Source organism: Tolypothrix sp. VBCCA 56010 (genome assembly GCF_050875635.1).
GTDB lineage: Bacteria > Cyanobacteriota > Cyanobacteriia > Cyanobacteriales > Nostocaceae > Hassallia.
Genome location: NZ_JBPAOH010000029.1, coordinates 1 through 57,671, shown reverse-complemented (window position 1 = coordinate 57,671; position 57,671 = coordinate 1). Strand labels below are relative to the sequence as shown.

Genomic DNA, 57,671 nt, shown 5'->3' with positions numbered 1-57,671 from the left:
AAAGTCGTACTAAATCGCTATTTTTAAATCCATAACAAAGGAAAAAATCATGTCTATTAGAGGTGCAGGAAAACTTTTCCAGACCAGAGAACCAGATTTTGAGGCAGAGGTTGCTAAAATTGCGGCTTCAGTTTTCCCAAATACTCAGTTTCAATTATTATTTCAAACAATTGGAAGTGGTCATGCGGCTTTAGTTCTCCCAAAAGCTCAGTTTCAATTGTTATCTGAAAAAATTGGCAGTGATAATTTATGTATAACTTTTAAAGCAAAACATTTTTCCCAAAATTTTAAGTTGAGATTTTTTCCGAAAATAAGAACTCTGACTTTATCAGGATACTACAACCAAGGAATGGCTCACTTAATTTATATTCCAGATAATAATTATAATTGGTTAAATGGTAGAGGATATGAAATAACTTCTCCTGATTCTATTGGAGAAAAGTTTGAACTTTTAGCAAATAAGCTTTACCCATTTTTGCAAGAATTTTATTTTTAATAACTAATTATGATTCATAATTCATAATTAAAAAATGGGTAAAGCGCGAATTGCTCCTGTATTAATGAGCGCGATCAACTATTTAAGTGAAGAGTTCAAGTTGACACTTAAAAAGTTGACCACTAAATTAAAAATTTAGATCGGGATTGAACGCATTTAATGCGTGAATTATGAATTATGAATTAGTAATTATTTGGTCAATTAGTCTTACCAATATACCAAATCAGCCCAAAGGCGGTTGACTTTCTGTAAAAAATAGCTTAAATGGTTGATTTAGCTTTGCAGAATTGACTAAACCCATGCTGACTGATATATTGCCTTTCAGAATTGAGTTAGACACGATCGCGATCGCCGGCACAAGTTTGTGGTCATTGGCGCTATATTTAGGTTTTTCCCCAGTCAGTGAGTGGGTAATTCTGCTTCTTAATCGCTGGTTTAACTTTGCCGAGCGATCGCTTTACATGAGCAAATCAGAATTTGAAAAGACTCGTCAAGCAAGAGAATCCCAAAACGCCTTTTACGCCTCGCTTTTCAGTATAGTCCCATTTCTAATTTTTGGCGGATTATGCAACTGGGGCGTAGAACTAGGCTTAGGTCGCAGTTGGTCAATCAGCATGGGTATACTTGCCTGTATGGGTTCCGGCGTTTATGAACTAGGGCGCAGAGATGGAAAGTCCTCTGAGTAGCGAATATGACTAAACTCAGGCAGATTGTCAGCAGTTTCCAGGCTTTAGTAGTATTTAAAATGTCTCGCAAAAATAACTTGAACACTGAGCAATCAAACCAGGCTTCAACAATATTAGATTTTCTGAAAAAGCATATGGCAACTTAGGAAATAACTGAATAATTATTATTAGCTATCTGGCAATTTCTTCGCATACTATTTGGGCTAATTTTTGCGCTGCGCCGGCTTCACCTCTAACACTCCGCAATTTCGCTTGAATCGCTGCCAATTTTTCTGGATGAGCCAAATAATCTAAAACCATTTCTCCCACCTCTTGCGGTTGAAGTTTTCCCACCAATTCCGGGACTATCATTGACTGTGCCCAGATATTGGGCCATGCTAATAAACCCTTTCGCCTAAGTACCAACCAGTTAATTAACTTAGCAAAGCTGGAACCAAGTAAAGGCATATTTGCCAAAAGTCCGGGTAAACCATCCCAAGAACGCATGGCGTCAAGTTGTTGCGTTGGTAGCAAAACAATCATCGGTACGCCTAAAGAACCGAGTTCAGCAGTGTTTGCCCCGACTGTAGTTAGGCAGATACTGCATTGAGATAATAAATCATAAGCAGGCGTTTGAGTGTATAGTTCTACACTTAAGCCAGTGGCAGTTTTGAGTAGGGGCGGGGTAATCCCGCCCGTACAAAAGTTAGGAGTAATAAGAGAAGCATTGCTAAAGCCGAAGGTTTTCACAAAGGGGTTTTTTTCGGGATCGGCAAAACTAGCTAAAGTTGGTAAATCCAAAGTTGGGGCAACAGGAATGACAAACTGAACTTCCGGTCTTTTGCTGTGAATGTATTCAGCGATCGCCAACATCAAAGGCACTCCCTGTGACAACTTTGCCGCCTTCGATCCCGGCAAAAGTCCAATCAATTCGGTTTTGGGAGTGGGAGATGGGGAGAGGGGAGATGAGGGGGATGAGGAAGATGAGGAAGATGAGGGGGATGAGGAAGATATTGCTCCCTTATCTCCCTTATCTCCCTTATCTCCCTTATCTCCCTTATCTCCCCCCCCTCTCCCCCCCGCTTCTACCATCAAATCGCCGACAACGGTAAATTTATGAGCATATTTCTGGGGTACGCGATTAGCAACTTCAGATTTCATTACCCCAAAGCGGTCAATTAAACTATGCCATCTAGCTTCCCATTCCGCGTAAACAACAGTGCGATAATTCAGTTTTTTACCGATTACTACCGGGAAAAATTGATCGCCGCCGAGAAAGACTACTACACCGCGACTTCTCCAATCCCAATTTTCAAAAGTCTTTCCCCAAAGCAAAAACTGCCAAAAATGCTCTGCTGATTGTACTCGATCTACTTCTGGATAAGAACGAGCGATCGCTGCTTCTTTACCAGTAGCATTTGGGCATGGTGATAAAATAACCGAAATCCTTACCAGAGAACGGTCATCGCCCAGTTGTTGACGCAATGCCTGCACCACTGGACGCACCCAGGTTGTTACCTCTCCAGGACCATTTGAGAGTATTAAAATATCAACTGATTGCATGGTTGGTTGTTGGTTGTTAGTTGTTAGTTGCTAGTTGCTAGTTGTTAGTTGTTAGTTGCTAGTTCTTGGATGTTAGTTCCTTACACCATGCCCAATGCCCCATGCCCAATGCCCAATGCCCAATGCCCAATGCCCAATGCCCAATGCCCAAATATGAACTTTTCGTTACACAAATAGAAGTCATACTTTTCAATTTGTCAATATTTTTTAAAAAATCTTTCGTTTTATATATCGATTTGTGTCAGATAGACGACAAAACTCCCACCAAGTAAGCATTTTCTGATAAAAACAACTCATATCCATAAACAGAGGAAGTTTACCAGGAGCATATTTTGCTGTGGAAACTTCCGCCATGAGAACACGCATAACTAGGAGCTTCATAAGCATGTTCACCCACGTCAAGTCCACCATTCGACATATTGCGCCAGATAACTTACGCGGACGTAATTTAATCAAGGTGGTCTATGTCGTGCTTGAGTCCCAGTACCAAAGCGCATTGTCACAAGCGGTTCGCACGATTAACGCGCAACATCCCAACGTGGCGATTGAAATCAGCGGGTACTTAATTGAAGAACTTCGAGATCCAGAGAACTACGAACAGTTCAAGCAGGAAATCGAGACTGCGAATATCTTCATCGCCTCACTAATTTTTATAGAAGACTTAGCGCAGAAAGTAGTAGCAGCTGTAGAACCACATCGGTCAAAGCTAGACGTTTCTGTGGTCTTTCCATCTATGCCAGAAGTGATGCGCCTAAATAAAATGGGCAGCTTCTCCCTGGCACAGTTGGGACAGTCAAAAAGCGTTGTAGCACAGTTTATGCGAAAACGCAAGGAAAAATCCGGTGCAGGATTCCAAGATGGAATGCTGAAGCTGTTGCGAACACTGCCGCAAGTGCTAAAGTTCCTGCCAATGGAAAAAGCACAGGATGCGCGAAATTTCATGCTCAGTTTTCAGTATTGGCTAGGTGGTTCTTCAGAAAACCTGGAAAACTTCTTGCTAATGCTAGCTGATAAATATGTATTAAAAGATGTAGATAAACAAAATTTTGCATCTGTGACATATCAAGCGCCGGTCGTTTATCCGGATATGGGGATTTGGCATCCTTTAGCACCGACGATGTTTGAGGATGTAAAAGAATACCTCAATTGGTATACGGCTCGCAAGGATATTTCCTCAGATTTGAAAGATCCGTTAGCACCTTGTGTGGGACTGGTACTGCAACGCACGCACTTAGTTACGGGTGATGATGCCCATTATGTAGCAATGGTGCAGGAATTGGAATGCCTCGGCGCAAAAGTAGTTCCGGTATTTGCGGGTGGTTTGGACTTTTCTAAACCTGTGGATGCTTATTTTTTTGAACCGAATTCTAAAACATCGCTAGTCGATGCTGTGGTATCGCTGACTGGTTTCGCTTTGGTGGGTGGACCAGCAAGACAAGACCATCCGAAAGCGATTGAATCGTTGAAGCGTTTGAATCGTCCTTACATGGTAGCCTTGCCTTTGGTGTTCCAAACTACTGAAGAATGGCAAGATAGCGATTTAGGGTTACATCCGATTCAAGTAGCGTTGCAAATTGCGATTCCGGAATTGGATGGGGCAATTGAGCCGATAATTGTATCAGGCAGGGATGGAACAACAGGAAAAGCGATCGCCCTCCAAGATCGAATTGAAGCGATCGCTCAACGTGCTTTAAAATGGGCAAACCTCCGCCGCAAACCAAAGCTACACAAAAAAGTTGCCATCACCGTTTTCAGCTTTCCCCCAGATAAAGGAAACGTCGGAACCGCTGCTTATTTAGATGTATTCGGTTCCATCTTTGAAGTAATGAAAGCGCTGAAAAATAACGGTTACGACTTGCCAGAATTGCCAGAATCACCGGAAGCGTTGATGCAAGAAGTCATCCACGATGCCCAAGCGCAGTATAGCAGCCCAGAATTGAACATCGCCTACAAAATGTCGGTGCAAGAATATGAAGCGCTGACACCTTATTCTCACCGTTTAGAAGAAAATTGGGGACCACCTCCCGGACATCTCAACAGCGATGGACAAAATCTGCTAATTTATGGTAAGCAATTTGGTAACGTCTTTATCGGTGTGCAGCCTACTTTTGGTTACGAAGGCGACCCGATGCGATTATTATTCTCGCGTTCTGCAAGTCCGCATCATGGTTTCGCTGCATACTACACATACTTAGAACAACTTTGGGGAGCAGATGCGGTACTGCACTTCGGGACTCATGGTTCCTTGGAATTCATGCCAGGTAAACAAATGGGGATGTCTGGGGAATGTTATCCAGATAACCTGATTGGCATGATTCCCAACCTGTATTATTACGCAGCCAACAATCCCAGCGAAGCAACGATCGCCAAACGTCGCAGTTATGCAGAGACAATTTCTTATCTAACTCCGCCGGCGGAAAATGCTGGTTTGTACAAAGGTTTGAAAGAATTAAGCGAGTTAATTGCTTCTTACCAAACCTTGAAAGATACCGGACGCGGTGTTCCGATTGTCAACAGCATTATGGACAAGTGCCGATTGGTGAACTTGGATAAAGATATCGAATTTGCCAAAACCGATGCCAAAGAGATGAGCGCCGAAGAGCGGGATAATATAGTTGGCAGCGTGTATGGCAAGTTGATGGAAATTGAATCAAGGTTATTGCCTTGTGGATTGCACGTAATTGGTAAACCACCAACTGCGGAAGAAGCGATCGCTACTTTAGTCAACATCGCTAGTTTAGATCGTCAAGAAGAAGAAATCCTCGGTTTGCCGCGAATTATCGCTAACAGCATCGGACGCGATTTGGATGAAATTTATCAAAATAGCGATCGGGGTATTTTAGAAGATGTCCAACTGCTGCAAGACATTACCCTTGCCACCCGCGAAGCAGTAAGCGCCCTTGTGAAAGAGCAAACCGACGCAGAAGGGCGAGTTTCCCGCGTTTCCAAGTTGAATTTCTTTAACATGGGCAAAAAGGAACCTTGGTTAGAAGCATTGCACGTAGGGGCGGGGTCTCCCCGCCCATTCCCCAAAGTTGATTCAACAGCACTTAAACCGTTGTTTGAGTATTTGGAATTCTGCTTGCAGCAAGTTTGCGCTGACAACGAACTAGGCGCATTACTCAAAGGTTTAGAAGGGGAATACATCCTTCCCGGTCCTGGTGGCGACCCCATCCGCAACCCGGATGTATTACCTACAGGTAAAAATATACACGCACTTGACCCCCAATCTATCCCGACAACAGCGGCAGTTCAATCAGCGAAAATCGTCGTAGACAGGCTTATGGCACGTAACAAGGCTGAAAACGGCGGAAAGTATCCGGAAACCATCGCCTGCGTCCTTTGGGGAACCGATAACATCAAAACTTACGGTGAATCCCTAGCTCAAATTATGTGGATGATTGGCGTGCGTCCGGTTCCCGATGCTTTGGGAAGAGTAAACAAGCTGGAATTGATACCTTTACAAGAGTTGGGAAGACCGAGAATTGATGTAGTCATCAACTGTTCGGGAGTATTCCGCGACTTGTTCATCAACCAGATGAATCTGTTAGACCAAGGTGTGAAAATGGCGGCAGAAGCCGATGAACCACCATCGATGAACTTTGTCCGCAAACATGCTTTGCAACAAGCTGAGGATATGGGAATCAACTTGCGTCAAGCAGCGACTCGCGTCTTCTCCAACGCTTCCGGTTCCTACTCGTCAAACATCAACTTGGCGGTGGAAAACAGCACTTGGGACAGCGAAGCCGAGTTACAAGAAATGTACCTGAAGCGAAAATCCTTCGCCTTCAATTCTGATAACCCCGGTATGATGGACGAATCGCGGAACATTTTTGAAAGCACTTTGAAAACTGCGGAAGCGACTTTTCAAAATCTCGATTCTTCCGAGATTAGCTTGACCGACGTTTCCCACTACTTCGACTCTGACCCCACCAAGCTTGTAGCAAGTCTGCGCGATGATGGTAAGACACCAGCATCATACATCGCCGACACGACTACAGCAAACGCTCAAGTGCGGACATTATCAGAAACCGTGCGTCTTGATGCGCGTACCAAATTGTTAAATCCGAAGTGGTATGAGGGGATGTTGTCTCACGGTTACGAAGGTGTGCGCGAACTTTCCAAGCGATTGGTAAATACGATGGGTTGGAGTGCCACAGCCGGCGCCGTTGATAACTGGATTTATGAGGATACTAACGAAACCTTCATCAAAGATGAAGCCATGCGTCAGCGATTGATGAATTTGAATCCGCATTCTTTCCGCAAGGTTGTATCAACTTTATTGGAAGTAAATGGACGCGGTTATTGGGAGACTAGCGAAGAGAATTTAAACAAGTTGCGCGAGTTGTATCAGGAGGTTGAAGACCGAATTGAAGGCGTAGAGTAGGATTACATGGGCAGGCATAAAGCCTGCCTTAACAATGAGATAAAATTAAAAAATGAAATATAAATGATTCAAACGTTTCAAAATAAAGCATTAGAAAATTTGTTTAGAGAAAATTTTAATAAAGGAGTTCCTGCAAACTTAGAAAAGAAAATTAGAATTAGACTTTAAGTTATAGACTCAGCATTAATTTTAGAAGATATTAGATTACCGGGTTATGATTTGCATGAATTAAAAGGAGACAGGAAAGGAACTTGGTCAATAAAGGTATCAGCAAACTGGCGTATAACTTTTAAGTTTGAAGATGGTGATGCTTATGATGTCAATCTTGAAGATTATCATTAACTTGTGTGTTAATATGATATTGATTGGCTAGACCATGCTAAATAAGGTTAACCAAATTATTAAGTAAGAAGTATTAATTATGGATAATTGGCAAGATATTACTGATGATAGATTAGTAAGACCAATACATCCTGGCGAAGTAATTGCAGATATTTTAGATGATTTAAATATTAATACCGCAAATTTTGCAGAAATTTTAGGAGTATCTAATCAAACAATTCAGGAAATTATTAATGGTCAAAGATCAATTACAGTAGATATAGCAATACGTCTTGGTAAAGCTTTAGGAAATGGTCCAAGACTTTGGCTTAATCTTCAGCAAAAAGTTGAACTTTGGGATGCTTTGCAAAGCCATAAAGAAGAATATGAGCAAGTCATGACTTTGGTTTAGAAGAAATTGTGAATAATTTTTGAATGATTGAAATTTACAGCAATTTTCAGGTGAATGAACCAAATTTTTAAATCTCACTTCTAGGTTATTGGGAGACTAGCGAGGATAATTTAGATCGTCTGCGCGAGTTGTACCAAGAGGTTGAGGATCGGATTGAGGGCGTAGAGTAGTTGTGATGTGCGTATCGCCGACACCCTAGAAGGGTGCGGCTACACTAACGAAGCCCGCCTACGCGGGCTGAAGAATTTAGCCCACGTTCGCGTAGCGTGTCCCTTAGGACAAGGTGGGCTTTGTATGTATAGCCCCAGGCTTATAGCCTGAGGGCTACATTGATGATAATTAACAAATTTTTTATTTAAGTATAAATCCTGAGATAAGATTGTCAAACAAGTGTTAATTTTGGTTGTTCATACCAAACAAAACACATCAGGGTTTATGGTGTCTTTTCAAGCATCAGACGGCGGTTTTACTACTGTCAATTTATCACACCAAGACAAAAAAGATAAAAATCAACTGAATTTATCCGAAGTTTCCAAGATAGGCAAAACTTGGGATAAGCACCGAGCAAATGCTGATAAAATTTCCAATTATTACGCTAGTGCAAGTGAAGCTTCCTTTGAAAACTACGCATTACGAGTTAGAAGGTGTTCCGAATGGCTAGAGTTTGAATTGTTGCCCGATGAATCGGAAGATATCCTCAACTTAAAGTTATTAAATGCCCAATTTTGTCGGGTTCGTCATTGTCCGGTTTGTCAGTGGCGTAGAAGTCTGAAGTGGAAAGCAAAGGCTTATAAAATTCTGCCACAGGTTGTTGCAGATTATCCCAAATATCGCTGGCTATTCATCACATTGACAGTCAAAAATTGTCATATTAAAGAATTACGACAAACTTTGGATTGCATAAACAAAGCTTTTAAGCGTTTGACTGAGTTAAAAGCATGGTCTATCAAAGGTTGGGTAAAATCAATAGAAGTTACCAAAGGTAGAGACGGGATTTCAGCACATCCGCATTTGCATATTTTGTCAATGGTGCAGCCTTCTTATTTTAGTCATGGCTATATTTCCCAAGCCAAGTGGGTAGAATTATGGCAGCAATGCTTGCGAGTTGATTATCAGCCAGTAGTTCATATAAGTGCGATCGCACGTCATCATGACCCCAAATTACTAATTCCAGAAATTCTTAAGTATCAGATCAAAGAGTCTGATTTAATAGCGGATAGAGAATGGTTTTTGGAGTTAACCCGCCAACTGCACAAAACCAGAGCGATCGCGGTTGGAGGTATACTTAGGCATTATATGCGGGAATTAGAGGAGAAAAACCAAGACCTCATTGGCGAGAGTGAAGAGATGAATGAGGTTGATACAGGAAGTCTGCTTTTCAGGTGGGGAAGCAAGCAAAAGAAATATTATTAAAATTTAGAGGTGTATCGGCGAGGCTACCAAGGACATGAAATCCAGACTACGACAACATTATACACTAATTAGCGAAGTAGATACTCAGAGCGAATTCTACGAAAAGTCAATGAGGCTCGCTCAGAGCAAACAGGGAGAAGTTGATGAGTAATGTTTGAGTTAAACGAAATTACTTGTCCATCTTCAAGGAAATGTTGTTCATTTCCAATGCAGAAAGTACAGCATCCAATATTGACCAACACAGTAAAGGAATGAAATACTACATGATCAACATGGGGTGTCATACAACCTCCAGGACGATAATGACAGAGTAATGCACAATCCCATTCAGGGTAAATGCGATCGCCAAGTCTAAAGACCCTCTCATCCCAATTACCTGGTTTAATAGTCGGAATTTTATTTAAGATGACGCGACGCTTAAACCATTTATGGGTTCTGTTAAAAGCGTAACGGCTATTGTGCATTTGGTCCATATTTAATTGAGATTTCCACCAACTACGGAGAATAATTAAATCACGACGAACATATCCAAGATTCTGAATTAAAGGCATGATTAACTCCATACAATTATCATTTTTTCTTCAAGCGTTAGCTCAATCTGAGTGGCTTGAATAAGTACGACAGTCTGAAAGAACAGTTATCAGACTTTTCAATTTAAATTCCAGCCGAAGGCTCTTTATAAAAATAAGTGCCTTGAATAAGTACGACAGTTTTAAAAACCAGTCATCAGACTTTTCAATTTTTATCAATCCGAAGGAACTTATAAAAATGAGTGCCTTGAATAAGTACGACAGTCTGAAAGAACAGTCATATCATCATGTTTATATTGGGCGATAGCCTTCTTATAAAATATCCATTTATTGGATACCTGATAAGAAGACTAACTTCACTTGAAAGTGATAAATAATTTCGATAAAAAGTGATAAATAAAAAAATGTAAAGACGCAAAATTTCGCATCTATACAGATATATAAGATTTGTTTAGCAATTTATAAATAATAGTTAGGAGGACAAAATGACACTTCGCTATGAAATAATCCTTTACTGGAGCGAAGAAGACCAAGCATTTATTGCCGAAGTTCCAGAATTACCAGGTTGTGCTGCTGATGGCGAAACTTATCAAGAAGCACTGCAAAATATAGAAATAGTTATGCAAGAGTGGATTGAAACTGCGAACGAATTAGGGCGTACAATTCCACCAAGCGAGACAGCGGTTGATGTCCGCGTAACTGATGAATGCATTCCGAAGCGATCGCTCGAATCTTCCACAACAGGCGATCGCAATGTTTGTTAACTATTATTTTCTTCAGGGTAAAATCTCAAAACTATCGCAATGTTTAGGTCGAAATAATCTAAAATCTCGCTGATCTAAAGTCAATATTTTTTTAATACTATAGCGTTCAGCTATAGCCATAACACTTGCATCTACAAAATCAATCCGACTATCTGCATATTCATCCAAAATTTCAGCCACGCGCATCACATCTTTGTCTATCAAAGCTATTAAAGTAAATCTACTCGCAGATAGTCCTTTTAAGAAGGCTACTACCGTCGCTAAATCTGCATTGCGCCCTACTAGATAGGCTACTTCCGCTAATACTGTTTGTGGCAATAAAATTTGTTTTTGTTTTGTATATACTGTTGTAACACTACTGTGCATTGTATCTGAACGATTCAACAATGCTACAACAAAGCCCGTATCAGCTACTGCTGGGGTTTTTTCGATGTCCAACCTGATTTTTCTGTTACCTCATTTTGAAGAATATCTTCTGACTTGATAGCTAAATCAGGTGTTGCTGCAAATAAGCCAATTAATGGGTCAGACACATCATCATCAACCGTTTCTAGCAATTGGGTTTCGATGTATAATCTAACAGCTTCACTGATAATTGATTCGGGCGATTGACCTCGTTTAATAGCCAAATTTCTTACTTTTTCAAGTAAAGTCTGTTCTGGGTTCCAGTTAAATGTAGAGTCCACAAGGTAATTTCTCTGGCATTAGCTACAAATTAGATTATAACAACCAAGTGCGGGGAGTGCGTTACCGTAGGTATCGCTTTCGGTTATTATCAATATTTAAATGAAAAATATCATAAGTCTCGTCAAAACGCTTTGTTTTTGAGATTTTCTGCAAAGCGATACCTATCGGTGAGCTTCTCTACGAGAGGCTGCGCCAACGCTAAGGCACTTTCTCTTCCACAACAACCAATTGCTTTATTTTTGAGGTTTTCTGTAAAGCGATCGCTCACTCTTTCACAACAAATAATCGCTTTGTTTTTGAGGTTTTCTGCAAGGCGATGTCTAACGACAAGCCCTTCTCCTGACGGAGACGCTGCGCGAACGGGTTCGGGAGTTCGCAATCGACGGGAAGCGGAGCCACTGCGGTGGACGGGTCTCCCGGCATAAAGGAGCCAGCGCCGTGGGCGGGTCTCCCGACTTGAGGCGACTGGCGTCAAGTGGCGTCCAAGACTGCGACTCCCTCACCGCTGCGCGTCTACGCTCACTCTTTCACAACAAATAATCGCTTTGTTTTTGAGGTTTTCTGCAAGGCGATGTCTAACGACAAGCCCTTCGGCTTGGTGCAGTCGCTCATGGGGGAACCACGCCACTCTCCTCAACGCGGCGGCAGTCGCTACAACGGGGGGAACCCCACGCCAGTCGCCTCAACGTTCGTGACCTCCGCACAGCGCTGGCTCCGCAACGCGCTGCCTTGGGAACCCGCGCACGGAGGTGGCTCCCCAAGACCGCGCTGCTTCACCGCTGCGCGTCTACGCACCTCTCTTTCACAACTGGCATACGCATTTGTTATTTTTGCGATCGCATTTGCTATTTTTGCGATCGCATTTGTGATTTCGGCGATCGCATTTGCTATTTTGGCGACCGGATTTGCTATTTCGGCGACCGGATTTGCTATTTTGGCGACCGGATTTGCTATTTCGGCAACCGGATTTGTTATTTTGGCGACTGCATTTGTTATTTTGGCGACTGGATTTGTGATTTTGGCGACTGGATTTGTTATTTTGGCGATCGCTGTTACTAATTTATCTCGAAACAACGGACAGATACAAATAATTGGGTAAAAATACAGACAAGCTTTTTCACAAGTTCCTTCAGTTGTAGCAATTACAGTCACTCAACCTACCCAAATAGAATAGTTATTATAGGGCACGCAATATGCTTGCCTTAATCCCTCATCTAAAATCGGACTATGAATGCTTTAACAGTCAACCTCAATCCTATTTTTGAAATAACAGACGAGCAATTTTTCCAGTTATGTCAGATAAACGAAAATCTCAGATTTGAACGTACCGCTACAGGAGAATTAATCATTATGCCACCCACTGGAGGAGAAACAGGAAACCGTAACGGTAGACTAACTCAACAATTGTTTAATTGGGCAGATGCAGATGGTACTGGCATCGCTTTTGATTCCTCTACTGGGTTCAAGCTTCCTAATGGTGCAAATCGTTCTCCTGACGCTTCTTGGATAAAATTAGAAAGATGGAATGCATTAACTCAAGAACAACAAACCAGATTTTTACCACTTTGTCCTGATTTTGTTGTTGAGTTACTTTCACCGACTGATAGTTTGAGAGAAACTCAAGAAAAGATGCGAGAATATCGAGATAATGGTGCGCGTTTGGGTTGGTTAATTAATCGCAAATCTCGGCAAGTAGAAATTTCTCGCATTGGACAAGAAGTTGAAGTATTGGAATCTCCTGTGAGTTTGTCTGGGGAAGATGTGCTGCCTGGGTTTGTGTTAAATTTAGAAGCAATTTGGTAGATTATAGCGATCGCAAGGTAAATGAAACCAGGTGTTTATGGTCAACAACTAGAATTATTTCAATTATTTCAACCTGTAAATGTCATAAGTAGCAAATCTAAGTTTACGTTTGTAGACTTATTTGCTGGTATAGGTGGCTTTAGAATTCCCCTAGAATAGTTAGGAGGAAAGTGTTTAGGCTACTCAGAGATTGACAAAGAAGCGATTAAAGTTTATCAAAACAATTTTATTAAATCTGATAATGCAGACGAAGTTTATTTAGGAGATATTACCCAGCTAAATCAACTACCTTTTGAAATAGATGTATTAGTTGGTGGAGTTTCCTTTGGCGAAAGCTTTGCTAACAATAATTTTATAATTTTAATACGCATGACAGCTATTAGTTCTAAAAGTCGCGCCGAAATTAAAGGCTATTTAGAGGGATTTCTTGATGGACTTGTAGTGAATATAAAGGACTTTCAATTGTCAAACCCGATAATGCAGCAGAGTATTGATATCGATTTTCAGCTAATATAGTTATTATAGGACACGCAATATGTTTGCCTTAATTCCTCATCTAAAATCTGTCTATGAACGCTTTAACAGTCAACCTCAAATCAGTGCTTGAACTAACAGATGAGCAATTTTTCCAGCTATGTCAAGCAAACCGTGATTTGAGGTTTGAACGAACTGCTACGGGAGAATTAATAATTATGCCACCAACAGGGGGAGAGACAGGAAACCGCAACGCTGGATTAACTGCTCAAGTTTGGATTTGGAATGAGCAAAATAAATTAGGTAAAGTTTTTGATTCTTCTAGTGGTTTTAAACTTCCTAATGGTGCAGACCGTTCACCTGATGCTTCTTGGATAAAATTAGAAAGATGGAATGCATTAACTCAAAAACAACAAACCAGATTTTTACCACTTTGTCCTGATTTTGTTGTTGAGTTACTTTCACCGACTGATAGCTTGAGAGAGACTCAAGAAAAGATGCGAGAATATCGAGATAATGGTGCGCGTTTGGGTTGGTTAATTAATCGCAAGTCTCGGCAAGTGGAGATTTCTCGCATTGGGCAAGAGGTTGAGGTGTTGGAATCTCCTGTTAGTTTATCAGGGGAAGATGTTTTACCTGGGTTTGTATTGAATCTGGAAGCGATTTGGTAATAATACCTTTACTCAGAGATGATAGTGTTATGTTTGCTTAGTGGATTCAAAAATTTGGGCGATCGCCTGAGAAAAAAATACTCAAATTATCAGTTTATCCAACACTAAAGTAAATCAACGGTGCAGTATCCAAGCCTACAATTGCCCCTTGTAACTGAACTATCCATTCCATGAGTCGCGTTCCTGATTGACATATTCTTGAGCATCAATGCCATTCCAGATTTCTTTACCCAACCCGCGCAATTCAAGAATGCTACGCTTTGGCTTAGGTGTTAATGTAACTTTTCGACGAATTGACTTTGATAAATCCTCAATTAACCGTATTTGTTCATCAGGGGTGAGGCTTTTGGCTAGACGGCGTACTTCGTTATATGTAGACATAGAATTTATCGTTTAATTGTCTTGTTCTAAATTCAATATACACAAAGCGTGTCACATTGTTTGGTAAAGATAATTTTTATTAAACAATATCTATTTAATTCGCAGTCCCATGATTACTAAATCGCGTTCAATCCCGTCAAGTTGTGCGACTTGAGGTAAGTAACCCCAACGTTGAAAGCTGAATTTTTCAAACAGTTTTAAACTAGGTTGATTGTGGGCAAAAATCAAACCTAATAAAGTGTTTAAACCCAAACTAGGACTTTGATGAATTGCTTGTGCGAGAAGTTGCCGTCCCAAACCACGCTGATGATATGCAGGAGCAATATAAATACTAATTTCCGCAGTGGTATGGTAAGCAGGTCGCCCATAAAACGATTGGAAACTGAGCCAGCCAGCAATTACACCTTCTACTTCTATTACCCAAATTGGGCGGATGTTATGCGATCGCCCACTAAACCAAGTCAGCCGACTCGCTACAGACACCGGCTCTAAATCAGCAGTTGCCATGCGGCTAGGAATTGCCGCATTGTAAATCGCTACAATTGTTGGCAAGTCAGTTTCAGTGGCATGGCGGATAGTCATTGCAGCCGTCTAGTAAGAAAATATTTAAGAATAATACAGCCTTAGAAGTAGCAATTCTACAGCTGTGTCAGAATTTAATCACACAACAGCACTTTTATTCGCTAAAACGATGCAGGCTCACATTTAAAAAGCAATTTGTGCTTTGCTTAAATATGCCTGCGATGACTCAGTTTTCTCCTGGCTTTTGAGAATTATTACTTTTGTGTAAACGAGCCGCCAATGCCTCTTGATAAGCCTTAACTGCCTCAACATGAGTCTGTATTGCGTCCATCTGCCCCTGTAAATACTCTAAATATGCTTCTGTTGAGTAGCCCTCTTCGGGAATTTTCTCTGCCTTCAAATGGTTTTCCTGCGCCTGCTTTTGGATACTTTTTCCTTGCGCTTCGATGCGTTTGCCAAGTTCGATATCCGGATGCTCACCCTCTTGTAAAGCCTTACCCACTTCTTCAATTGATTTTCCATGCTCTTGTGAAGCAAGAGCGTGTTTCTCTGCGGCTTGTGCAGTCTGTTGTGAAATTTTATGCATGATACAACTACCTAATATTATTTATTTATTTTGTAGCGGCGAATACGCTAATTAGTTAACACTTCAATCTTCCGTATTCAGCTATAATTATACTTATAATTCACTAAAAATAATTCCTCCTTTAGAAACATCTGTTATAAATAATCTATCTTATTTTTATCTTGTTATTCATGAGGTAACTAACTACAACTATAGGTAGAGGTTAGTGAAAGGATCTTTTTGTCATATATGTCATTACAAGCAAGATTTAATTTTATTTACATCACTTGACTGAAGTAAATTATTATGCCTAGTAATCTTATTCAGACTGATAATAACGAGCCGAAAAATAATCTGCCCGTAGAAGTAGAATTGGCTATTTTAGTTGGGAAAATAAAAAATAGTATCTGGTTTTTCGGTATTCCGTCTTGGGTTTTTGGAATCAGCGATAGAAGCCTTGCTGCATTAGCTGACGGGTATTTATCTCCCATAGAAATCCTCCAGCTATTGACAGCCTCATTCTTGTTTTTTAGTTGGCTGTATTTGCGACCGGAGACAAACTTAAACGGTGATGGAACTGAAGGATATCTATGTCCGAGTCAAGTTGGCAACTTTGACTTAAAGAAGCGACATATGATTAGCCAAGAATACATTTTACCTTTTCCTTATCTTTGCCAAATCTATCATCTCTTGAGCTTAAAGCATTTAGAAACTGTTCACAAGTTTAGCTTGAATAACTTAAAAGTTATTAATGTCAGTCATGTAGAAGCTACAGATATTGGAGGAATAATCAAATTTAAAACAGTTTTAGATTCTCCAGTAAATGCTTTGAAGATTTGGAGACAACCAATTGTTGAGGTGGATTTAATACTGCACAATCCTTATACTGTAGAACTGAGCATTCCCGTTTACAATAACAAGAGAATAATTGTTATCTTTAACGTCTTTCCTTTAACGGATAAAGAACATCAATTCTTTATAGATATTTACAGCGATTTAGAATGGAATAAACCAATATTGCAAATAATGTTGCATTTTGCTGCGTGTTTAACATTGTTTGAAGATTTACCTTATTTACGTGCTTTAGCTGATAAAAATGTAGAGCGTTTATTTTCTTCAAATAAATCTGCAAGTCACGAAACTATGTGGCTGTTTAATAGATTCACTGAGCTATATGGTTCAAAGAGCGAAACTACAAAGTTGATTGAGGGAGGGGAGTAGGGAATGGGAAATGGGGCATGGGGCATCGGGCATTGGGCATGGGGATCTGGGGAGAAATATTTCTTCTTTCTTGCCCTTTACCCTTTACCCTTTTCCCTTTCCCCCTCTTTCTTGCCCAATGCCCAATTCCCCATTCCCTACATTTAATTAAGCTCGTGCTAGTAAGGGAGCAGCAGCTAGTAAGGTTTTGGTGTAGGGGTGTTGAGGATTGGCAAAAATCTGTTTTGTTGCACCTAGTTCGACGATTTTACCACCATTCATGACGGCGATACGATCGCATAAAAATCTCGCTAACCACAAATCATGAGTGATAAACAAATAAGTTAAATCAAACTCTTCTTTTAGTTGCAACATCAAATCCAGCACTTGCGATTGCACGCTAGCGTCTAACATACTCACCGGTTCGTCGCAAATCAACAGTTTGGGACGAGTAATTAAAGCACGTGCGATCGCTACTCTTTGTTGTTGTCCACCTGATAAATCCGATGGATAACGCTGATAATATACTTCTGTCGGTTTTAAACCGACTTTCTCCAACATTAACAGCACTTGTTGTTTTGCTTGTTCCGCATCGGTGATATGATGAATTAACAAAGGGTCAGCGATACTTTGTCCTACAGTCATCGCTGGATTCAGACAAGCATGAGGGTCTTGAAACACCATTTGCATTTGTCTTCTGGAAGAGCGAATTTCTTGACTCGATAAGTTAGTTAAATCTTTTCCGAAAAACTCGATTTTACCACCAGTGGGACGAATTAATTGCAAAATTGTCCGCGACAGCGTACTCTTACCGCAACCTGATTCGCCAACTAATCCGAGAATTTCTCCCTGATATAATTCTAAGTTAATACCATCGACTGCTTTAATTGTCTGAGTTTGCGCTTTAAATAGGCGTTCAATAAAGCTGGGTTCTATATTATAGTGTTGCTGTAATTCCGTTACCCGCAAAATTGGTGATTGGGAATTGGTAATTGGTAATTGGTAATTTTCCCCACTCCCCACTTGCAACTCCCCACTTTCTAACTCATCCACAGATTGAATGTGCAAAGCTGCTTGCAAAAGCGATCGCGTGTATTCGTGTTGTGGTTCTCTAAATACAGATTCGGTAGCACCCTTCTCTACCATTTTCCCGTCATACATCACCCCAATGCGATCGCAATATTCTGCTACCATTGCCAAATCGTGAGAAATTAGCAACAATCCCATATTCTCTTCACCGCACAATCGGGTTAATTCTTGTAAAATTTGTGCGGAAACCGTGACATCCAAGCTGGTTGTCGGTTCATCGGCAACAATTAACTTCGGGTTGAGAAGTAAAGCTAAAGCGATCGCTACTCTTTGCCGCATTCCCCCGCTAAACTCGTGAGGATACTGATTCCAGCGAGTCGCAGGAATTTTCACCTTTTCTAAAGTGGCGATCGCTCTTTCTTTCGCTTGTTTAGTTGATAAACTAGGTGAATGCGCCTTCAAAGTTTCTAAACAGTGCTTGCCGATTGTCATCAACGGATCTAGCCGTGTCATCGGATCTTGAAAAATCAGCGCTACCGCTTCTCCGCGAAATTTTCGCAACTGATTCGGATTTAAATCAAATACCGATTGCCCTTGAAACATCACCCGTCCTTCAATACGGGTAGATGAGGGTAATAAGCGCATCGCAGCACGTCCCAAAGTTGATTTTCCACAACCTGATTCTCCTACCAATCCCATTCTTTCACCGGGTTGGAGAGTAAAAGAAACATCATCAACCGCCCATCTCGGCTCTTCATCACCACCGTGAGGATAGGCAACGCGCAGATTTTCGATTTGGAATAAAGCTTCATTCATATTTTATCATTTGGCGCGATCGCTACCATAAAGAAAGAAATTTCAGATAGTGTATCAGATTCGTAAAAGTAGGTGTTCTCTTTTCGTAGTGAGCGATTCATCGCTCAATACAAGATTCCCGACTTCTTTAAGAAGTCGGGAATCTAAGGTATATTAGACAGCTTATTCCCCTTGGCTGTTTCTCCCTTGCATTTGAAACGCGAATTGCTGCTTGAACTTTAACATCAAAATCAGGATCGTCTAAAGTCGCAATCACGTTGCGTGGACGTGTACTAAGTCTATCTAGATATGCCTGAAGTGCCATTTTGTCTTGACGATGTTGGAGAAAGTATTGTCTCAATTCTTCATCGGACATATCAGCATAATTAATCTGACTCATCAGAATACCTCTCCATTCGGTGCAATCTGATAGCAAACACGATATAAGCTTTCTAATTGAGCTTCAGCAGGCATCCGAAACACTGACTGTACACGTCGCCTATTTTACCATTCGTCCTAGTATTCTTAGGAATGAGCGCAAAACTAACTTCTTGTAGGGGACAATTCATGAATTGCCCCTACGTAAATTCAATGGTGACGGCGATTTTTTGCGTAAGTCCTGATTATGTAAAAAACTGAACAAACCCCAAGCTAAGTGCTGACAAATGTCAAATTTTCCACACTTAGGCAGATGAAATATATTATTCTTATGGGTAATGTTTCTTTACAATAGAAACAGAGAAGGTAAAAGCGAGAAAAAAAAACTTATTGCCAATTTGACCTTTTTATGCTTATTCTTGTTGCAGTATTGCTTCGCAGTATTGCATGAGAGTAGTCAAGCGATCGCTAATTGTCTGGAGTCTAGCTTGAGCAGTAGCTGGTTGCCTCGCTCCTTGGAAAAACATTACATCCAATTCCAACAAGCGCAGTTGCTTGCTCATCTCGGTTAGATAAGACTGTTCCCTTGAATTATCAGGCATCTGAGTATCTTCCAGAGCCAAAGGCACAATCTGCTGCTGAAACATTTGCTGCAAAGATGCCACACGCAGCCGCAGTCCGGGCGCATTTAGTTCAGTACTCGTGGTATAGTCACGTAATTGCTGGAGCAACATTGCGAATGTGTGATACTTATGGCGATTTAGAGACATTAAATGCTTCTTGAGATACTATTAATGTCAAGATTTTTTTCTTCTAAAACAGACTTTTTAAACTTTTATTATAATTACTCGCCTCAAATGATGCTAGGGGGCTGCACGCTGCCATAATTCCATTTTCCCAACTATGATTGTTGACACTCAAACCGGATAAGATAGCAATTCTTCTTGCCAGCAAATCGTTCTAACACTGCTTTTACCGCTTACTAATTAAGGCAACAATTAGGCGGCAATGGCATTGTCAGAGTACATCCACTTAACCACAGATTACCTTAATTTCGATTTTATGAGCGGTATACTTATAAATTCCCCAGTTGAAATCACCCTTCCGGATTGGCTAAAAAAATGTTTACAAGAGTCATCCGCACTTAACGCCCAAGAAGATGACAAAAAGCGTTATGATACAACTTTGATTTGTCGAGCATTTAAATTTGCTTACGAGTTGCATCAAGGTCAATACCGCAAATCGGGAGAACCATATATTTGTCATCCCGTAGCTGTAGCTGGATTGTTACGCGACTTGGGGGGAAGTTCTGCCATGATAGCAGCGGGATTTCTCCATGATGTCGTCGAAGACACAGATATTACAATTGAGCAAATAGAAGAGCATTTTGGAGCAGAAGTTAGACAATTGGTAGAAGGTGTTACCAAGCTTTCTAAATTTAACTTCAAAAGCAAAACCGAAAGCCAAGCTGAAAACTTCCGACGAATGTTTTTGGCAATGGCACAAGATATCCGAGTAATTGTAGTGAAGTTGGCAGATCGGCTGCATAATATGCGAACTTTGCAGTTTATGTCAGAAGAAAGTCGTCGCCGCAACGCCCAAGAAACGCGAGATATTTTTGCTCCCTTAGCTAATCGGTTGGGGATTTGGCAAATAAAATGGGAATTGGAGGATTTGGCATTTAAGTATCTCGAACCAGAATCTTTTCGCCAAATTCAAACACATGTCGCCGAAAAACGAGCAGCGCGAGAAGAAAGACTGGAGAAAATTACGAAAACTTTGCGCGATCGCTTGCAACAAGCCGGTATTGAAGTCATCGATGTCAGCGGGCGCCCGAAGCATCTTTATAGTATTTACCAAAAAATGCAGCGACAGCAAAAAGAATTTCACGAAATTTACGATTTGGCTGCATTGCGAATTATTGTTAAAACCAATGAAGAATGCTATCGCGCTTTGGCTGTAGTTCACGATGCCTTTCGCCCAATTCCTGGTAGATTTAAAGACTACATCGGACTGCCCAAACCAAATCGTTACCAATCGTTGCATACTGGTGTGATGGGTTTTACAGGTCGTCCTTTGGAAGTGCAAATCCGAACGCAGGAAATGCATCATATAGCCGAGTATGGAATTGCTGCTCATTGGAAGTACAAAGAAACAGGTGGTTCTAACAACATTCAGGCAACGGCACAAGATGAGAAGTTCACTTGGTTGCGGCAGTTGTTGGAATGGCAAAGTGACCTGAAAGACGCTCAAGAATATCTGGAAAGCATCAAAGATAATTTATTTGAAGATGATGTTTATGTCTTCACCCCTAAGGGGGATTTAGTTTCCTTAAGTCCGGGTTCCACAACAATAGACTTTGCTTATCGGATTCACACAGAAGTAGGAAATCATTGTGCGGGGGCGCGGGTAAATGCAAGAATGGTACCATTATCAACGCGCTTGCAAAATGGCGATATAGTCGAGATTTTGACGCAAAAGAACAGCCATCCAAGTTTAGATTGGTTGAACTTTGTGAGAACTTCTGCGGCGAAGAATCGGATAAAACAATGGTACAAGCGATCGCGCCGTGAAGAAAATCTTGCTCGTGGGCGAGAGTTGTTAGAAAAAGAACTCGGTAGAACAGGTTTTGAAAGTTTGCTGAAATCAGAAGCAATGTCAGCTGTAGCCGAAAAGTGTAACTATCATAGTGTGGACGATTTATTAGCGGCTTTGGGTTACGGTGAAATTACCTTGAACTTAGTATTAAATCGTTGGCGAGAAATAGTCAAAGCGCAACAACCTGCAACAAACGTCATAGAAATTACATCAATACCTTCACCTAAAGCTTTGCGAGACGTACCAGCAATCAATCGCGCTAGCGATTCGCCAATTGTTGGGGTAGAAGGATTAGTGTATCATTTAGCTGGATGTTGTACGCCAATTCCCGGAGAGTCGATTATTGGTGTAGTGACGCGAGGTAGGGGAATTTCCATCCATCGCCAAGGATGTCATAATTTAGAGCCAGTAGAGTGCGATCGCTTAGTACCAGTTAGTTGGAATTCAGCCAGGGAAAATCGGAATCGTCCGCAAACCTACCCAGTGAGTATTCAAATTGAAGCGCTGGATCGAGTGGGAGTATTGAAAGACATTTTATCACGCTTGAGCGACCAAGGAATCAACGTCCGTTACGCTCAAGTAAAAACCGCTTTTGGACAACCAGCGTTAATGGACTTGGGGATTGATGTAAGCGATCGCTTTCAACTCGAACAAGTATTTATCCAAATCAAGAAAATGAGCGACATTCTCAACATTCGTCGCGTCGGTCAAATCGACGAATAGCCTAATTCGTAGGGTGCGTTACTTCGTTAACGCACCACCGTAGTGACGCGATTTATCGCGTCCTTCTTTTTCCATAATTATCATCTCCCCGCTTTCATCCATTCAGTATAATCACTAAAAAACTTTTAACTTACGTATTAGATTTACGTAACTTTTCTCATCTATTTTCATTACCAGTAAAGTTACATTGGACAGATTCTAAAATTATAAAGATTTTATAAATCATGTCCAAACTTCTGGTAACTCAATATCATACAGAAGTAGAAAAAATAATTCAATATGGTGGTTCCCGCAAAGAAACATCAATAAGAGTTGCCTTCCAAAACTTACTTAACGAGTATTGCAAACCCAGAGATTTTCAACTCATCCCAGAATTAGATTATAAAACTCGAAACGGCAAAATAGTCTATCCCGATGGCACAGTAAAAGATGCATTGCGTTTAGATTGGGGTTACTGGGAAAGCAAAGACCAATATGACAACTTAAACCAAGAAATTGATAAAAAATTAGCAAAAGGCTACCCAGATAGTAATATCCTGTTTGAAGACTCGCAAACAGCAGTTTTGATTCAGGGTGGAAATGAAACCTTGCGCGTTTCCATGAGAGATGCTGACGCGCTAGATGGAATTATCACACATTTTATCAACTATGTTCGCCCAGAAGTTAAAGATTTTCGCGAAGCAATTGAAGTATTTAAAACAGACTTACCAACTATTTTAATTGCATTGCGAAACTTAATAGACATTCAAAGCGAAACCAACGCAAATTTTCAAACAGCAAGAGCGAAATTTTGGCATATTTGCAAAGAATCAATAAATCCGGAAGTCACTTTATTAGACATTCGGGAAATGATGATTCAGCACATATTGACAGAAGATATATTTATCAACATCTTCAACGAATCTCAATTTCATAAAGAAAATAACATTGCGCGTGAATTACAACAAGTAATCAACACCTTTTTTACAGGTAACACAAAAAGAAATACCCTCGGCACAATTGAACGTTACTATAAAGTAATTAGAAGAACTGCTGCGAACATTTACAACCATCATGAAAAGCAGAAGTTTCTCAAAGCGCTTTACGAGAACTTTTACAAAGCATATAATCCCAAAGCTGCGGATAGATTGGGTATCGTTTACACACCAAATGAAGTTGTGCGCTTCATGATTGAAAGTGTAGATTACTTAGTTCACAAGAATTTTGGTAAGTTGCTTGCTGATAAAGATGTCGAAATTTTAGACCCAGCTACCGGCACCGGGACTTTTATTACTGAGTTAATCGATTATTTACCCAAAGATAAACTCGAATACAAATATAAGCATGAAATTCGCTGCAACGAAGTAGCGATTTTACCTTATTATATCGCCAACTTGAATATTGAATACACCTATAAACAAAAAATGGGTGTATATGAAGAGTTTGATAATATATGTTTTTTCGATACACTTGAGCATACATCATTTGCAGGCAAGCAAATGAATTTGTTTGCCATGAGTGTAGAAAACACAGAAAGAATCAAGCGACAAAATGAAACTGAGATTTCTGTAATTATGGGCAATCCACCTTATAATGCCAAACAAGATAATTTCAATCAAGATAATGCCAATCGTAGTTATGAAGCGATAGATAAACGTATCAAAGATACTTATATCAAATACAGTAAAGCGCAGAATCGGATTGTTCTATATGATATGTACACTCGGTTTGTTCGATGGGCATCTGACCGTCTAGGCAAAAATGGTATTGTTGCTTTTGTTTCTAACAATTCTTTTATCGATGCTATAACTTACGATGGATTTAGAAAGATTGTAGCTGAAGAATTTAATGAGATTTATATTATTGATTTGAAGGGTAATGCTCGCACAAGTGGAGAAAGACGCAGAAAAGAAGGTGGTAATATATTCAGTGATGAAATTAGAGTAGGAACTGCCGTTTACTTTTTAGTGCGAAATGAGAAGACTGAAGGATTTAAGATTTTTTATAATGCAATTAAAGATTATGCTAAAGCAGATGAAAAGAAAGCATATTTGATTTCTCATAATCTTAGGACTTTGAATTTTACCCATGCTATACCAGATAAACAGCATAATTGGGTTAATTTGACTAATAATAACTTTGATAATCTTATACCTTTAGTTGATAAAGATGTAAAAGCAGGTAAAGCACAAGAAGCAGTTTTTCAATTGTTTTCCAGAGGCATTGCAACTCAGCGAGATGAATGGGTTTATGACTTATCTGCCGAAAATATCTCAGCTAAAATGAAGTTCTTTGCAGAAATTTATAATAGTACACTTGCAGGTTTAAATAAGGTAAGCATTGATATTAAATGGGACAGAGAACTAACGAAATATTTGGAAAGAAGGATAAGCAAAGATTTTGAAGTAAAAAATATAAAAGAAAGTTTATATAGACCTTTTTTTAAAACACAGCTTTATTTTGATAAGCATTTTAACGGCATGACTTATCAGTGGTTTGATATTTATCGGGAAAATGATTCACAGAATAAATATATAGCTTTTTCAGCTTTGGGCAATACGAAGCCATTTCATTGTTTAGCTACTAATTCAATCATTGACTTACACCTGACCGGAGATTCTCAATGTCTTCCCCTCTACCGTTACGACAAAGACGGAAACCGACACGACAACATCACCGACTGGGGATTGAAACAATTCCAAAATCATTACAACGACACCACAATTACCAAACTAGATATTTTTCACTACACCTACGCAGTCTTACATAACCCCGCTTACCGAGAAAAATACGAACTCAACCTGAAACGCGAATTTCCCCGCTTACCCTTCTACGATGACTTTCAGCAATGGGTTAACTGGGGTAAACAGTTGATGGAATTGCACATCAATTATGAAACTGTCGCACCCTATCCTTTAAAACGAATTGATTTACCTTTGGGTAAAGATAGAAAAACCACACCCAAAGCGAAACTAAAAGCTGATAAAATTAACCAAAGCATCATTTTAGATGATGTCACAACTCTAAAAGATGTCCCCAAACTCGCTTGGGAATATCACTTAGGCAATCGTTGCGCTTTGATGTGGATTTTGGATCAATATAAAGAAAAGAAGCCAAAAGATCCAACTATTGCCGAAAAATTCAATACTTATCGCTTTGCAGATTATAAAGAACAGGTGATAGATTTACTACAACGAGTCTGTACTGTCAGTGTGGAGACGATGCAGATTATTCAACAGATGAAAAGTGAAAAATAAAGACAGAATATTGTGAATTTACATAAATATTGATGCAAATGATGTTATTTTATACAATGAGCGTCCCAATGAAAATACCCGCACCCTAGAAGGGTGCAGCTATACGAACTAAGCCCACCTGCGTGGGCTAAAATTCTTATAGCCTGCGGAGGCAGGCTTTGTTCGTATAGCCCCAGGCTTCCAGCCTGAGGGCGATTTTTCCCCAAATATAATCGTATTTTTATGATATATGAACTGCCATTGATAACAAGCGATCGCCTATTATTACGACTAGCGACCACATATGATATACCGCAAATTATAAACTACTTCACAGAAAACAAAACTTATCTTACACCATTCTATCCTCAATGGAACGAAAAATTTTTCACACAAGAATATTGGCAGATACAAGTAGAGATAGATTTACAAGAATTTCTCAATGACCTAGCATTAAAATTATTTATTTTTGCTCAGTCAGAACCAACAACAATTATCGGCAATATTAACTTTCGTAACATTATCCGGGGAGCCGCTCAATTTTGTTCTGTAGGATACAGTATTGCCGAAACTGAACAAAGTAAAGGTTATATGACAGAAGCACTAAATGCAGCAATTGAATATGTCTTTCAAGAATTAAATTTACACCGAATAATGGCAAACTATATGCCTCACAATCAGCGTAGCGGCAATTTGCTAAAAAGGCTAGGATTTGTTGTTGAAGGATATGCGAGAGACTATTTATTAATTAATGGACAATGGCAAGACCACATTCTCACGAGTCTGACAAATCCTAACTGGCAACCTTAGAAAGCAAAAAATAAACATTTAAATCAAGATTTTTTCAAATGTAATACTAAATCCCAAATCTAAAATCCAAAATCGTATAAGATGCACCCATTCGCCTAAATTAGGCTTTAATTAAAGAACTTGCAGTAGACTTTGGTTCAGCCAGTCCTCATACCAATCATAAAAACTTAAAGGTTCCTGTTCTTCTTCAGATGATTGAAAGTCATCTGGATCGTCAGCATGGAAATAATGACAAAAATTCAAAGTAGCAGGATAAATTCCACAATCATTAGTCCGGTCATCTATCCAGATTTTTCCTTTTTGTTCTCCAGTAATAACTAACATAGCGTAAATACCACAACCATAATGTGCAATGGTGATAGTTCCCTGAACAAATTGGCTGTCAAAGTATAGGTTGCTTTCAGAATCGGCATTGTCTTTCATCATCAAACTTAAATCATTCCACGCTTCTTTTAAGGGAAATGCTTTGCACAATAAACCTTCATTTTCTTGACTCGGTATTGCTGTTATTTCACTTTCATTTTCCAAATCTGGTAGTCTGTATAAACCGTATCCTGGTCCAGTGCCACCATTACCAACTTCTAGCAAAAAGTTTCGATATTCACAGGGAAGCCGAATATTGTATTTAACTTCAAAAGCTTCAATTTCAGCTTCCTCCAAGCAAGGGTTGAATTGATATTGGTGTGATTCTGAGCCAAAAATTTGAAATGTTGTATCTAAAATTGCTAATTGAGTCAACTTGTTTCTTATTTGCCAAAGTTTATCCATTCTGCGCTCCAGATTTTAAAGGTGGCGCTGCCATAGACAAATTTTAGCGAGCCTTGTTCAATTAAAGCTAACAAAAGTGCTGTCATTTCCCACCAGAGGTAGTATTAAAGAAAGAATATACCAAGTTTGGCTCGTAATGACTTTGGCTGAAACTGAAAACGACGCTTCTAACAATCCCTTTGTTGCTCTCAACTACGAACCAGCTTTAGAATCTCTAGGGGATGACTACTACGACGAAGTTGCAGCAGCAGAATTTCCCCAACACATCCTGCGCTGGCGTAACGACGCACTTCTGCCGCGTTTGGGACTAAATCCTCAAGCAGTAACAGACGAAGATTTTATCGTCGCCTTTGGCAAATTTGAAGGGCGCAAACCTTTGTTAGCGCTGCGTTACCACGGCTATCAATTCGGTGAATACAATCCCGGCTTGGGTGACGGCAGAGGCTTTCTCTACGGGCAAGTACGCGGCACTGATGGCGAATTGTACGACTTTGGCACAAAAGGTTCTGGGAGAACGCCCTACTCCCGTGGTGGAGATGGAATGCTCACACTCAAAGGCGGTATGCGGGAAGTTCTCGCGGCAGAAGCGCTGCATTATATGGGCGTGCGAACCTCGCGCTGTTTGAGCTTGGTTGAAACAGGTTTACCTTTGTGGCGCGGTGATGAACCTTCCCCGACTCGCTCATCAGTAATGGTCAGGATGAGCAAATCTCATATTCGCTTTGGCACTTTTGAGCGACTGCACTATCTTAAACGTCCAGATTTAACCAAAAGGCTTTTAGACCACGTAATTGAACAGTATTACTCACATTTAGTCGCCACACAAGATAAATACGCTTTATTTTATGCAGAATTAGTTAAGCGCGTAGCAGAACTAGCAGCGCAATGGATGGCAGCGGGCTTTTGTCATGCGGTCTTAAATACTGACAATATGTCGATTACGGGTGAGAGTTTTGACTATGGACCTTATGCATTTATTCCGAGTTACGATCCGTACTTTGTCGCTGCGTATTTCGATTATTATGGGCGCTACTGCTACAGCCATCAACCGTTAGTTTGCAAGTTGAATTTAGAAATGCTGCAAGAACCGTTAAAAAGTGTTTTTGCTCAAGATGACATGGAATTTGGGCTATCAACTTTTGATGAGCATTATCATAATGAATATCGCTCTTTAATGTTGAAAAAATTGGGTTTTGAGCAGTTGCCTATATCAGATGCTGAAGAACTTTTAAAGGCAACTATTGAATTCTTAAAGATGTATCCAGTTAGTTATCACCACTTTTTTGCGGAAATGGCTAGCAGCTTTTCTACCAAGTGGGGAGATAATGCCAGCGATATTCTTAGAGATTCTGAGATTGGGCAATCTTTAGGAGCAACAGAGTTATTTGTCAATTGGTCTGGTATATATCATAGAATTTTGACTAATTTAACTCCAGAAGAGGTAGAAAAAATTGGTCAGTGTCTAACTCGTTATAATCCGCAAACGCCGTTATTAAGACCTGTGATTGAATCTATTTGGGAAGCGATCGCTCAGGAAAATAATTGGCAACCTTTTTATGAGTTACTTGAGAAAATTCGGTCGGGTCAATAAAAAATCGCCCTCATTTGACCAAAAAACCCTCGTAGAGACGTTCCACCGGAACGTCTCTACAATCGTGAAAAATATTTTTTCTCGTTCCTTACCTCTGGCAAAAAACGAGGTATGATGGGTTTTTCTACTAAGTCCAGTAGAGAATGCGACCTTGAGGAAAACGCCGTCGAATCTCGCTTTCAAAAAAGCGGCGCAGCATCTTCATTGTGTCACCGTCGTAAACATACTTTGTGCCGCCAAACTTGTTGCGTTTAACGCTGCGTGTCGCTTCGTCCATATCCAGCTTTGATTGAGGATACCAAGTTTGTAGTACCTCTTTTGACCCAGGTGTGAAGCGGTGGGAAATTAATTCAAAAGTCAAGTCACAATCAAAATCTAATGCTTCACTGATAGAATCAAATAAACGAGTATAATGTGCTTCCCAATCGTCTATAGGCATAATTGGGGCAATTACCAACCCCACCGGATAGCCGCCACCACCTTTTGACTGAGGTAACGCCAAGCGCCGCAAGGCATTAAGCCGGGAAGCTACTGGTGCGGTGCCGCCCTCAAATCGACCGGAAACAGGCGCAGCATTGACACTCATCCTCATGCGCGTATGACCGTTGTGCGGTAAGTCGAGTAAATTATCTACTCCGTCAAACTTGGAAACAGTACGCAGATATCCATTCTCCCGTGTGCCAAAGTAGCGAATGCATTCAGCGAGGCTGCCTGTCAAATGCTCAATACCCAAGGGGTCGGTATAGCAGCTAACTTCAAAACTCGTGGCTTTATTCGGTTGCTCGTATGCTGCGAGATTTTGCAATATTTGCGGCAAGTTGGCAAAGACGCGGATAACTGGCGGACCTTGCAAACTACCTGCAAGATAGCAGTATTGACAATGTGCCGGACAACCTTCGGCGATATGAAATTGCCAATCGGCGGAAGGGGGGATGGGACTAAGTTTGAAAGAACTGGGGGGTGCGGTGACGACTGCGAGAGTACGCTTGGCAATATCATAAGTGTCGCGATCGCTCTCACCCCGCAAACCAGTCAGGCGATTTCGCGGCAACTCTTCTACAGGTAAATTAAGAGACTTGAAGCGCTGTAATATCTCCTGCCCATAAGATTCTTCTAAGGCTGCGGGTGTAAATACTACGCGATCGGGCATCCACAAACGAGGCTGACGCGCAACTTGATTATCTGCAATTGCCTGCATACTATCATCTCCGTATTGCTTGGCACTAAAAATCACTGACAACAAAAGGGCGGTTCCGTAGTTGGCGAAACGCCCATTATAAGAACGTTGGTTGAAAACCTTGTGGCTTTAGCCCAAGGATGAAAACCGCAGGCAGTCTTCAGGCTGCCGATTTGGTGGTAAGATAATCAATGTGGCAGGGTAATCAACCACATTAAAAACCCAATTGCTACCTAACTCGTAGACGCTGCACCTTGACAATTGAAGATATGGAGTTCTATTCCACAGTTCTAGTTCCACCCAGGAATAGGTAAAATCTTCATGGGAACTAGACGACCAGCTTTGTACAGACGCGACCGGTCGCGTCTCTAACAAACAAATTTTGGAGTCATCCAACTACGGTAGGGCATACCGAAAGTAACGCTTGGGGAGAGAACCACCTATGGCTTAGATATCGCAAGGGCTTTAAGTTAAGTGGACTCATTGAACCAAGAATCTCCGCGCATTTATGCCGGAGAGTGTCAATTAACTAATTCTCTAAAACTTGGCGGATGCGCCGCTCCAACCGTTCAAGATCCAAACCGCCTTCATCACGACTGATCCGCCGCACAGTTGAGTTAACGTTGCCTAAATCTACCAATAAATCTTGGAGAATTTCTTGCTGTTGACGTGATTGAGTAACTTCTCGCGGCTCCTGCACCAAATCACGCACGATGGTGTCTTCAGCCCGCGAAGCGATAACTGGGTCGTTTTGCCCCTGTAGATGAACAAAAGTTCGCCGCCCAGGTCCGCGCTCTTCCTCAATTGGTACTACTGCTGTTACCTGATCTGAGCGCACGTATTTTCCGAATCCCAGATGGACTAGCACTGATGACTGTATTTTCATGTAGAAGAGTGTTTTTTTTCTGACTTACTTATATTTTAAATTGAAGTTAAACGACCTAACATCTATAACTAGAACGGGTTCTACCCAATGCACGAGTAGTAGTTTCCCGTTGCAAATCCTCATATTATTTCTTTGTGATTTTGCGCTTTATCGCCCTCAGCATAGAATGCTGGGGCTATACATACGAAGCCTGCCTCCGCAGGCTATGAGTCTTTAAGCCTGCGGAGGCAGGCTTTGTTTGTTTAGCGATACCCTTATAGGGTATTGCTACGCTCCGCAGCGATGCTCCCATAACTAAGAAACATCCTTTGGTTGATAAACTGCACCAAAACTATGGTCAGTATTAATCTCGATAACTAAATCAACTGATGTCGGCATTGTTACCAACGGCTTGATGAATAATTCGGGATGAAGAGAACGCCAAAAATAATAAACAAATTGCTCTATTTCTTTTTCGCTCATGCCTGATTTACCAGCAGCAATCATCTGCTGTTCCGCTTGGAGCCGCCATTCTAAAGAGCATCGGTAATCTTTGGGATACAGCACGATTAAGCTGTCCAATCGCTGCCACAGTGGTAGATAATCACTTAATTGGCGATTCATATCACGAGCAAATGCTTTATCTTCATCTGTAATAATTGGTGGCGGTGCAGTATCAAATGCTGCGGGGTTGATGGGTTGCACGCCAACAAACCAACCTTCAAATAATACAATATCTATACCTTCGACAATTTCTGGAGTGATTCTATCACCCGCACCGCCGCAAGCAGATTTATCAAAGCGGGGAACTGCTACTGGATTTTGTAACTGGCGAATTCGATCTAATACAGTTAAGCCTAAGTCTATATCATGGGTTCCTGGGGGACCGCGCCAAATTAAACGGGGGTCTTGCTGTGTTAATTTCAGGCGATCGCTATAAGTTTTGTATAAGTCATCTAATGATAAACTCAGCGTGTGATATCCCAACTCTTTCATAATCAAGCTGAGAACCGCGCACATTGTCGTTTTCCCGGTTCCCTGTCCTCCTAAAATTCCCTGTATAAATGGACGCTCCAACTTTTGGCGACGCGATGCTAGTTGCATTGCCAAAGGTAGCCACAAATCCCGCAACACATCTAACATCGCGTCGGCTTGACGATGCAGGCTAGTTTCGCAAAACTCGCTAAAAGCTGGGTAGACAGATTTAAACAGACGTAATTGGTCAAAGTCGGGCATTGGGCATTGGTAATTGGTAATGGGTAGTGGGTAGTGCTTAGTCGTTAGTGGGTAGTGCTTAGTCGTTAGTGGGTAGTGCTTAGTTGTCCCCCTTGTCTCCCTTGTCTCCCTTGTCTCCCTTGTCCCCCCTCTCCCCCTCTCCTCACGATCCCAGCTTGAAGGCTTCGAGAAATAAACTGTAGGTGAAACCAACTTTGAGAAAGTTTAGTGATTCTATCCAGAGCGATCGCCTTGCTAAAATGCTGCTGCGATAAAATATTCTGCTGCTGACCTCGGTCACTACTACTAAAGTTCCGGCTACCACAATATCCCATTCAGCAGTTTGTCCGGCTGTGGTAGCAACTGCCGATCCCAAAAAAAAACCGAACAAAAAACTAATCAATAGCAGCGATAGTCGCCGCCAAGGATTGAAAAACCATTCTCTTAAGCGGGTAGCAATGGCATTCGATAGATTATTGAGACGAGTATTTTGCATTGACTCAGACTTTTATGGAAAAGTCAACATATCATAAAATACTTCTCTAGAGAGAATATCGTTTTGAGCATAAGTTTGTTTGAATAGTATTGTAGATGTCTATTGGTTTTTTTGGCGTAAATAAAAGATTATACATTTTGTCGTATTGAGCCAAGCTGAAAAGCTTTGTTGAGGCTACTTCCCAGCGGGTATACTTTTGCTCAAAATGACATTTTTGATACATTTTATCTGCTAATTTAAAGAGAGTCTACAATAGGCAATTTTTTTGAGTTGCTTTTTTGGATAGTAGGCTACTATTTGGGCAAGCCTAAACAAAATACTTATTTCTAATAATTATCAATATGAAATCGTCAGTGTATCGTAACGCTACTGTCGTAGCTTGTGCTTTGGGGCTGCTTGGACTGTTACTGGCATACTTTCAAGTAAGTGTGTCTTTCGAGTCAGAAAAGCCAGAAAAATCTTTTCTACCGCCTACACACAAGCCTGAAGACGAGATAACAGATTCTGCACCTGTTTTTGATAACAAGGCAGACAGCAGTAAAGAGACTGGTAATTCCGTCTTAACATATAGTAATGATAACTCGGCTCCAAAGGCGGGGGATCGAGGTAGTTTGCGAATGAGCAATCAAACAGATCAGCCTGTAAGACTGGCAATGCTGGCGCGATCGCCTCAAAAAGGCGAGAAAACTCAAACTAACTCTTTCGATGTGCCGGCGCATTGGGATTTTGCTCCTAGGGAAGGTAATGAGAAGGGGCTGATTCTTTCTTTGCCTCAGGGGAACTTAAACCTAGAGAAAGGAGATATTTTAGTGGCTTTTGCTCAGGATGGTTCCCGCCGTTACTGGGGACCATATGTTGTCGGCGAAACTTCCATACCTGTTTGGAATGCTCAAGGCAAAGAATGGCAATTAATTCTGAGTCAATAGTTTAATGGGGAATTGGGGAATGGGCAATGGGCATCGGGCAATGGGCATCGGGCATCGGGCATCGGGCATCGGGCATCGGGCATCGGGCATCGGGCATCGGGCATGGGGAATTGAAGAGGGGAAAAGGGAAAAGGGACTCATGGGAAAAGCCCATTGCCCATTAAACAATTGCCCATTGCCCATTAAACAATTGCCCATTGCCCATTACCCATTACCCATACCCAATGCCAAAGAACAAAACATAAGTAATCAACGACTATTGACTAGTTGCGGTTGACTAGTAACTATTGATTGTTATAAGAGCGATCGCGCTGCCTAGTAATTAATGACTAATGACTGATGACCAATGACTAATCGCGCTGTTGACCGATGGTTCAGCAATTTAGGAAAGCGTCCGGCTCTAGCTGTGACTTTATCGATTTTCTGGCTGATTTTGATTGGTTGGGTGGGTTATGGGTGGAATTTGGGCAGCATTGGCTTGATTGATGAGACTGAGCCGCTGTTTGCCGAAGCTTCACGCCAAATGTTCGTTACGGGTGATTGGATCACGCCGTTTTTCAATGGTGAAACTCGTTTTGATAAGCCTGCTTTGATTTACTGGTGTCAGGCGATCGCCTATGCAATTATTGGTGTGAATGAATGGGCAGTACGTCTGCCAAGTGCGATCGCGGCGATCGCTGTAACTAGTCTGTCATTTTACACTTTGCTTTTGTTTCTGGCAAGACAAGACGAGTTAGAGCATATTTCTCGCCCGACTCGACGCTGGTTAACAGCTGCTTTAGGAGCCGCTATCATGGCACTCAATCCAGAAATGATTGTCTGGGGAAGAACGGGTGTCTCAGATATGCTGCTAACTGGATGCATAGCAACAGCTTTGTTATGCTTTTTTCTGGGATACGCAAGTAAGGGAATGGCGAATGGCGAATGGGGAAGAGATACAGAAGTGAATTCTTCCCAATCCCTAAAAGCTAATCGCCAATCGCCATTTCCGAATAAGTGGTATTTAGCTTTTTATGTGCTAATTGCTGGGGCGATTTTGACTAAGGGACCGGTGGGAATTGTCTTACCGGGGCTGATTATCGCGGCGTTTCTGGTTTACGTGGGGAAGGTGCGAGAAGTGTTGCGAGAAATGCGCTTTCTCATCGGGATGCTGATAATTTTTACTTTATCGGTACCCTGGTATGTGTTGGTAATTTGGCGCAATGGTTGGAATTATATTAACTCGTTTTTTGGCTATCACAACCTAGAACGCTTTACAGAAGTCGTTAATGGTCACAGAGCGCCTTGGTATTTTTACTTTGTAGTGGTACTGTTAGGCTTTGCGCCATACTCAGTTTACTTGCCGGCTGCGATCGCCAGACTGAAGTTTTGGCAAATAAAATACTGGCGCTCTCAAGAACGCTCTCAACAACTTGCTTTATTTGCCTTTATCTGGTTTATTGTTGTCTTTAGCTTTTTCACCATTGCTGTCACCAAACTCCCCAGTTATGTTTTACCTTTAATGCCAGCAGCAGCAATTTTAGTAACGCTGTTATGGAGCGACTTTTTCTTAGACAAGGAGACAAGGGGACAAGGAGACAAGGAGACAAGGGGACAAGGAGGACGACTTGGGGGAATTTCTTCCCCTGCCTCCCCTGCTCCCCCTGCTTCCCCTGCTCCCCCTGCCCCCCCTGCTTCCCCATCTCCCCCATCTCCCCCATCCCCCACTCCCCCACTCCCCCCCTCTCCCCATTTCCCCCTCTGGAGTGGCTGGGTGAATGTAGCATTTTTATCGGCGGTAGGAGTGGCATTATTTCACTTACCTGAATTATTAGGTAAAGATCCAGCTGCACCTAACTTTCCCCAACAACTTCAACAGTTAAATTTACCGATGTTGGCGGGTATAATTTGGCTGCTTTGTGCGGTAATTATTGCGGTTTTATTATTGCGTCGTTTTTGGCTGCCGATTATCGGTGTAAATTTACTGGGATTAACGGCGTTTTTAATTGTAGTGCTGATGCCTGCTTTGTTTTTGGTAGATCGTGAGCGTCAGTTGCCCTTAAGAGAATTGTCGGCGATCGCAGTCCAAGCAAAACAACCAAATGAAGAATTAATCATGGTTGGCTTTAAAAAACCAACTGTGGTATTTTACACCCATGAAAACGTAACTTTCTTCAAATTTCCTGAACAGGCTGAAGAGCATATCCAAAACCAAGCAGCGAAGAAAGCACAACCTGCCTCAGTGCTGATTCTTTCTCAGCCGAAAAAATTGATACAAATGAATTTGCAACCAGCCGATTACAAAAATTTAGGCAGCAGTGGTGCTTATCAATTGATTAGAGTGCCTTTGAAGAGTTAGGAATTACGAGCGCGGTAGAGACGTTCCGAACGTCTCTACTGGAGTTAGAAGTTAACGCTCCTAATGTCTCAGTTGTTGCCATCGGTCGCATCAAACTTTAAGCATCGCCCAGTCACGAATAATCATCAGTATTAATACTTGACAAAATAACCATTATTGATAATTATTTTTGAATTATTAATAATGGTCATTTTCAAGTACAGAATATCGGTTACAAGCTTTGATTTCGCAGCATCTTGCTTCGCTGCTCGAAAACATAGAAAAATTTTTCAACCCTGCGTAAAAGCGGGTTATTCTCAACGCATATTCTTCTAAAGGAAACAAGGAGAACAAGCTTTATGGGAGTAAACTCGCCACCCTGGATGCTGAAACTCAATACCACAGAGCTTTTATTCCCGGATTATTCGACCAACTGGGACAATCAACAACAGCATATCTATAAAGTAAATCACACTATGGATGAACTGGACAGCAGGCTAGAACATTTGGCTCTTACCGCTAAACAATTTCCACCTAAAAGTCAGGAAAGGCAGCTTGCGCTAGGGCAACTTGCTAGTAAAATCCAGAAATCTGGAAGGCTTTTTTGTAAAGGGAGATACAGCTATCCAGAGGATGTGTATTCTGAAGCTTTGCAAGAAACATGGTTATATGTTTCTCGAAAAATCGAGAAATATGATCCTGAATTTGGTACGGTAATTGCTTGGGTAAATTTTATCTTGCATAAGCGTTTTATAGATGCTATTAGACGCTATCAAAAAAACAAACAAGTATCTTTAGATGAACCCATCGAGTTTTCTGGTGAGTCGGGAACAACACTTTTGGATACAATTCCACAACCGCAAATTCTGCCTGATGGTGGAGAAATATTACAAGAAATTTTGCAATCAGACCCAGATGATTTATTTAAACAAGAGCATATTAAAAATCATCCAGAGGCGAACTTTCAAGCTATTGCCTTACGTCGCTTGACTAAACAATCTTGGAACAATATGTCTGCTGAATGGAAAGTAGGGGTGTCAACACTGAGTAGTTTTTATCAACGCTGTCTCAAATATTTTATTCCTAAAATCCAGGAATATTATCATAAATATTATCAACATTAATCACTTTGTAAACTAATTGAGTAAAAAACGCACATCATGAATTACAGTAACGAAACATTACATTTTCAGGTTCCCTTAACTGCACAGGCTTATAATTTTGCCCGACAGTTGAGTAGCAAACAGCAAGATTCAGGTAAATCTAGGCAGATTTATTTCAATACTTTGGCTGTATATGCAGCCAACTTTTACTGTCAATATCTAGAAGTGGAGACAGATTTAGAACATAGTGATAGTTGGAATTCACTCTCACATTTGCTATTAGATGTAGCGGATTTAGAAATTACAGGTGTTGGTAAATTGGAATGTCGTCCAGTTTTACCAGAAGCAAAAACAGTTAACATTCCACCAGAAGTTTGGACTGAGAGAATTGGTTATGTTGTGGTGGAAATTAATGAAATCTCCAAAACAGCTAGATTATTAGGGTTTGTCAAAGAAGTTACAGCTGAAGAGTTACCCTTAAGTGACTTACAATCTTTAACTGATTTAATCTACAATTTACAACCTGTTGCAGAAGTTGTTTCCCCCAAACCTTCTGTAATAGAACAAGCTGTAGTACATTTGGGTCAGTGGTTGCAAAACTTATTTACATCAGATTGGCAATCTCCAGATTTAGTATTATCTCCCGCATACCGCAGCGCTATTCGTCCGAAAGTTCAAGAGTCAAATTCCCAAGAAGTTAGTGTTAGTCGAGCTAAAGTGATTGACCTGGGAATACAACTAGCATCCCACAAAATTGCCCTTGTTATTCAACTTACTACACAAACGTCGGGGTCGGTGGATATTCGTTTGCGGGTATATCCGACTGGTGACGGCATTTATTTACCACAAGGGTTGCAGTTAATTGTACTGAGTAGTGATGGCAATGTTCTGAGCGAAAATCAAGCCAGAGTTGCAGACAACTGGATGCAGCTAGAACTGGAAGAAGGACGAACTGGAGACGAATTTCAAGTAAAATTGGCTTTGGAAGATGTTAGTATAATTGAAAATTTTATACTGTAAGCCCCTCGGAGCTAACAAGGAGACGCCAATGGGGAAGTTAGTTATCTTGCAGCTACCAGAGGGAGATTTTCAACGGGGTTTTTCTTGTACAGTCCAGATTGGCTTCGATGAAGGCACTATTGAAACACGAGCGCAAATTACTGGTCGATTACCAGCTAACCCCGATATGCCACAAAAGTTAAATGATGAGTGGCGAAGGGTTTTTAATTTTAATGAAAGTCCGCGCATTAAAGCAAAACAAGCTGGGGTAACTAACTTTTCTCAAAGTAATGCAGTTAACAATTTTGTCGAATATCTCAATAACTGGCTGAATAATTCTACCTACTCAGAATGGCAGAAAATTAGGGATTTTTTACAACAGTCCTTAAATAATGAAGAAGAAATTAGGGTAATTATTCAAACTCAAGACCCTATTTTACGCCGTCTTCCTTGGCAAGCTTGGAATTTGTTTGCAGATAACTACCCCAAAACAGAAATTGCTCTCAGTCCGACTAGTTTTGCAACCCCTGGTGATTTACCTCCCTCTAATTCAAATAAAGTAAGAATCCTTGTTGTGTTAGGGTCAAGTACTATTGCAGATGGTAGTCAAGAAATTGATATTACGTTTGACCAGCAAGAATTGAAGAGGTTAGAGCAGCTTGGCGCCTTCCTGAAATTCCTCAAACAACCTGACCCACAAGAGTTACGGGAATGTCTTTGGCTTGAAGAAGGCTGGGATATTTTCTTTTTTGCAGGTCATAGTTCCAGTTCGGATGATGGTACAGTTGGGGAAATTACTCTCAACAACGCGCGCGTCCAGGGCTTAAAAATAACAGAATTATTTGAAGCACTCAAAAAAGCCATTTCTCGTGGTTTACAACTGGCAATCTTTAATTCCTGCGATGGTTTGGGTTTAGCGAACCAACTAGCTGAACTAAATATCCGTCAAATGATAGTCATGCGGGAACCTGTACCTGATGCAGTTGCCAAAACATTTTTAAAGCACTTTTTAACAGCATTAGCATGTAAAAATCAATCGCTGTATGCATCGGTACGGGAAGCACGTTTAAGACTGGAAGACTTTAACGAGCAGTATCCTGGTGCAAAATATTTACCTGTTATTTGTCAAAATTCTGCCGTCACACCACCAACGTGGGAAAAATTGCGGACTGGTGGGAGGATACATAGTGCAGACTGGGATATTAACTCTCATCTTAGCCGCGAAAATGTTAATGCTGGGCGAATTGGCAGCAGTATCTGGAATTTTTTCTTTGGTCAGCAAGCAGTGGCGACCGTGGGCAACCCTGCTCGACCAGAGAATCAACGGATACTATTAGCCGCAGTTAAAGAGGAAGTTACAGCACGGTTAAGGCAGTCGCTACACAATACCGTGCTGATTAATTTAGGTAAAGAGTCACAACCACAACAGGTGAAGCGACCTTGGGATGCTGAGATAAAAATTGGCTTAAAGCCTGCTGAACCTCTCCCAGATACCACAACAATTTTAGAAGTTTTTGACTCAGAAGAAATTGCAGGTAAACTGTTAATTTTAGGGGCGCCGGGGTCGGGTAAAACAACTACACAATTAGAACTAGCTCAAGAATTAATTAAACGTGCAGAAGAACAGTCTAATTATCCGGTTCCAGTTTTATTTAACTTGTCTTCATGGAAAGATGACCGCCTATCTTTAGCTGATTGGTTATTGGCAGAACTGAAATCTAAGTATGGTATATCAAAAAAGCTTGGTCAAGAGTGGGTAAATAAACGTCAATTGCTACCATTACTTGATGGTTTAGATGAACTTGAACCACAACGTCAAGAACTTTGTGTCCTGGCAATTAACAAGTTTTTAGCAGGCAACACTAGACCATTTTATCTAGTCGTTTGTAGTCGAATTGAGGAATATAGTAACTACGCTACTCAACTGCAACTTAACGGTGCTATTTACCTACAACCTTTAACCAATAATCAAATTTGTGATTATCTAAGCAGCATTGAATATATAGAACTGTGGTCAACGATTAGTAGTGACATAGACTTGCTAGAGTTAGTTAAAACTCCCTTAATACTCAGCATTACTGTTCTAGCATCTAAAGAAATATCTGTTGAAGAATGGCAGCGTTTGACTTCTACAGCAAACCGCCTTCAGTATTTGTTAGATGCCTATGTAGGGCGTATGTTAAGAAGAGATATTAACAGTAGGGCATATTTGAAGAACAAATCTCCTAATGCTAGAAAAACGCGAATGCATCTTGTTTGGTTAGCGAAGCAAATGCAAAGGGAATCTAAAACAGAGTTCTTGATTGAAGAAATCCAGCCTCGTTTGTTAAAAACTAAAATTGCCAAAGTCATCTATAATTGTATCGCCTGGGGAGTTATACAAATGTTGATTTTTGGACTGATTTTTGAACTAATTTTTGGGTTGATTTTTGGACATTTTGATTTTTTTGTTATGAATGGGGTAATTAATGTACTAATTTTTGGGCTGATTTATGGCCTGATTTATGGGCTAATTAATAGTTTATTTGGTGAGATAATAGAGTATAAACTTGAAAAGATAGTTTTAATTAGGTCTAATAACGATTCTAACAAAATCATTGTAAAATGGCAGATTCTTGGGCTGATTCTTGGGCTGATTCTTGGGCTGATTCTTTGGCTGATTTCGGGGCTGAATTCTGGGCTGAGTTATATGCTGAGTTATGAACAGATTCTTCTTTCGATTGCTTCGCTGATTCCTTTGTCGATTTTTGGGCTGATTTTTGGGATGATTTTTGGGCTGATTGGAGATGAAATTAAAACATTTGAAACTCTAAAATTTTCTTCTAATAATTTTCAAAATGGGCTGAATTTTGGGCTGATTTTTGGGCTAGTTTTTTGGCTATTTTTCGGGCTGAATTTTGGGCTGAATTTCGATCTGATTTTTTGGCTGGTTTCCGGGCTGGGTTTCGGGCTAATTTTTAGTTTTTCTGCTATACAAATAGAAAATAAAAATATTCCTAATCAAGGTATTTGGCAATCGGCTAAAAATACTTTAAAAGTATCAGTTTTTTATTTAGTGCCTTCTACAATATTAATCTTTTTGAATCAACGGATTTTACAAAATAATAGTTTAAATAAAGCTTTAATTTACAGCTTAATGTTTGGATTATTTTTTGGATTATTAGGAGGGATACTCAGATGTGGAACACCCGTTATTAAGCACTTCACGCTACGCCTTATTCTCTACTTAAGCGGTTACATCCCCTGGAACTACGCCCGCTTCCTCGACTACTGCACAGAGCGATTATTCCTACAACGTGTTGGTGGTCGTTACCGCTTCATCCACAAACTGCTGCAAGACCACTTTGCCCAAATGGAGTTTAAGCAGGATTAGCAAATAATGTGGGTAGGTGCCCAGTTGTTGTAAAATGGGACACATTGTAAAGTTTTGTAACAAAAACTAGCTTCTATGCCTCAAACTCGCTTCCGGACAAGCAAAAAAGTGGAATGCTTCCAAACCTGACTAATTAATATCAAAAATTTTTCCGAATTTGCGTAAAAGCAGCACTATATTTTCGCATACATAACAGAACAAGCATAAGGGGATAAATTCACTCCCAAAAGCTTCATTTCATATCTTGCAGCAATAGATTTTCCTGCCTGAAAAATAAGCTACCCATCGTGGAACGTAATTAATTAACGTCTCTACAAAATTCTTGTGCTTGATTTTATCGACCAAAAACTTCTGCTTTCAACAACTAGCAAACTACACAGCTTAATTACCAAAAAGGAAGCTCAAATCATGAACCTCAAAACTAAATTATTCGCAGTTCTACCTCTTCTGTTTGGTTCCCTTCTTTTAACACCAAACCCAGCACGCGCTAACAGTTTTACCGACGACGTAGCAATACAATTAATAAACGCTCTTTACGGTGCTGGTCTTAATGGCTACGAATCAACCCATGACCCCTATGTAAATATGCTATATCATGGCGGGTCGGGCTATCTAAATATTAATCTTGATGCTGGTACATCTTATGGCATCGTTGGAGTTTGCGATCGCGATTGTCGAGATTTAGATATTACCGTCTACGATACAAATGGTAATGTTATTGGTTCCGATAGCGATCGCGATAGCACCCCAATTGTTGGTTTCACACCTCGCAGAAGTGGGACATATCGAGTCAAAGTTGATATGCCTCATTGCGGCACTGGCGCTTGTTACTACGGGGTTGGGGTTTTTGGTCGGTAAGAGAATATTTTGAGAGAAAGACTCAAGGTAACAAGAATTTAAGTTATTCCATATTTTACTTTCATTGTTTTGGTGAGTATTCTTACTCACCAAAACATTTTTTTGACAACTAACAACTAACCACTAACAACCATCACCTAAACATTTTTCAAAGCTTGATTAATCTGATTTAATAAATCTTCCATCGAGATTGATCGGGGTAAAATCTGAGTAGCGATCGCATCCACAACCGTTTCTATTGACTCCAATTTATCCTGAGTTTTTTTCTGGTTTTTCTTATGCGCTGAACTAACCTCTTGGGGATTTAATCGCTGGTCTAGTACCAAAATCGGTGGCAAATCAAAAGGCAATTGTCCTAATGTTTTCAGTGCAGCTCGCGCTTCTTTTTCATTAGAAGATTCACCTAAACAAATCAGCAATAAATCAACGCTGTGGTGGCGAATTTGTTGTAGCATTTCTGCCCAAGAGCGACCCATTGCAGCTTTCAAACCTGCTGTTTGCAGATACTGAATTAAAGCTTGAAACCACTCGGAACCGCGCTCGGCTGTTAAATTGTTGAGTGCGGAATTATTGGACGATCCATAATGGCTAATCTGCTTGCGCGTTAACTGTGGTAGATCGGGCAACATGGTCAAATCGACTACTAACAAGCTGGGTGGACAGCACATCCCAGAAGCAATTTGCAGCACTGACAATAAAGCGTCTGTTTTCCCTGTTTGACTATTCTTATCGTTGGTAAATGACGACAAGCAAGGAAATACAGAAAGTCCATCCACTTGTGAAGCTTCTAATGTCGTTGCTACATCGCAGGTAACTAATGGTAAAGCTGCCAAACGAGGGTGTTGACTGAGTTGTTGCAAATAAGCTTTTGCTTTTGAAACTTCTTTATCCAGCAAAATTACATCGAACTGCCAAACTCGCGCTAAAAGTTCTGCCTGATCTATATCATCAACTTCGATTACCCGATGTTCTCGCAGTGATGGATGGGGATTGACAGATTCTAACTCGGAATTGACCAACCGAAGAATTCGCAGTGGGGTATGAATATTGATTTTTGTATTATCTTGACTCGGTTGCTGCGCTTCTGGTGCTGCACACAACTTTTCTAAAAGTGGTGCCAAAACCTGATGCTGCACTGGTAAGCTGATAAAACCATCGGCACTATTAGCAAATGCTTGTTCTTTTTCGGCTGCTGTGGCTGTCACAATCACTGGGATGTGACAAGTTGCAGCATCTGATTTAATTAAAGTCAGCACATCCCAACCCGATAAAAGGGGTAACAATGGATTCAAGAATACAGCTTTTGGTTGCAAGCGACGGGCTTTTTCAACTGCTTCGCATCCCGATCGCGCAATCACTACCCGATAACCCAAACCTGTCAACTGCTCGGTGAGTTCTTCAATATATCGAGCTACTGCCTCAACTACTAACACTAAACGTTGTTCGCTAGCGGCAAGATTGGCAGGAGTTGAAGACACGCAGTTCCGAGAACGAGGCAATACGGGGAAACTATCCGCGTCTTCGATTTTGTGCGCTGCGGTGTCTTCTACCCCCATCTCTCGATCGCCGAAGTTTGTTTTCGGAGGACTGGGGGGTAGTAGTAAAGTAAATTGGCTGCCTTTGCCTTCACGAGAGAGAAAGCTCACATCACCACCGTGGAGACGTGCCAAAGCTCTAGTTAATACTAGCCCCAAACCTGTGCCTTCAAATTGGCGGGTGAGGGGATTTTCTAGTTGTTGAAATTTTTGAAATATTAAGTGCTGTTGATGTTCGGGAATACCTATACCTGTGTCCCAGACTGTAAAAGCAATCCAACCTTCCCAACGACTTACCCGCAGTCCAATTTCTCCACCTGTTTCGGTGAATTTAAAGGCATTGGAAAGCAAATGTACCAACATTTGCCGCAAGCGTAATTCATCGGCGATGATTTGGTCTAAACCTGGTTCGATAGTAAGGGTAAATTGATGGTCGGGTGAACGTGAAGCTTGAGGAGAGACTTTGACTGGAGTTTTACTGTTTTGAGTGTGGATGGCTTTTGCTTCGGTAGCAGCGCGATCGCATACTGCCCGAATTTTTGCCGGTGTTAAAGTTAACTCCATCTGTCCGGTTTCCATGCGGGTCAAATCTAAAATGTCATTGACCACACTCATTAAATGTCGTCCGCTTTGATGAATCAATCCCGCGTAACGCGCTTGACGCTCGTTTAATTCTCCTAATTGTCGATCTACAAGCAACCTTGATAATCCTAAAACCGCAGTCAAAGGTGTTTTTAATTCGTGACTAATACAAGCTAAAAATTCATCTTTTAAGCGATTTAATTGAACTAAGTCGGCATTTTTTGCCGCCAGTTCTTTACATAGTTGCTGCTGTTCGGTTACATCAGTTGCTAAGACTAACCACAATTCATTGCCTGTTGATTCCTGCGTGCTGGGCATCTCTAACTCCGGACTCAGGATTTTCAACTCAATACTCTCTAAGGGTATTTTCGCAAATTGCCAAACTCGCTCTTGACCATTTTGCACTTCTAAAATGCAGGTGCATATTCCTAAATTACTATCAAACAAACATCGATTTCCAGCATTAGCTTCGGCAAATATTTCCTCTGGTAAATTTTTGATTATTGGTATCGTTTTTCGCCGTGGCGACAAGCTTTTTTTAGTTATTACTTCATTCAGCGCAGAGTCAGTATTTTCTCGACAATTAAGTTTAATATCTCTAGATACCTCGTCGTCAAAGTCGTTGCATGTGTTAATTATATTGCCAATCGTGGCTGTAGGATATTCTGATTTTTTTTCTGAATTTAATATTTCTCCTACTTGTTGCCTCACTCCTTCTGGATCTTTCAATCCACCTAATTGTTGCCACCATGCTGGGTTTTGGGTGACTACTTCGCCACTACTAGTTTGCAACATTAAGGGCCAAGGCAATCGTTCCAATAACTGCACCAGTGGTTTGTGTGTATGTGGCTGATATTCTTCTTGTTTGGGCGATTGACGACAAGCTCCTGCGGGTCTACCCTTGGGAATTAACGTACTACTAGCTTTTTGAAGCTGTACAGTTTTTTTGCTGTTGTCGCGATCGCTCTGAGTTGCGTCAATTTCTACTTGTGCTAACAATCGTAACAGGCTAACTGTATCTACCAACCCCAAATATTTTTTATTTGCGTCAATTAGCGTCCAATTTAAGTTATTGCTTTCGCCACTTTCCGAAGCCAAAAACAAGCCAAATTGATCCACACTATCAGATGCGGATAATATTTGTATTGGTTCAATTAAAGCTTTATCTAATATTGAGATAGGCTGCTGTAAATCTAAAAACTTAAAATTTCCTTGGCGTTGTTTTGCCGCCAAAAATTGTGGTATTAAACGCGATGAGTACAGCAACCCTATTGGGTATTCTTGCTCATTCACCACTACGACGCGATCGCACTGTTGTTGGGCAAATATTTCTAGCAAAACTGCCAGAGTTGTTGTTTCTCTACAACTCGGTACGGTTGCCACAAAATCATTAAGCGGGTACTGTAACATTGGCATAAAACTTTGGTTGTCATTCTGACTGTGGAAGCTCCAGTATCACCACCTGCTTTAAATGTAGCCGATGGCGTTTCACAGCGAAGCAATATCCGACGTATGAAGCAAAGCGCGATCGCGCTATTGTAGTTACAATTTCAACGCCATTCTTGAATAGCAGCTCGCAAATCGATAGTGTCTGTTCTGTACTTGTGAATGAAAAGTTAACAATTATTACGGCGGTGTTAAACTAAGCCGTTCGTTACTTCAATCAAGCATCCTTAAGTGTATCCTCCTGTGTTTAAATCGAGAAAGCTGTATTCTGTAGCTAGAACAATTATGTAATAAAGATTCGCTTTTGAACCTTGAGGAATTATAATGATTTAGAATGCGACAATTTTTTAAGTTCGTTTAAGTATCTTATCAAGGAGTGAATTCCCAAAATCTATATTTCGATAGATATATACACCCCAACAAAAAATTCAACACTGCCCTTTCCACCACCAACCCTGACTCAACAACTACCATTATCTCAAAGTTTAGTAGCTGCCATTTGTTAAATAGTTAACATTATCTGTTGATATAAAACTTTACATTTGGGGAGACTAGAAGTTGACTTCACGCTCAGTCTGACTGAATGGTGCCACTTGTTATCCGTTGATAATTCTTGGTCGGCAAAACTTACCCTAATGATAAGAGCAAAGTTTCAGCACTCAATATATGTGAGGTGATTTCATACATAATTACCCATCGCCATAGAATAAGTAAAGAAATGCAAAAAAACTATATGAAAAACTTCTTGACAAATATTATGATTTATTTACATTGCCCAAAACCTCAGCAGTTTTTTAGCAGATGACGAGAGCCGACAAGCAGGCATTGTTGCAGCAACTTAAATCAGATTACCGAAAAATTCTTATAAATTACTTTACCACAGACAAAACACTGAAGGAAAAAATTGATAAATTTATCAATGCAGTATTTTGTGCTAATATTCCTGTGCCGCAAATTATAGAGATTCACATGGATTTAATTGAAGAGTTTTCCAAACAGCTAAAATTAGAAGGAAGGAGCGATGAATCGTTACTTGATTATCGGCTGACACTGATTGATGTTTTGGCTCACCTATGCGAAGCATATAGAAGTTCGATTTCTAAATAAATTGAACTAGAGCGAAGACCAGTACAAAAGTTACCGAGGGTCGAAAACGTTCTTGTAAACATGCGCGAAGCGTTCAATGCCTGAACCGACAGTGCGTAGACCAAGATCGACTTATCGCTACTTAGAACGCAATGAGTGCGTAGTTTCATTCACTATAGCCTGTACTTTTATGAATAAAGTCAGAAAGACCTATGTTCTCAAACTTTATGTAGCAGGGAACACCGCCAATTCAGTACGGGCGTTAAAAATACTCAAAAACATATTAGACCAAGAATTTCAAGGTATTTATGCTTTGAAAGTAATCGACGTACTGAAAAACCCGCAACTAGCAGAAGAAGACAAAATCTTAGCCACACCGACATTATCGAAAATTTTACCTCCACCAGTTCGCAAAATAATCGGCGACCTTTCAGATAGAGAAAAAGTGTTGATAGGATTAGATTTACTTTATGAAGAACTAACTGAAGAAGACTATTTTGGCGAATAGATTATTTAATCAACAACTATAAACTTTAGTCAGAATGGGTTTGATTTTGATTTGTTAATTTAACTAGCAATGAGTGAAAACGAGCAAACAAAGCAAAGCAATACCTCCCCTAGTGGGGGTGTAGAAAAAATTCGCACAATGATCGAGGGATTTGATGACATAAGTCATGGTGGTTTACCTGTTGGTAGAACTACTTTAGTCAGCGGCACCTCTGGAACTGGCAAAACTTTATTATCTCTTCAGTTTCTCTATAGCGGTATCACCTACTTTGATGAAGCAGGAGTATTTGTCACCTTTGAAGAATCGCCGAGTGACATTATTAAAAATGCGGCTATTTTTGGTTGGAATTTAGAACACCTAATTGCTGAAGGCAAATTATTTATTCTTGATGCTTCTCCCGATCCGGAAGGTCAAGATATAGTAGGAAACTTTGACCTATCAGCACTGATTGAGCGACTGCAATATGCAATTCGTAAATATAAAGCAAAACGAGTTTCAATAGATTCTATCACAGCGGTATTTCAACAGTATGAAGCAGTCGCAGTCGTGCGACGGGAAATTTTTCGCCTTGTTGCACGTCTCAAACAACTAAATGTCACCACAATTATAACTACCGAACGTGCCCAAGAATATGGTCCTGTAGCCTCTTTTGGGGTAGAAGAATTTGTTTCTGATAATGTAGCAATTGTCCGCAACGTTTTAGAAGGAGAACGCCGACGTCGCACAATTGAAATTCTTAAATTGCGCGGTACAACTCATATGAAAGGCGAGTATCCTTTTACTATAACCAATGCCGGAGTTAACATATTTCCACTGGGAGCAATGCGCTTGACGCAAAGGTCTTCTAATATCCGCGTATCTTCTGGGGTGAAAACTTTAGATGACATGTGCGGTGGTGGTTTCTTTAAAGATTCTATTATTTTGGCAACAGGAGCTACTGGCACTGGTAAGACTTTATTAGTTAGCCAGTTCATCCAGGAAGCCTGCCTCAACAACGAACGCTCAATATTATTTGCTTATGAAGAATCACGCGCTCAATTGTCTCGAAACGCTCAATCTTGGGGAATTGATTTTGAAGAATTAGAACATCAAGGTTTGCTGAAAATAATTTGTACTTATCCGGAATCTACCGGTTTAGAAGACCACCTACAAATTATCAAGTCAGAGATTGCTGAGTTTAAACCGGCTCGGATTGCGATTGATTCTCTTTCAGCGTTAGCAAGAGGAGTAAGCAATAATGCATTTCGGCAATTTGTAATTGGGGTGACGGGTTACGCTAAACAAGAAGAAATTACAGGTTTTTTTACGAATACAACTGACCAATTTATGGGTTCTCATGCAATCACAGATTCTCATATTTCCACGATTACTGACACAATTATCATGTTGCAGTATGTAGAAATCAAAGGCGAGATGTCAAGAGCCATTAACGTATTCAAAATGCGCGGTTCATGGCATGATAAAGGTATCCGGGAGTACAATATTACTGCCGACGGTCCAGAAATTAAAGATTCTTTCAGGAATTACGAAAGAATTGTCAGCGGAGCGCCAACCCGCGTTAGTATCGATGAAAAGGCGGAACTTTCTCGCATCGTCAAACGTTTTGAAGACAAACAGAGTTCCGATTCCTAAACTCGGCATCGTGCTATATTCTGTCGTGAGTAAAGGGTTTCTGCCGCTTGATTTTCGTGTGAGGGGACGCGGTGAAAGGACAGCAATTATTCCATAGCTTCTTGCCTGGTGTGATAGTAATATTAGCAATTCAGCCTGCTTCGGCTGAAACTGTAAAAGCTGAGAAAGTACAGCTGGCTGCTTCTGGTAATGTCTCAAGTTCCACTCATAGTGAAACTTCCGTTACAGACACGATCGATCGAGGACTGCCCAATACTGCCAGAGATAGTATACCAGAGGTAATTACATCCTGGACTACAGTTAGAGTTAAACCTTTAATTAGTAACAGTATCCCAGCAACAGTGACGGGCAAGACTGGTGTTTTAATTGGACAAAAAGGTATAGTATCCAGTTGGGTGCCGACTGAAAATTATTCTGAGTTAGCAGATAAAATTCGCTCTCGCATCGCTTTTGAAAAACAAAGCGCCATGTCTAACGACAAGCCGCTGCGCGTCTACGCATTCAAATTAGCACAAAATACACCTCCAGCTGACCAGAAAGCAACTACGTTCCCGGCAGCGTTGACTCTACATGCAGAAAAACCAGCAGCAAACAAGAAAAATCCGGCTACTGAGTTGCAGACAGTATCACAAGTTTCAACTTCTGATTCGACAGCAGCAAGTTTACAAGATAAACAGCAGTTTTGCCCCCAGAAACCACAAAACAGCCAAACCTTTTCCTTAACCGATGGGGTGATTGACTTAAAAGCCTGCCAACAAAAGAATTCTACTGGTAATTCGGTGGCTCAGACACGGACACCCAGAAGCGCACCAATAACACCGATTCCTACCCCCGCACCGGGAGGAGGAGTGCAAACACCAACACCAATACCAGTAACCCCCGTATCTACACCGGAAGTACAAATTCCCGATTACCTCAATCAAAACGCAAATCCGCTACAGTTTCCCACCAGACCAGAGGAAGTGAGGCTACAGGGAACTCAGCCGATTACTTTAGCACAAGCGCTAGAACTAGCACGGCGAAATAATCGCGATCTCCAGGTATCGTTATTGCAGCTACAACGCACTCAATATGTTCTACGCGAGGCGCAAGCTGCTTTGTTACCCAATTTTGATGTTAATGCTAGTGTAACTCGCAGTCAATCTGCTGGTAGTCAGCTTTCAGCAGAGCTACAGGAACAACAAACAGGGATTTCCCAAAATCAAGACGAACCTAATACGAATTTCAATGGTCAAGCGCAACTTTCGTACAACCTTTATACCTCTGGGAGCCGGCAAGCTGTCATTAGACAGGCTGAAGAACAGGTACGGTTTCAAGAGTTAGATGTTGAGCGTCAATCCGAAGTAATCCGGCTGAATGTCTCGACTGATTACTACAACTTGCAACAAGCAGATGAAAGCGTGCGAATTAACACTGCGGCTGTAACTAACGCCGAAGCTAGTTTACGAGATGCACAAGCTTTAGAACAAGCTGGGGTGGGTACGCGTTTCGCTGTATTGCAATCACAGGTGAATTTAGCAAACGCCCAACAAGATTTGACTAATTCAAGAGCGCAGCAGCAAATCGCCCGCCGCCAGTTAGTGAATCGCTTGAATTTGAGTCAGTCGGTGAATGTCGTTGCCGCAGATCCGGTAAGATTAGCAGGTCTTTGGAATCAAACGCTGGAACAAAGTATTATTTTAGCTTTCCAAAACCGTCCGGAATTGCAACAGCAGTTAGCACAACGTAACATTTATGAGCAACAGCGACGCGGAGCGCTTGCACAAATAGGTCCGCAAGTTAGTTTAGTTGCCAACTACAATCTGCTAGATCAGTTTAATGATAGTGTTGGCGTTACCGATGGTTATTCGGTGGGAGTGCAAGCGAACTGGAGGTTGTTTGATGGAGGAGCAGCAAGAGCAAGAGCGAATCAACAAAGAAGTAATATTGCGATCGCCGAAACTCAATTTGCTCAACAGCGCGATCAAACCCGCTTTGAGGTAGAACAAGCCTATTCTAACCTGCAATCTAATTTGCAGAACGTCAACACCGCCACAGGTGCCCTAGAACAAGCTAGAGAGTCTCTGCGGTTAGCGCGTTTGCGATTTCAAGCTGGTGTAGGTACTCAAACCGAAGTAATTGACGCTGAAACCGCACTCACTAGAGCCGAAGGAAACCGAGTCCAAGCTATTTTGGATTACAACCGCGCTTTAGCTAGTTTACAACGCTCCGTCACCTCTAGAGCGTTGCGTTAGTTAATGTTAGTGGTTGGTGGATAGTGGATGGTGGATAGTGGATAGTGGATAGTGGTTGGTGGATAGTGGTTGGTGGATAGTGGGCGTCCCCCTTGTCCCCCTTGTCTCCTTGTCCCCTTGTCTCCTTGTCCCCCCACCCCCCTCTCCCCCTCCCCCCTCCTCTCTCTTACAGCAGATTTTTTGATTCTGGGGGTCAAATTGGAATAACATAGCTGAGTGGTCAACCGCTCGGCTAGTAAAAAATAATCTCATGACTACAGTTACATCCCAAGAAATTGCACAGTTCCGTTCTCAATTGGCAGATAATCCCGAAGCGATGGAAGCACTTGACTTAATTGAGGACTGTGAGGGAGATTTAGAAGATGCAGCAATGACGCTAGCCATTAAGGCGGGACAAGAACCAGAAAGAGCAAATTCAGAATGGTTAGATGCTTTGGCGAGAAAATGGCGTGCTGTCATTTGCCAAGAAGAATTTCGAGACAACTTGCTTGATGGTTCAGTTAAAGAGATGATGAAACATCTCAAAACAATGCCGACGTTTCCTCAGATTTTAGCAACGCCAGTTTTAATTTATGTTCTTAAACAAGGCGCGAACAATTTTTGTGAACCTCTCGATTTGCTAAAGTGACGGAATGGGGAAGGGGGAGTGGGGGAGTGGGGGAGTGGGAGACAAGGAGACAAGGAGACAAAAAGACAAAGAAAATTCAAAATTTAATACTCTCCCTTTGAGCTCCCCATCCCAAGAACTCTCCCCATCTCCCCACTCACCATTCCCCTTTCCTCAGGCACAGGCATTGATTCGACAAGCACTGCTAGGCTGTTAGTAAAAGCAAAATTTCTATTACTAGAATAGTCTTGTGTATCAATGAATTACCTTGTTGCCGTATTAGGCGATCGCATCCAAGCGGAAGCTGCTTACTTAGCGTTAGAAAAAGAAGGCATAAAAAGTACTATCCTGGGTAGGGGGTACAAAAGTGCTGACGAGTTTGGCTTGATTGACCCCAACGAAGAAGCCAAAAAGCAAGTGCGGCTGATGGCTGTTTGGCTTGTGCCATTCGGCTTTTTTGCTGGTTTTACCTTCAGCTTCATCACCGGTTTAGAAACCTTTGCTTGGGCGGGTGAAATCGGCAATCATATTATTGGCGGATTGCTAGGTGCTGTTAGTGGTGCTTTGGGTAGTGTAGTTTCTGGTGGTGGAGTCGGTTTAATTATTGGTGGTGGTGATGCTTTACCCTACCGCAACCGTCTGGATGCTGGCAAATACTTGATTGTGGTTGAGGATGCTGAAAATGTTACCCGTCAAGCAACCCGCGTTTTACGTCAGTTCGATCCAGAAAATCTTCAGGGTTATGCTGACACAACAGTTAGTTAGTTGATAGTGGTTGGTTGGTAGTGGGAATTTGAAGAGGGGGAAAGGGGAAAGGGAAAGGGGGAAAGGGGAAAGAATTATTACCAATGCCTAATGCCCATTGACAACTAACAACCAACAATTAACAACCAACAATTAACAACCAACAACTAACAACCAACAATTAACAACTTTTAAGAATGTTGCCAAGAGAAGAAATTTTAAAGGGTGTTGAAAATCGAGATACTGTAGCGCGTGTAATCGATCGCGCAGAGGAAGCAATCAAAACTTGGGAAGTTGTTTTGACGGATTTTTTGTCTCCGCCAGAGTTGGTGGAAATTCAGCGCGTGTTTAGCCGTTTAACAGAGGTACAATTGGTGGCGTGGGGTGGATATCCGCAAGCTGAACGTCAAAGAATAGCGATCGCTCGCGCTGAAATTCCTTTAGATCAATCTCAAGTTGCGATCGCTGTTTTAGAAATTGCTGGAAATTTCCTCTTTGATACTGCCACTCACCGCGACTTTTTAGGCGCTATGCTAGGTACTGGCATTGTCCGCGAAAAAACTGGTGATGTGATTGTACTCGGCGAACGAGGAGCGCAGGCAATTGTTGTGCCGGAGTTGGTAGAATTTTTAGGAATGAATCTCCAACAAGTGCGATCGGTTCCGGTAAAAACTCAGTTGATTGATGTCAGCGAGTTAAAGATTCGCGAACCGAAGAAGAAAGAATTAACCACCGTGGAAGCTTCTTTGCGATTAGATGCGATCGCTTCCGCTGGTTTTGGCATGTCTCGCAGCAAAATGGTTGATTTAATCGACTCCGGTGATGTGCGCGTCAACTGGAAGGATATCACCCAAGCAAGTTCTCAAGTGAAATCAGGTGACTTAATCGCCATTCGCGGTAAAGGACGCTTAGAAATTGGCGAAATTGCCGTCACCAAAAAAGATAGATATCGCGTGCAATTGACAAGGTATATGTAATAGGGTAATGGGTAATGGGTAATGGGGCATTGCGAATTGGGCATTGGGCAATGGGCATTGGGAATAAGAGATTCTTTCCATGCCCGATGCCCGATGCCCGATGCCCGATGCCCGATGCCCGATGCCCAATGCCCCATGCCCCATGCCCCATGCCCCATGCCCCATGCCCCCTATCAACTATCAACTAACCCGCCTTAAACTGTTTTTCCAAAATATTTAGTAGAGTTTTGCGCGGAACGAACGGAGCTAATTTAGTGATTAAGTGAGTAGTAATACCGCCAATAACAGCGATAGAATCTTTCCTTTCCAAAGCTTTTAGAGATTCGCGCACTACTGCTTCTGAAGTAGATATTTTATTTGTTCTAGCGGCAAGGGCTGGGGGGAATTTAGCTACTGTGAAAAAGTTTGTCTCAACTGGTCCTGGGCAAGTAACTAGCACCCGCACGCCATATTGACGATTTTCTGCCCACAGTGCCTGACTAAAACTGACAATAAATGCTTTGCTGGCAGCATAAACAGAAAGGTAAGGCATCGGTTGAAATGCGGTCAGGGAAGATACATTAATAATGCTTCCAGAACGACGTTGCCGCATCAAAGGCAAAAATTTATGAGTTAAATCTACTAATGCGAGAATGTTTAATTGCACTATTTTCACTTGCCGTTCTCCATCTGTTTCGGCAAAATCACCATACTCTGCAAAACCTGCGTTGTTGATTAACAAATCAATTGTTAATCCCTTTTCTTTCGTGGCATTAAATAGAGCATCGGTAGCGCCAGTTTCTGTGAGGTCTAAGACAATAATATCTACTTGAATTTTGTGTTGTTCTTGCAATTGTGAGGCTAATTCCTTCAATTTTTCTTCGGAACGAGCAACTAAAACAAGATTTGTGTTGCGTTTAGCGAGTTCTTCGGCAAAGGCTTTACCAATACCACCAGAAGCACCAGTTATTAAAGCAGTTGACATTATATCTAGGATAATTTTTTCAACATTTTATAAATATTAACGATAGTGGCGCTTTAGTTTTAACCGTCTAGAGTTATATTCGCCAAACGGTGAATATAGCACTCAGTATTCTGTGTAAGTTACCAGCCGCAAGTGGGAATACTAGAATTATTAGTTACCTATAAGGTGTATGTACCGTCTTAACAATCGAGCTTTTGAAATCTTGCGTGCTGAAGTTCAAAATTGCAGTGGTGTGGATCAAGTTAGCAAAATCGAGCAGCAACTTGTAATCAAGCGCTTGGAAAAAATGCGCTTTTGTAAAGGAGATCCCGCGACTTTAGATGAATTGCGCGATACAGTGGTGGACGTGTATCCGCAATTCAGCGAAAAGGCTCTCAAGCAAGCTGCACGAGCTAATCAACCACCTGGTATTTTCAGCAAAATAAAATGGTCGGTGATGCTTTTGACAAGTGCAGCCGGGGTGATTTGGGTGGTGAATTTGCCTTTTCCGATGATTCGCCGTCCGGTTGCTGAAAAAGCACCCATCCTACTTTTACCAAGCTTTATGAGTATAGACTATCACTATCGTGGGGCGATTAACGCTGTTGAGCAAGCAGACCAACTGGTTAATAAAGCTACTAGCCTAGCTGATATCGATCGCGGTGCAGGAAAAGTTAAAGAAGCACAAAAACATCTTGACAATTTGCCAGTTTGGTTTTTAGGCTACTATCCTCAGACTTACTGCGGTTTATTTGCTTGCCGTTGGAACTTCACTTTGGATGAGTTTGAACAAGCTCGTCAGCAGGTGGCGCGGATGGATGCTAAAGTTTTTCAAGAAAAGAATGCGTTTGGGTCACTCAATAAAGGTGAACAAACGCTCGAAGGTGCAAAGCAGCAATATCAACAAGCAAAAAATGCTTCAGAGCGAGAGAAAGCGATCGCTTCTTGGCAAGCAGCAATTGATTCTTTAGAACAATTACCTAATGTAACTCTCTCAGCCGAAACCGCCGAAATCAAACTCAAAGCTTATAAACGCGACTTTGAAAATGCTCGTATCGGTACATTTATTGCCGCAGCGCAAGAATTTGACATCGAAGCCGAGCAAACTAAACAAAAACAACCACAAGCTGCATCTGAGTTATGGCAACAAGCTATTAACCGCTTGAGTGAAATTCCCCAAGAAAACCCGCGCTATCTTGAGGCACAAAAGTTACTCACCAGCTACCGGATAAAAATCGCCTCCGTTGTCGATCCGCGTAGTGGTACATTAATTGAAAGTGCCAAGCAATTTGCCTTTGCTGCCGCGAAAGCTTCACAAAATCCACCCCACAGCGCGATTGAGTGGAAGCAAGTTGAAAATTTGTGGGAAAAAGCGATCGCACAGTTAGAAAGCATCCGAGTTGAAGAACCGGGTTATCTCGAAGCGCAGAAACTACTAGCGACATATCAAAGCAATGTGGGAATTGTCCAAACTCGCTTTTCAGCAGAACAAGAATCACAAGAAATTCTCAAAGCTGCAAATCGGCAAATTCAAAATTTAATCGCTTCACCCCCAAGTGATCGCAATGTATTTAAAGCCGAAATGCAAGGTATCATCAATCAACTAAGAACTATCAAACCTGGAACAACCGCTTACGCTGAAGCACAACAGTTGCTCGCAGCAGCATATAAAAAACTCAAATAATTAGTTACAGCACGCGATCGAGCGCGAATAAGATTAGGCGATCGCGTGCTGTAAATATTTGCTGACTTCAAAAAAACTATGCTATAATCGGGAAGTTGCGAACGTATAGCTCAGTTGGTTAGAGCGCTACGTTGACATCGTAGAGGTCACTGGTTCGAATCCAGTTACGTTCATTTAGCGGTGTACATTCACAAATTAAATGTTGTGACTTTACCCATAACTTTGCCGCAACGGCAAGCTTATGCTTCCAATAAAGGGCGGCAAGGTTATGCTTCCAATTTTCCAGGTGTAGAGAAAGAAGCCAACTTACTCTGCCCTTTTAAGTTTAATAGCTTTACACTCCAATTTCACGTCGTGTTTCATTTAAAGCAGCACGAACCTGTTTGTAACGGAGATATCCAGGATGAGTCATTATTTCATACACACGAGCTTCTGAGGGGTATTCTCCTTGATTATGCAACTTAAGTACAATCTGCTTAACTTCTCTGCAAGACTGCTGTATCTTTTCTGTGTGACATGCTTTACGATAACTACGGTATTTGGCAGAAATAGCACGGCATAAATCTGGAAAGTGGCTGAAAATTGTCCGCCTATTATATCCTAGACGTGTAGCTACTTCTTTCATTGTCAGTGGTGGCTCTTTGTCGCTTCCAAGGATTGCTAGCAAAACATCTTGTACTTGATTAGAGTCGAAAAGTTTTGGAGATGCTCTTTGTGTGGGCGATCGCCGAATGGTTTTGTGTGAGATTTTCCTAAAAGATTTAGCAGCAAGTTGTTCTGGTTTTAGTAAATCTAGCAGAGATATTTCTAAGCGATAACAAATTTTGAGAAGTATATCAAGCACTGGTAAAGCTTTACCCGTCTGCCACATCCATAAAGTATTCTTCGGTATTCCCATCAAACGGGCAAACTCAGCTATATTTCCATTAGTCACTGCATTTATGACTAGACTCAAAGATTTGGCAATTTCTTCTTTTGCTGGTGGGGAGTTAAAAGATAGGGTGGAAGAAATTAATTCTCCAATAACCTCTACTATCCAAGTTTGCGAATGTAATTCTTCTTTAGATAAAGTTGAGCAATCCGTAAGTTCTGAGGAGGACTTGACAGGAAAATTCATACCTAGCCAACCACCACACTTGGAACAGTAACCAGGTCGCGATCGCCAACTTAGTAGTGGCAACTCCTGCTGACAGTGAGGACATTGCAAACATAAATATATTTTGTGTAAAGGACATACTTTTACTGAATTCATAGTCCAAAGTAGTGGTTTATAAATTACTTGTTTAGCTAAACGCCATTCTTCGTAACATACAGTACACCAAGCGCTTTGGGTACGAAACAAATTGCGCGTGGGAATAATTTCAGACCAAAATAGCAGGGTCAGCAAGTGCAAATTTTCTATAAGCGTTAGCTTCTGAACTGCTTGTACTAAATCTATTACTATCTTTCCTGTACCATTTATAGCTGTGGCACGGTCGAAAAGAGAACGTAAATCTCTACTAACCCAAGTTGCTAGTTATAGATTCAAGCGATCGCATGGGGTAAGTTAAGCAATAAAATCCCCTCCAGAGAGAAAAGTAGGAGGGGAAAATGCGCCTGGGAA

The 57,671-nt window shown here is 41.2% G+C and carries 54 protein-coding genes, 1 tRNA gene and 2 pseudogenes; 36 read left to right on the top strand and 21 right to left on the bottom strand.

Annotation, left to right across the window (positions count from 1 at the left end):
• Nucleotides 1-49: 49 nt before the first annotated feature.
• Both AABK37_RS12765 and AABK37_RS12760 read left to right on the top strand, forming a co-directional pair.
• A complete protein-coding gene (locus AABK37_RS12765; RefSeq protein WP_432551932.1) occupies nt 50-496 on the top strand; it encodes a hypothetical protein in 447 nt (148 codons plus the stop codon).
• Nucleotides 497-795: 299 nt separating this feature from the next.
• Nucleotides 796-1,182: a hypothetical protein gene (locus AABK37_RS12760; protein WP_432551945.1), complete on the top strand. Its 387-nt coding sequence runs from the start codon at nt 796-798 to the stop codon at nt 1,180-1,182.
• A gap of 171 nt (nt 1,183-1,353) precedes the next feature.
• Here the strand turns inward: AABK37_RS12760 and AABK37_RS12755 are convergent, their stop codons facing one another.
• Complete coding sequence (locus AABK37_RS12755) at nt 1,354-2,724, bottom strand: lipid-A-disaccharide synthase (protein ID WP_432551931.1); 1,371 nt, start codon at nt 2,722-2,724, stop codon at nt 1,354-1,356.
• Nucleotides 2,725-3,109: 385 nt separating this feature from the next.
• Between AABK37_RS12755 and AABK37_RS12750 the strand changes: the two genes are divergently transcribed.
• From AABK37_RS12750 to AABK37_RS12735, 4 genes are all read left to right on the top strand, one after another.
• Nucleotides 3,110-7,111, top strand: coding sequence for a magnesium chelatase subunit H (locus AABK37_RS12750; protein ID WP_432551930.1), 4,002 nt, complete (start codon nt 3,110-3,112; stop codon nt 7,109-7,111).
• A gap of 171 nt (nt 7,112-7,282) precedes the next feature.
• Complete coding sequence (locus AABK37_RS12745; protein WP_432551944.1) at nt 7,283-7,453, top strand: type II toxin-antitoxin system RelE/ParE family toxin; 171 nt, start codon at nt 7,283-7,285, stop codon at nt 7,451-7,453.
• 79 nt (nt 7,454-7,532) lie between these two features.
• On the top strand, nt 7,533-7,844 hold the full coding sequence (locus tag AABK37_RS12740; RefSeq protein WP_432551929.1) for a HigA family addiction module antitoxin: 312 nt from the start codon (nt 7,533-7,535) through the stop codon (nt 7,842-7,844).
• A gap of 435 nt (nt 7,845-8,279) precedes the next feature.
• Nucleotides 8,280-9,257, top strand: a complete 978-nt coding sequence (locus AABK37_RS12735; protein WP_432551928.1) for a protein rep — start codon at nt 8,280-8,282, stop codon at nt 9,255-9,257.
• Between the two features lie 68 nt (nt 9,258-9,325).
• On the opposite strand, the gene AABK37_RS12730 is transcribed toward AABK37_RS12735, so the two are convergent.
• Nucleotides 9,326-9,808 carry a hypothetical protein gene (locus AABK37_RS12730; protein WP_432551927.1) on the bottom strand — a complete coding sequence of 161 codons (483 nt, stop codon included), beginning with the start codon at nt 9,806-9,808 and terminating at the stop codon, nt 9,326-9,328.
• A 464-nt stretch (nt 9,809-10,272) separates the two neighbouring features.
• Between AABK37_RS12730 and AABK37_RS12725 the strand changes: the two are divergent.
• Nucleotides 10,273-10,486: pseudogene (locus AABK37_RS12725) on the top strand (type II toxin-antitoxin system HicB family antitoxin).
• A gap of 77 nt (nt 10,487-10,563) precedes the next feature.
• Here AABK37_RS12725 and AABK37_RS12720 read toward each other — a convergent pair.
• The 3 genes from AABK37_RS12720 to AABK37_RS12710 form a co-directional block, all read right to left on the bottom strand.
• Nucleotides 10,564-10,989, bottom strand: a complete 426-nt coding sequence (locus tag AABK37_RS12720; protein ID WP_432551926.1) for a type II toxin-antitoxin system VapC family toxin — start codon at nt 10,987-10,989, stop codon at nt 10,564-10,566.
• Complete coding sequence (locus AABK37_RS12715; RefSeq protein WP_432551925.1) at nt 10,962-11,237, bottom strand: hypothetical protein; 276 nt, start codon at nt 11,235-11,237, stop codon at nt 10,962-10,964. Before AABK37_RS12715 ends, AABK37_RS12720 begins: the two co-directional genes overlap by 28 nt.
• Before the next feature lie 122 nt (nt 11,238-11,359).
• The gene (locus AABK37_RS12710) at nt 11,360-11,617 is read right to left on the bottom strand and encodes a hypothetical protein (RefSeq protein ID WP_432551924.1); all 258 of its coding nucleotides are present in this window, start codon (nt 11,615-11,617) and stop codon (nt 11,360-11,362) included.
• Nucleotides 11,618-11,713: 96 nt separating this feature from the next.
• Between AABK37_RS12710 and AABK37_RS12705 the strand changes: the two genes are divergently transcribed.
• The 5 genes and pseudogenes from AABK37_RS12705 to AABK37_RS12685 all read left to right on the top strand — a co-directional run bounded on the left by AABK37_RS12705 (nt 11,714) and on the right by AABK37_RS12685 (nt 14,186).
• Complete coding sequence (locus tag AABK37_RS12705) at nt 11,714-12,337, top strand: hypothetical protein (protein WP_432551923.1); 624 nt, start codon at nt 11,714-11,716, stop codon at nt 12,335-12,337.
• A gap of 128 nt (nt 12,338-12,465) precedes the next feature.
• The gene (locus AABK37_RS12700; RefSeq protein WP_432551922.1) at nt 12,466-13,041 is read left to right on the top strand and encodes a Uma2 family endonuclease; all 576 of its coding nucleotides are present in this window, start codon (nt 12,466-12,468) and stop codon (nt 13,039-13,041) included.
• 21 nt (nt 13,042-13,062) lie between these two features.
• Entirely contained in the window at nt 13,063-13,200 is a 138-nt protein-coding gene (locus tag AABK37_RS12695) for a hypothetical protein (RefSeq protein WP_432551921.1), read from the top strand.
• A gap of 15 nt (nt 13,201-13,215) precedes the next feature.
• Nucleotides 13,216-13,557, top strand: a pseudogene (locus tag AABK37_RS12690) (DNA cytosine methyltransferase); the annotation flags it as partial.
• Between the two features lie 53 nt (nt 13,558-13,610).
• Entirely contained in the window at nt 13,611-14,186 is a 576-nt protein-coding gene (locus AABK37_RS12685; protein ID WP_432551920.1) for a Uma2 family endonuclease, read from the top strand.
• A 159-nt stretch (nt 14,187-14,345) separates the two neighbouring features.
• Here the strand turns inward: AABK37_RS12685 and AABK37_RS12680 are convergent, their stop codons facing one another.
• The 3 genes from AABK37_RS12680 to AABK37_RS12670 all read right to left on the bottom strand — a co-directional run bounded on the left by AABK37_RS12680 (nt 14,346) and on the right by AABK37_RS12670 (nt 15,675).
• Nucleotides 14,346-14,567, bottom strand: coding sequence for a hypothetical protein (locus tag AABK37_RS12680; RefSeq protein ID WP_432551919.1), 222 nt, complete (start codon nt 14,565-14,567; stop codon nt 14,346-14,348).
• A gap of 90 nt (nt 14,568-14,657) precedes the next feature.
• On the bottom strand, nt 14,658-15,149 hold the full coding sequence (locus tag AABK37_RS12675) for a GNAT family N-acetyltransferase (RefSeq protein ID WP_432551918.1): 492 nt from the start codon (nt 15,147-15,149) through the stop codon (nt 14,658-14,660).
• A 166-nt stretch (nt 15,150-15,315) separates the two neighbouring features.
• Nucleotides 15,316-15,675 (bottom strand): hypothetical protein, encoded by a 360-nt coding sequence (locus AABK37_RS12670; protein WP_432551917.1) that lies wholly within the window; start codon nt 15,673-15,675, stop codon nt 15,316-15,318.
• A 285-nt stretch (nt 15,676-15,960) separates the two neighbouring features.
• On the opposite strand from AABK37_RS12670, the gene AABK37_RS12665 reads away from it, so the two are divergent.
• Nucleotides 15,961-16,875, top strand: coding sequence for a hypothetical protein (locus AABK37_RS12665; protein WP_432551916.1), 915 nt, complete (start codon nt 15,961-15,963; stop codon nt 16,873-16,875).
• Nucleotides 16,876-16,878: 3 nt separating this feature from the next.
• Nucleotides 16,879-17,022, top strand: a complete 144-nt coding sequence (locus AABK37_RS12660) for a hypothetical protein (RefSeq protein WP_432551915.1) — start codon at nt 16,879-16,881, stop codon at nt 17,020-17,022.
• On the opposite strand, the gene AABK37_RS12655 is transcribed toward AABK37_RS12660, so the two are convergent.
• The 3 genes from AABK37_RS12655 to patD form a co-directional block, all read right to left on the bottom strand.
• Nucleotides 17,023-18,699, bottom strand: a complete 1,677-nt coding sequence (locus tag AABK37_RS12655; RefSeq protein ID WP_432551914.1) for a dipeptide ABC transporter ATP-binding protein — start codon at nt 18,697-18,699, stop codon at nt 17,023-17,025.
• Nucleotides 18,700-18,826: 127 nt separating this feature from the next.
• The gene (locus tag AABK37_RS12650) at nt 18,827-19,078 is read right to left on the bottom strand and encodes a DUF6887 family protein (RefSeq protein WP_432551913.1); all 252 of its coding nucleotides are present in this window, start codon (nt 19,076-19,078) and stop codon (nt 18,827-18,829) included.
• A gap of 391 nt (nt 19,079-19,469) precedes the next feature.
• On the bottom strand, nt 19,470-19,826 hold the full coding sequence (gene patD / locus AABK37_RS12645) for a heterocyst frequency control protein PatD (protein ID WP_432551912.1): 357 nt from the start codon (nt 19,824-19,826) through the stop codon (nt 19,470-19,472).
• A gap of 292 nt (nt 19,827-20,118) precedes the next feature.
• Between patD and AABK37_RS12640 the strand changes: the two genes are divergently transcribed.
• From AABK37_RS12640 to rimJ, 3 genes are all read left to right on the top strand, one after another.
• Nucleotides 20,119-22,377 (top strand): RelA/SpoT family protein, encoded by a 2,259-nt coding sequence (locus tag AABK37_RS12640; RefSeq protein WP_432551943.1) that lies wholly within the window; start codon nt 20,119-20,121, stop codon nt 22,375-22,377.
• Between the two features lie 224 nt (nt 22,378-22,601).
• The gene (locus tag AABK37_RS12635; RefSeq protein ID WP_432551911.1) at nt 22,602-25,613 is read left to right on the top strand and encodes a type ISP restriction/modification enzyme; all 3,012 of its coding nucleotides are present in this window, start codon (nt 22,602-22,604) and stop codon (nt 25,611-25,613) included.
• Nucleotides 25,614-25,835: 222 nt separating this feature from the next.
• A complete protein-coding gene (gene rimJ, locus AABK37_RS12630) occupies nt 25,836-26,402 on the top strand; it encodes a ribosomal protein S5-alanine N-acetyltransferase (protein ID WP_432551910.1) in 567 nt (188 codons plus the stop codon).
• 111 nt (nt 26,403-26,513) lie between these two features.
• On the opposite strand, the gene AABK37_RS12625 is transcribed toward rimJ, so the two are convergent.
• Complete coding sequence (locus AABK37_RS12625) at nt 26,514-27,170, bottom strand: SMI1/KNR4 family protein (protein WP_432551909.1); 657 nt, start codon at nt 27,168-27,170, stop codon at nt 26,514-26,516.
• Between the two features lie 136 nt (nt 27,171-27,306).
• Between AABK37_RS12625 and AABK37_RS12620 the strand changes: the two genes are divergently transcribed.
• On the top strand, nt 27,307-28,761 hold the full coding sequence (locus AABK37_RS12620; protein ID WP_432551908.1) for a protein adenylyltransferase SelO: 1,455 nt from the start codon (nt 27,307-27,309) through the stop codon (nt 28,759-28,761).
• A 127-nt stretch (nt 28,762-28,888) separates the two neighbouring features.
• On the opposite strand, the gene AABK37_RS12615 is transcribed toward AABK37_RS12620, so the two are convergent.
• From AABK37_RS12615 to AABK37_RS12600, 4 genes are all read right to left on the bottom strand, one after another.
• Nucleotides 28,889-29,911 carry a spore photoproduct lyase family protein gene (locus AABK37_RS12615; RefSeq protein WP_432551942.1) on the bottom strand — a complete coding sequence of 341 codons (1,023 nt, stop codon included), beginning with the start codon at nt 29,909-29,911 and terminating at the stop codon, nt 28,889-28,891.
• Nucleotides 29,912-30,467: 556 nt separating this feature from the next.
• Nucleotides 30,468-30,824, bottom strand: a complete 357-nt coding sequence (locus AABK37_RS12610; RefSeq protein WP_039739955.1) for a hypothetical protein — start codon at nt 30,822-30,824, stop codon at nt 30,468-30,470.
• A 294-nt stretch (nt 30,825-31,118) separates the two neighbouring features.
• Nucleotides 31,119-32,039 carry a glycerate kinase gene (locus tag AABK37_RS12605; RefSeq protein ID WP_432551941.1) on the bottom strand — a complete coding sequence of 307 codons (921 nt, stop codon included), beginning with the start codon at nt 32,037-32,039 and terminating at the stop codon, nt 31,119-31,121.
• Nucleotides 32,040-32,181: 142 nt separating this feature from the next.
• A complete protein-coding gene (locus AABK37_RS12600) occupies nt 32,182-32,514 on the bottom strand; it encodes a DUF565 domain-containing protein (RefSeq protein ID WP_432551907.1) in 333 nt (110 codons plus the stop codon).
• A 341-nt stretch (nt 32,515-32,855) separates the two neighbouring features.
• Here AABK37_RS12600 and AABK37_RS12595 point away from each other — a divergent pair, with 341 nt between their 5' ends.
• Entirely contained in the window at nt 32,856-33,440 is a 585-nt protein-coding gene (locus AABK37_RS12595; RefSeq protein WP_432551906.1) for a hypothetical protein, read from the top strand.
• On the opposite strand, the gene AABK37_RS12590 is transcribed toward AABK37_RS12595, so the two are convergent.
• Complete coding sequence (locus tag AABK37_RS12590; RefSeq protein ID WP_432551905.1) at nt 33,423-33,581, bottom strand: hypothetical protein; 159 nt, start codon at nt 33,579-33,581, stop codon at nt 33,423-33,425. The two genes, AABK37_RS12595 and AABK37_RS12590, sit on opposite strands and share 18 nt — an antisense overlap.
• Between AABK37_RS12590 and AABK37_RS12585 the strand changes: the two genes are divergently transcribed.
• From AABK37_RS12585 to AABK37_RS12560, 6 genes are all read left to right on the top strand, one after another.
• Nucleotides 33,580-33,717: a hypothetical protein gene (locus AABK37_RS12585; protein ID WP_432551904.1), complete on the top strand. Its 138-nt coding sequence runs from the start codon at nt 33,580-33,582 to the stop codon at nt 33,715-33,717. The genes AABK37_RS12590 and AABK37_RS12585 overlap by 2 nt on opposite strands.
• A 69-nt stretch (nt 33,718-33,786) precedes the next feature.
• Entirely contained in the window at nt 33,787-35,778 is a 1,992-nt protein-coding gene (locus tag AABK37_RS12580) for an ArnT family glycosyltransferase (protein ID WP_432551903.1), read from the top strand.
• Between the two features lie 362 nt (nt 35,779-36,140).
• A complete protein-coding gene (locus AABK37_RS12575; RefSeq protein WP_432551902.1) occupies nt 36,141-36,881 on the top strand; it encodes an RNA polymerase sigma factor in 741 nt (246 codons plus the stop codon).
• Between the two features lie 36 nt (nt 36,882-36,917).
• Nucleotides 36,918-37,880 (top strand): DUF1822 family protein, encoded by a 963-nt coding sequence (locus AABK37_RS12570; protein ID WP_432551901.1) that lies wholly within the window; start codon nt 36,918-36,920, stop codon nt 37,878-37,880.
• A 28-nt stretch (nt 37,881-37,908) separates the two neighbouring features.
• Nucleotides 37,909-41,232, top strand: coding sequence for a CHAT domain-containing protein (locus AABK37_RS12565; protein WP_432551900.1), 3,324 nt, complete (start codon nt 37,909-37,911; stop codon nt 41,230-41,232).
• 324 nt (nt 41,233-41,556) lie between these two features.
• Nucleotides 41,557-42,090, top strand: coding sequence for a hypothetical protein (locus tag AABK37_RS12560; RefSeq protein ID WP_432551899.1), 534 nt, complete (start codon nt 41,557-41,559; stop codon nt 42,088-42,090).
• A 137-nt stretch (nt 42,091-42,227) separates the two neighbouring features.
• Here the strand turns inward: AABK37_RS12560 and AABK37_RS12555 are convergent, their stop codons facing one another.
• A complete protein-coding gene (locus tag AABK37_RS12555) occupies nt 42,228-45,623 on the bottom strand; it encodes an ATP-binding protein (RefSeq protein ID WP_432551898.1) in 3,396 nt (1,131 codons plus the stop codon).
• 831 nt (nt 45,624-46,454) lie between these two features.
• Here AABK37_RS12555 and AABK37_RS12550 point away from each other — a divergent pair.
• The 4 genes from AABK37_RS12550 (at nt 46,455) to AABK37_RS12535 (ending at nt 51,113) form a co-directional block, all read left to right on the top strand.
• Nucleotides 46,455-46,760, top strand: coding sequence for a circadian clock protein KaiA (locus tag AABK37_RS12550; protein ID WP_432551897.1), 306 nt, complete (start codon nt 46,455-46,457; stop codon nt 46,758-46,760).
• Between the two features lie 169 nt (nt 46,761-46,929).
• On the top strand, nt 46,930-47,247 hold the full coding sequence (gene kaiB, locus AABK37_RS12545) for a circadian clock protein KaiB (protein ID WP_039740654.1): 318 nt from the start codon (nt 46,930-46,932) through the stop codon (nt 47,245-47,247).
• A 69-nt stretch (nt 47,248-47,316) separates the two neighbouring features.
• The gene (gene kaiC, locus AABK37_RS12540) at nt 47,317-48,879 is read left to right on the top strand and encodes a circadian clock protein KaiC (RefSeq protein WP_432551896.1); all 1,563 of its coding nucleotides are present in this window, start codon (nt 47,317-47,319) and stop codon (nt 48,877-48,879) included.
• Between the two features lie 71 nt (nt 48,880-48,950).
• Nucleotides 48,951-51,113 (top strand): TolC family protein, encoded by a 2,163-nt coding sequence (locus tag AABK37_RS12535; RefSeq protein WP_432551895.1) that lies wholly within the window; start codon nt 48,951-48,953, stop codon nt 51,111-51,113.
• Here the strand turns inward: AABK37_RS12535 and AABK37_RS12530 are convergent.
• Nucleotides 51,110-51,250 (bottom strand): hypothetical protein, encoded by a 141-nt coding sequence (locus AABK37_RS12530; RefSeq protein ID WP_432551894.1) that lies wholly within the window; start codon nt 51,248-51,250, stop codon nt 51,110-51,112. The genes AABK37_RS12535 and AABK37_RS12530 overlap by 4 nt on opposite strands.
• A 113-nt stretch (nt 51,251-51,363) precedes the next feature.
• Here AABK37_RS12530 and AABK37_RS12525 point away from each other — a divergent pair, with 113 nt between their 5' ends.
• The 5 genes from AABK37_RS12525 to AABK37_RS12505 all read left to right on the top strand — a co-directional run bounded on the left by AABK37_RS12525 (nt 51,364) and on the right by AABK37_RS12505 (nt 53,629).
• Nucleotides 51,364-51,741 carry a hypothetical protein gene (locus AABK37_RS12525; RefSeq protein WP_432551893.1) on the top strand — a complete coding sequence of 126 codons (378 nt, stop codon included), beginning with the start codon at nt 51,364-51,366 and terminating at the stop codon, nt 51,739-51,741.
• Between the two features lie 4 nt (nt 51,742-51,745).
• Nucleotides 51,746-51,937, top strand: coding sequence for a hypothetical protein (locus tag AABK37_RS12520; RefSeq protein WP_432551892.1), 192 nt, complete (start codon nt 51,746-51,748; stop codon nt 51,935-51,937).
• 41 nt (nt 51,938-51,978) lie between these two features.
• On the top strand, nt 51,979-52,485 hold the full coding sequence (locus tag AABK37_RS12515; protein ID WP_432551891.1) for a hypothetical protein: 507 nt from the start codon (nt 51,979-51,981) through the stop codon (nt 52,483-52,485).
• Nucleotides 52,486-52,661: 176 nt separating this feature from the next.
• Nucleotides 52,662-53,441: a photosystem II S4 domain protein gene (locus AABK37_RS12510; protein WP_432551890.1), complete on the top strand. Its 780-nt coding sequence runs from the start codon at nt 52,662-52,664 to the stop codon at nt 53,439-53,441.
• Nucleotides 53,442-53,455: 14 nt separating this feature from the next.
• Nucleotides 53,456-53,629 (top strand): hypothetical protein, encoded by a 174-nt coding sequence (locus AABK37_RS12505; RefSeq protein ID WP_432551889.1) that lies wholly within the window; start codon nt 53,456-53,458, stop codon nt 53,627-53,629.
• Here the strand turns inward: AABK37_RS12505 and AABK37_RS12500 are convergent.
• Nucleotides 53,626-54,405 (bottom strand): SDR family NAD(P)-dependent oxidoreductase, encoded by a 780-nt coding sequence (locus tag AABK37_RS12500; protein ID WP_432551888.1) that lies wholly within the window; start codon nt 54,403-54,405, stop codon nt 53,626-53,628. The genes AABK37_RS12505 and AABK37_RS12500 overlap by 4 nt on opposite strands.
• A 169-nt stretch (nt 54,406-54,574) precedes the next feature.
• Between AABK37_RS12500 and AABK37_RS12495 the strand changes: the two genes are divergently transcribed.
• Both AABK37_RS12495 and AABK37_RS12490 read left to right on the top strand, forming a co-directional pair.
• Nucleotides 54,575-56,068 (top strand): hypothetical protein, encoded by a 1,494-nt coding sequence (locus AABK37_RS12495; protein ID WP_432551887.1) that lies wholly within the window; start codon nt 54,575-54,577, stop codon nt 56,066-56,068.
• Between the two features lie 99 nt (nt 56,069-56,167).
• Nucleotides 56,168-56,241: transfer RNA gene (locus AABK37_RS12490), tRNA-Val, on the top strand.
• A 161-nt stretch (nt 56,242-56,402) separates the two neighbouring features.
• Here AABK37_RS12490 and AABK37_RS12485 read toward each other — a convergent pair.
• Nucleotides 56,403-57,455, bottom strand: a complete 1,053-nt coding sequence (locus tag AABK37_RS12485; protein WP_432551886.1) for a TniQ family protein — start codon at nt 57,453-57,455, stop codon at nt 56,403-56,405.
• Nucleotides 57,456-57,671 lie beyond the last annotated feature (216 nt).

What these genes read in the sequence shown, in the direction of transcription:
- AABK37_RS12765 (WP_432551932.1), top strand. Translation starts at nt 50, where the DNA reads ATGTCTATTAGAGGTGCAGGAAAACTTTTCCAGACCAGAGAACCAGAT.
- AABK37_RS12760 (WP_432551945.1), top strand. Translation starts at nt 796, where the DNA reads ATGCTGACTGATATATTGCCTTTCAGAATTGAGTTAGACACGATCGCG.
- AABK37_RS12755 (WP_432551931.1), bottom strand. Translation starts at nt 2,724, where the DNA reads ATGCAATCAGTTGATATTTTAATACTCTCAAATGGTCCTGGAGAGGTA.
- AABK37_RS12750 (WP_432551930.1), top strand. Translation starts at nt 3,110, where the DNA reads ATGTTCACCCACGTCAAGTCCACCATTCGACATATTGCGCCAGATAAC.
- AABK37_RS12740 (WP_432551929.1), top strand. Translation starts at nt 7,533, where the DNA reads ATGGATAATTGGCAAGATATTACTGATGATAGATTAGTAAGACCAATA.
- AABK37_RS12735 (WP_432551928.1), top strand. Translation starts at nt 8,280, where the DNA reads ATGGTGTCTTTTCAAGCATCAGACGGCGGTTTTACTACTGTCAATTTA.
- AABK37_RS12730 (WP_432551927.1), bottom strand. Translation starts at nt 9,808, where the DNA reads ATGCCTTTAATTCAGAATCTTGGATATGTTCGTCGTGATTTAATTATT.
- AABK37_RS12700 (WP_432551922.1), top strand. Translation starts at nt 12,466, where the DNA reads ATGAATGCTTTAACAGTCAACCTCAATCCTATTTTTGAAATAACAGAC.
- AABK37_RS12695 (WP_432551921.1), top strand. Translation starts at nt 13,063, where the DNA reads ATGAAACCAGGTGTTTATGGTCAACAACTAGAATTATTTCAATTATTT.
- AABK37_RS12685 (WP_432551920.1), top strand. Translation starts at nt 13,611, where the DNA reads ATGAACGCTTTAACAGTCAACCTCAAATCAGTGCTTGAACTAACAGAT.
- AABK37_RS12680 (WP_432551919.1), bottom strand. Translation starts at nt 14,567, where the DNA reads ATGTCTACATATAACGAAGTACGCCGTCTAGCCAAAAGCCTCACCCCT.
- AABK37_RS12675 (WP_432551918.1), bottom strand. Translation starts at nt 15,149, where the DNA reads ATGACTATCCGCCATGCCACTGAAACTGACTTGCCAACAATTGTAGCG.
- AABK37_RS12670 (WP_432551917.1), bottom strand. Translation starts at nt 15,675, where the DNA reads ATGCATAAAATTTCACAACAGACTGCACAAGCCGCAGAGAAACACGCT.
- AABK37_RS12665 (WP_432551916.1), top strand. Translation starts at nt 15,961, where the DNA reads ATGCCTAGTAATCTTATTCAGACTGATAATAACGAGCCGAAAAATAAT.
- AABK37_RS12660 (WP_432551915.1), top strand. Translation starts at nt 16,879, where the DNA reads ATGGGAAATGGGGCATGGGGCATCGGGCATTGGGCATGGGGATCTGGG.
- AABK37_RS12655 (WP_432551914.1), bottom strand. Translation starts at nt 18,699, where the DNA reads ATGAATGAAGCTTTATTCCAAATCGAAAATCTGCGCGTTGCCTATCCT.
- AABK37_RS12650 (WP_432551913.1), bottom strand. Translation starts at nt 19,078, where the DNA reads ATGAGTCAGATTAATTATGCTGATATGTCCGATGAAGAATTGAGACAA.
- patD (WP_432551912.1), bottom strand. Translation starts at nt 19,826, where the DNA reads ATGTCTCTAAATCGCCATAAGTATCACACATTCGCAATGTTGCTCCAG.
- AABK37_RS12640 (WP_432551943.1), top strand. Translation starts at nt 20,119, where the DNA reads ATGAGCGGTATACTTATAAATTCCCCAGTTGAAATCACCCTTCCGGAT.
- AABK37_RS12635 (WP_432551911.1), top strand. Translation starts at nt 22,602, where the DNA reads ATGTCCAAACTTCTGGTAACTCAATATCATACAGAAGTAGAAAAAATA.
- rimJ (WP_432551910.1), top strand. Translation starts at nt 25,836, where the DNA reads ATGATATATGAACTGCCATTGATAACAAGCGATCGCCTATTATTACGA.
- AABK37_RS12625 (WP_432551909.1), bottom strand. Translation starts at nt 27,170, where the DNA reads ATGGATAAACTTTGGCAAATAAGAAACAAGTTGACTCAATTAGCAATT.
- AABK37_RS12620 (WP_432551908.1), top strand. Translation starts at nt 27,307, where the DNA reads ATGACTTTGGCTGAAACTGAAAACGACGCTTCTAACAATCCCTTTGTT.
- AABK37_RS12615 (WP_432551942.1), bottom strand. Translation starts at nt 29,911, where the DNA reads ATGCCCGATCGCGTAGTATTTACACCCGCAGCCTTAGAAGAATCTTAT.
- AABK37_RS12610 (WP_039739955.1), bottom strand. Translation starts at nt 30,824, where the DNA reads ATGAAAATACAGTCATCAGTGCTAGTCCATCTGGGATTCGGAAAATAC.
- AABK37_RS12605 (WP_432551941.1), bottom strand. Translation starts at nt 32,039, where the DNA reads ATGCCCGACTTTGACCAATTACGTCTGTTTAAATCTGTCTACCCAGCT.
- AABK37_RS12600 (WP_432551907.1), bottom strand. Translation starts at nt 32,514, where the DNA reads ATGCAAAATACTCGTCTCAATAATCTATCGAATGCCATTGCTACCCGC.
- AABK37_RS12595 (WP_432551906.1), top strand. Translation starts at nt 32,856, where the DNA reads ATGAAATCGTCAGTGTATCGTAACGCTACTGTCGTAGCTTGTGCTTTG.
- AABK37_RS12585 (WP_432551904.1), top strand. Translation starts at nt 33,580, where the DNA reads ATGGGAAAAGCCCATTGCCCATTAAACAATTGCCCATTGCCCATTAAA.
- AABK37_RS12590 (WP_432551905.1), bottom strand. Translation starts at nt 33,581, where the DNA reads ATGAGTCCCTTTTCCCTTTTCCCCTCTTCAATTCCCCATGCCCGATGC.
- AABK37_RS12580 (WP_432551903.1), top strand. Translation starts at nt 33,787, where the DNA reads ATGACTAATCGCGCTGTTGACCGATGGTTCAGCAATTTAGGAAAGCGT.
- AABK37_RS12575 (WP_432551902.1), top strand. Translation starts at nt 36,141, where the DNA reads ATGCTGAAACTCAATACCACAGAGCTTTTATTCCCGGATTATTCGACC.
- AABK37_RS12570 (WP_432551901.1), top strand. Translation starts at nt 36,918, where the DNA reads ATGAATTACAGTAACGAAACATTACATTTTCAGGTTCCCTTAACTGCA.
- AABK37_RS12565 (WP_432551900.1), top strand. Translation starts at nt 37,909, where the DNA reads ATGGGGAAGTTAGTTATCTTGCAGCTACCAGAGGGAGATTTTCAACGG.
- AABK37_RS12555 (WP_432551898.1), bottom strand. Translation starts at nt 45,623, where the DNA reads ATGCCAATGTTACAGTACCCGCTTAATGATTTTGTGGCAACCGTACCG.
- AABK37_RS12550 (WP_432551897.1), top strand. Translation starts at nt 46,455, where the DNA reads ATGACGAGAGCCGACAAGCAGGCATTGTTGCAGCAACTTAAATCAGAT.
- kaiB (WP_039740654.1), top strand. Translation starts at nt 46,930, where the DNA reads ATGAATAAAGTCAGAAAGACCTATGTTCTCAAACTTTATGTAGCAGGG.
- kaiC (WP_432551896.1), top strand. Translation starts at nt 47,317, where the DNA reads ATGAGTGAAAACGAGCAAACAAAGCAAAGCAATACCTCCCCTAGTGGG.
- AABK37_RS12525 (WP_432551893.1), top strand. Translation starts at nt 51,364, where the DNA reads ATGACTACAGTTACATCCCAAGAAATTGCACAGTTCCGTTCTCAATTG.
- AABK37_RS12520 (WP_432551892.1), top strand. Translation starts at nt 51,746, where the DNA reads ATGGGGAAGGGGGAGTGGGGGAGTGGGGGAGTGGGAGACAAGGAGACA.
- AABK37_RS12515 (WP_432551891.1), top strand. Translation starts at nt 51,979, where the DNA reads ATGAATTACCTTGTTGCCGTATTAGGCGATCGCATCCAAGCGGAAGCT.
- AABK37_RS12510 (WP_432551890.1), top strand. Translation starts at nt 52,662, where the DNA reads ATGTTGCCAAGAGAAGAAATTTTAAAGGGTGTTGAAAATCGAGATACT.
- AABK37_RS12505 (WP_432551889.1), top strand. Translation starts at nt 53,456, where the DNA reads ATGGGTAATGGGGCATTGCGAATTGGGCATTGGGCAATGGGCATTGGG.
- AABK37_RS12500 (WP_432551888.1), bottom strand. Translation starts at nt 54,405, where the DNA reads ATGTCAACTGCTTTAATAACTGGTGCTTCTGGTGGTATTGGTAAAGCC.
- AABK37_RS12495 (WP_432551887.1), top strand. Translation starts at nt 54,575, where the DNA reads ATGTACCGTCTTAACAATCGAGCTTTTGAAATCTTGCGTGCTGAAGTT.